This window comes from Pseudomonas neuropathica (assembly GCF_015461835.1).
GTDB lineage: Bacteria > Pseudomonadota > Gammaproteobacteria > Pseudomonadales > Pseudomonadaceae > Aquipseudomonas > Aquipseudomonas neuropathica.
In genome coordinates, this window is record NZ_JACOPX010000026.1 from 1 (window position 1) to 55,534 (window position 55,534).

Here is a 55,534-nt window from a genome sequence, read left to right on the forward strand (position 1 = left end):
GTACCTTTGCAGCCACTGTTTAGGCAGGCTTGAAAGCGGCGCCAAACGCGTTTCAAGCCTGTAAAGGTGTAAACGATGTCCCCGGTCTAATTTGTAAAGGATGTACCGGTCTCTACAGTGAGGGGCTCTTGCTCTTGGCTTTAGCTGCTCACCGGCAAAATCGGGCTACCCAACCGCTCCAGCAACGTCGCCTGCGCACTCCTCGGGTTCTGGTTGCCGGTCGGTGTATTGCGGATGTAACGACCATCCGACTGCAAGCTCCAGCTATGAGTGTTGTCAGTCAAATACAACTCCAGCTCTTTCTTCACCCGGGTCAGCAGCTTCTTGCCTTCGACCGGGAAGCAAGTCTCGACGCGCTTGTCGAGGTTGCGCTCCATCCAGTCGGCACTGGAAAGGAACATCTGCTCGTCGCCGCCATTGAGGAAGTAGAACACGCGGGTGTGTTCCAGGAAGCGGCCGATGATCGAGCGCACATGAATGTTGTGCGAAACCCCGGCAATCCCCGGACGCAGGCAGCACATGCCGCGCACCACCAGATCGATGCGCACGCCGGACTGGCTGGCCTTGTACAGCGCGCGGATGATCTTCGGATCGGTCAGCGAGTTGAACTTGGCGATGATGTGCGCCGGTTTGCCGTCGAGCGCAAATTGCGTCTCGCGGGTGATCATGTCGAGCATGCCCTTCTTCAGGGTGAACGGCGCATGCAGCAGCTTCTTCATGCGCAGGGTTTTACCCATGCCGATCAACTGACTGAACAGTTTGCCGACGTCTTCGCACAAGGCGTCATCGGAGGTCAGCAGGCTGTAGTCGGTGTAAAGTTTGGCGTTGCCGGCGTGGTAGTTACCGGTGCCGAGGTGCGCGTAACGCACGATTTCGCCGGCCTCGCGACGCAGGATCAACATCATCTTGGCGTGGGTCTTGAAGCCGACCACGCCGTAGATCACCACCGCACCGGCCGCTTGCAGACGGCTGGCCAGTTGCAGGTTGGACTCTTCGTCGAACCGTGCACGCAGCTCGATGACTGCCGTCACTTCCTTGCCGTTACGCGCGGCATCCACCAGCGCATCGACGATCTCGGAGTTGGCGCCGGAGCGGTACAGCGTCTGGCGCACAGCGAGTACGTGCGGGTCTTTCGCCGCCTGACGCAGGAGGTCGACCACCGGGGTGAACGACTCGAACGGGTGCAGCAGCAGGATGTCCTGCTTGCTGACCACGCTGAAAATGTTTTCGCTGTTCTGCAGCAGTTTCGGGATCTGCGGGGTGAACGGCGTGTATTGCAGCTCCGGATGACTGTCCAGACCGGTGATGCTGAACAGCCGCGTCAGGTTGACCGGGCCGTTGACCTGATACAGCTCGCTCTCGCTCAGGTTGAACTGCTTGAGCAAATAATCCGAGAGGTGTTTCGGGCAGGTGTCAGCGACTTCCAGACGCACCGCGTCACCGTAACGACGCGAGAACAACTCGCCACGCAGGGCGCGGGCCAGGTCTTCGACGTCTTCGGAATCGAGCGCCAGGTCGGCGTTTCGGGTCAGGCGGAACTGGTAGCAGCCCTTGACCTTCATGCCCTGGAACAGGTCATCGGCGTGGGCGTGGATCATCGACGACAGGAACACGTAATTGTCGCCGGGACCGCCGACTTCTTCCGGCACCTTGATGATCCGTGGCAGCAAGCGCGGCGCCGGGATAATCGCCAGACCGGAATCGCGACCAAAGGCGTCGATACCTTCCAGTTCGACGATGAAGTTCAGGCTCTTGTTCACCAACAACGGGAACGGGTGCGTCGGATCGAGGCCGATCGGGGTGATGATCGGTGCGATCTCGTCGCGGAAATAACGGCGCACCCAGGTTTTGATCTTGACCGTCCAGTGACGGCGACGGATGAAGCGCACCTGATGCTTTTCCAGCTCCGGCAACAGAATGTCGTTGAGGATCGCGTACTGGCGGTCAACGTGACCGTGGACCAGCTCGCTGATCCTCGCCAGCGCCTGATGCGGCTGCAAGCCGTCAGCACCGGCCTGTTCACGGGCGAAGGTAATCTGCTTCTTCAGGCCGGCGACGCGAATTTCAAAGAATTCGTCAAGGTTGCTGGAGAAGATCAGCAGGAACTTCAGGCGTTCCAGCAACGGATAGGACTCGTCCAGCGCCTGTTCCAGCACGCGGATATTGAATTGCAGTTGCGAAAGCTCACGGTGGATGTACAGGCTGCTGTCATCCAGGCCTGGTATCGCAATCACTGGCGCCGCCGCGACAGGTTCGGCGACCGGCGCGGGTGGCGCAGGCTCCAGCTCAGGCGGGGTCTCGGTGATTTGCTCGACCACCGGTTGAGCTTCTTTTACTGCAACTTCCGTGAGTCCTTCGGTATTCATTGAATGTTCCTGGGAGGGCTATTTCTGCTCTCGTAACAATTGAGCGGCGCGGACAGCAAAGTAAGTCAGGATGCCATCAGCGCCGGCACGTTTAAAGGCGGTCAGTGATTCGAGAATCACCGCCTCGCTCAACCAGCCATTCTGGATCGCCGCCATGTGCATGGCGTATTCGCCGCTAACCTGATAGACGAAGGTCGGCACTTTGAAGGCATCTTTTACCCGGAAAAGAATGTCCAGATACGGCATGCCGGGTTTGACCATGACCATGTCCGCGCCTTCAGACAAGTCGGCGCCGACTTCGTGCAGCGCTTCGTCGCTGTTGGCCGGGTCCATCTGATACGAGGCCTTGTTGGCCTTGCCTAGGTTCGACGCCGAACCGACTGCATCGCGGAACGGGCCGTAATAGGCGCTGGCGTACTTGGCCGAATAAGCCATGATCCGCACGTTGACGTGGCCGGCGATTTCCAGCGCTTCGCGGATCGCCTGAATGCGACCGTCCATCATGTCCGACGGCGCGACGACCTGCGCACCGGCCTCGGCGTGGGACAGGGCTTGGCGGACCAGCGCGTCGACAGTGATGTCGTTCTGCACGTAGCCTTCTTCGTCGAGAATGCCGTCCTGGCCGTGGGTGGTGAACGGATCGAGCGCGACGTCGGTGATCACACCCAGCTCCGGGAAACGCTCACGCAGGGCGCGGGTGGCGCGCTGGGCGATGCCTTGAGGATTCCAGGCTTCGGCGGCGTCGAGGGATTTAAGCTCAGGAGGGGTGACCGGGAACAGCGCCAACGCCGGAATCCCCAGCTCGACCCACTTGGCCGCTTCTTCGAGCAGCAAATCGATAGTCAGCCGCTCTACCCCGGGCATCGAGGCCACGGCTTCGCGGCGGTTTTCACCGTCGAGCACGAACACCGGCAGGATCAGGTCATCGACCGTCAGCACATTTTCCCGCACCAGCCGACGCGAAAAGTCGTCGCGGCGATTGCGGCGCAGGCGCGTGGCTGGGAACAAACGGTTGGCGGGGGTAAAGCTCACGGCAGACTCCTGAGCCCGCGCAAACGGGCGAGCGTGACAGTTATAGACGGCCATTATGACGAACAGATGACAGTTGTGTGAGACCCGCGACATGTAGCCGCATTCCATTCTCAGTGTAGGAATTGTTCACGTCGAGACACATTTGGACACTTTCACGAATGTGTCCGAAGGGTTAGGCTGCGCGTTCATTTCGCCAGCACCCAGACAATGCTCCAACAATTTCTGCATGACTTTGGCTACTTTGCCTTGTTCCTCGGCACGTTTTTCGAAGGCGAAACCATTCTGGTGCTCGCGGGCTTCCTCGCGTTCCGTGGATACATGGACATCAATATGGTGGTGGTCGTGGCGTTCTTCGGTAGCTATGCCGGCGATCAGCTGTGGTACTTCCTCGGCCGCAAGCACGGGCGCAAATTGCTGGCGCGCAAACCGCGCTGGCAGATGATGGGTGACCGCGCGCTGGAGCACATTCGCAAGCATCCCGACATCTGGGTGCTGAGCTTCCGCTTCGTCTATGGCTTGCGCACGGTGATGCCGGTGGCGATCGGTTTGTCGGGTTATCCGCCGGGACGTTATCTGCTGCTCAACGGCATTGGCGCCGCGATCTGGGCGACGGCGCTGGCTGCGGCCGCCTACCACTTCGGCGCGGTACTGGAAGGCATGCTCGGCAGCATCAAGAAGTACGAGCTGTGGGTATTGGGCGCGTTGCTGGTGCTCGGCGTTGGCCTGTGGCTGCGCCGCCGCTTCAAGAATGCGCGGCTGGCCAAACAGGTTTACGCCGACGAGCAAGCCGCGAAAGCTGCACTGCTGAATCAAGACGAAGCGTCCAAGGCTGCCGAACCGAAGACGCCAGCCGAGTAACTCGCTGGCGACTTGCTACAGCCCGCCATCACTGAGCGGGCTGGCCGACCCTTTCTGTCAGACGGATCACTTTTATCCTCGCTACTCTGGGGCATTCAAGTTCGCCAGCGGCGTTGTCACGCCAAAAATCTCCCGCTCGTTACGGCGCAGGCAACCCCAAATAATGAACACCCCGCCGTCGTTGCGATCCATGTAGAAAGCGCTCCATGCAGGTGCAGTCGCCACTTGGGCCTATGGCAACGCGCGACAATTTAGTGGACATTTAGCGCCATGAATCTGGAGAGAAACCCATGAGCAAAAAAGTTGCAGTGATCCTGTCCGGCAGTGGCGTATACGACGGCGCCGAAATCCATGAAAGCGTCATCACCCTGCTGCGCCTCGACCAACGCGGTGCGCAGGTGCAGTGCTTCGCACCGAACATCACGCAATTGCACGTGATCAACCACCTGACCGGCGAAGAAATGCCCGAGTCGCGCAACGTTCTGGTGGAATCGGCGCGCATTGCTCGCGGCAACATCAAAGACATCCGCGAAGCCGACGTCGATGACTTCGATGCGCTGATCGTGCCGGGCGGCTTTGGGGCGGCGAAGAACCTGTCGAACTTCGCTGTTGAAGGCGCTGGCTGCAGCGTGCAGCCGGAAGTACTGGCGCTGGCCGAGGCATTTGCCGAAGCGGGCAAACCGGTGGGCCTGATGTGCATCTCGCCAGCACTGGCGGCGAAGATCTACGGCCCGGGTGTAACCTGCACCATCGGCAACGACGCCGACACTGCCACGGCGATGAACAAGATGGGCGCCACCCACGAAGACTGTGCGGTGACGGAAATCATCGAAGACAAGGCGCGCAAACTGGTGACGACCCCGGCTTACATGCTGGCGCAGAACATCAGTGAAGCAGCTTCGGGGATCAACAAACTGGTCGATCGCGTGCTCGAACTGACCCACGAAAACGACGCCTGACACGGTCTACTGTAGGAGTGAGCCTGCTCGCGATGGCGGTGTATCAGGCAAGATATCTGTTGAATGACCGACCGCTATCGCGAGCAGGCTCACTCCTACAAGGGGATTTGTGTACGGCTTAAGGCTTGCGCGACAGTCGGGTCAGGATCCGGTCCAGCGCATTGGCAAACGCCTGCTTCTCGCGATCGCCAAACGGCGCCGGTCCGCCACTCATCTGGCCTTGTTCGCGCAGATCAGTGAACAGGTTACGCACGGCCAGCCGCTCGCCCATGTTCTGCGCATCGAACTCCTTGCCGCGCGGATCCAGCGCTGCCACACCTTTCTTCACCAAGCGATCGGCCAGTGGAATATCGCTGCAAATCACCAGCTCACCCGGGACCGCGTGCTCGACCAGATAATCGTCTGCCGCATCCGGCCCGCTCGGCACCACAATCAGTTTGACGATGGCCAGCCCCGGCTTGATCTGCGGCTGCCCGGCCACCAGCACCACTTCGAACTGGCGCTTGAGGGCGAACTTCACCACCAGATCCTTCGCCGCCCGTGGGCAGGCGTCGGCATCGATCCAGACACGCATGTTCTTTACCTCTAAAAGCAAAAGATCGCAGCCTGCGGCAACTCCTACAGAGTGCGCGTCGCGGCGTAACATTGCGACATGCCTTGTCCCTGTGGGAGCTGCCGAAGGCTGCGATCTTTTAGGAGTTACTCAATCAAGCAGCTGAAACCCGCCGCTTCTCCGCCACCCAACTACGCCCATACAACAGCACAATCGCCAGAATCGCCACCGCCTGCGCCGTCAGCGAATAGGCATCGGCATGAATCCCCAGCCAATCAAACTCGAAGAACGCCACCGGCCGCGTGCCGAAGATCCCGGCTTCCTGCAACGCCTTCACGCCATGCCCGGCAAACACCACCGACAATGCGCACAGCAGCGCCGCGTTGATGCTGAAGAACAACGTCAACGGCAGTTTCGCCGAACCGCGCAGAATCACCCACGCCAGCCCCACCAGCAGCACCAGTGCCGTCGCGCCACCGGCGAGTACCGCGTCATGCCCGGCCGGGCCGGCCTGCAACCACAGGGTTTCGTAGAACAGGATCACTTCGAACAGCTCGCGGTACACCGAGAAGAACGCGAGGATCGCGAAGCCGAAACGCCCGCCGCCGCCAACCAGGCTGCTCTTGATGTAATCCTGCCAAGCTGCGGCATGGCGACGGTCGTGCATCCACACGCCCAGCCACAAGACCATGACACTGGCGAACAGCGCCGTCGCACCTTCGAGCAGTTCACGCTGCGAACCGCTGACGTCGATCACATACGCCGCCAGCGCCCAGGTGCCGAGGCCGGCCAGCAACGCCAGGCCCCAACCGACGTTGACGCTGCGCACCGCCGATTGCTGGCCGGTGTTGCGCAGGAACGCAAGAATCGCTGCCAGCACCAGAATCGCTTCCAGACCTTCACGCAGCAGAATCAGCAAACCGGAGATGTAGCTCAGCGACCAGCTCAAGCCGTCACTGCCGAGCAACCCGGCGGACTCTTTAAGCTTGGCTTTGGCGGCGTCCAGGCGCTGCTCGGCCTGCTCGACCGACAAACCGTCCTGCAACGATTGCCGATACGCCATCAGGGATTTTTCGGTGTCCTTGCGCACATTGGCGTCGACGTTATCCAGCGAGCTTTCGACCAGCTCGAAGCCTTCCAGATAGGCCGCGACCGACAGGTCGTAAGCCTGATCGTGTTCACCGGCGCGGTACGCCGCCAAGCTCTTGTCCAGCGTTGCGGCGGTGTAGTCGAGCAACTGCGCCGGGCCACGCTTGACCTGCGGCGGCTGCGCACGTTGCGCACGGAACGTCGCTGCAGCTTGCGGACCATCGGCGGCCTGCACTTCGGCCGGTGTCTGGCGCGCCAGATCGGCGATGTTATAGGTCTTCTCGGCTTTGCCCGCCGCCGGATCGGCGCTGAAGCCGGCGATGTAAGTCGCCAGATCCCAACGCTGACGATCATCGAGCTGATCGGCAAACGCAGGCATGTCGGTGCCTTCGACGCCTTGGCCGAGGGTGTTGTAGATCGCGTACAGACTCAGGTGATCCAGCCGCGCCGCATCACGCAGATTGGCCGGTGCCGGGGTCATGCCGAGGCCCGCCGGACCGTCACCGGCGCCACTGTCGCCGTGGCACACCGAGCAATTCTGCGCATAGAGCGGCGCACCCCGGGAGGGGTCAGGAGTGATGATCGGCGCTTGGCTGACCTCATATGCCACCGCCAGTTGCGCGCCCAGTTGCCGTGCCTGTCGGGCCACTTCGGCGCCATCCTGCCTGGCAGTGATTGCCGCGTGCAAAGCGCTGACACCCTGCTCCAGCGCAGTCTTTTCAGGCTTGGCCGGCATGCCGGCGATCAAGCCTTGCAGCGCCCGCGTGAACTCCAGTTGCTCGCGGTATTCGGCGTCATCGACAACCTTGCCCGCCGCTACCGTCGGCGGGTAGTCGGCGCTGATGTAATCGAGCAGGTGCAGCGCTTGTGGCGCGCCTTCCACGGTATCGGCCAGCAGATTAAAGCTGCTCAGGGCAAACAACGGGAACACCAGCCAGGCCAGAAAGCGGGACGAGGCAGTCATGAATGAGTCTCAAATGGAAATGCGAAGTTACATATTGTTCACTTCGCGGACTTTTCTCTCAAGCTTTGTCGGTTTTTCGCTTTTATTGGGCGGATATACCCGGCAGACGAACACCGCAATATCGCCGAGGATTGCCGCAGTGACAGGGTCCTTGATCGGCGCACATCGGCCCCCCACCTGAATCGCAGCCATTGGCCAGCATCCGCCACTATACTGCGCGCGCCCTCAACATTTCGGCTCAAGGAGACACACTCGTTTATGCGGATCATCCCGTTGCTCGTCCTGCTCGCCACTGCTCCTTTATTGAACGGTTGCGCGGCTTACCGCGATTACGATCAGGAAATGCAGCAAACCACCGACGAGATGACCAAGGGCAACCTCACCGGCGCACTGGCACTGGTCGAGATGCACAACCCGTGGGAAGACAAGGATCTGCTGTATTACCTGGAAACAGGCGCCATCCTCAGCGCTGGCAGCGCCCTGCCCGAAAGTCAGCAAGCCTGGCGCAGTGCTGACCGGATGATCTTCCAGCGTGAAGAAGTCAACCCGTCAGGCGCCATGAAGTTGCTGGCGCGGTTCGGCGATGAAATGGGCACCATGCTGGTCAACGACAAGTTGCGGCGCTACGAAGGCTACGATTACGAAAAGGTCATGCTGACCACACAAATGGCCCTCAATCAGTTGTCCGTCAACGATTTCGCTGGGGCACGCGCCGACATCAAGAAAACCCACGAACGCGAAGCACTGATCGCCCGGCAGCGGGAAAAACAATACGAAGAAGCCGAAGAACAAGCCAAGACCCAAGGCATCGCCTTGCGTTACAAGGACCTGCAAGGCTACCCCGTGGCCATTCTTGACGCGCCGAATGTGGTAGAGCTGAAGAACGGCTATCAGAGTGCTTTCAGCCATTATCTGGCTGGCTTCACTTACGAGGCCTTGGGCGAGCGAGACCTCGCGGCGCCTGGCTATCGCCAAGCGATCGAATTGCGCCCGGACCTGCCCTTTCTGCAAAAAGCCCTGCGCAATCTCGACAAGCCCATCGCGAAAACCGATGAAAGCGATGTGTTGATCATTATCCAGAGTGGCCTGGCGCCTGCCCGCAGTTCGGTGCAAGTGCCTATTCCTGTGCGCCTGAACGAAAATCTGGTCATCGTCGCGCCGATTTCTTTTCCGGTCATGGTGCCGGACACCGTGACCCCCGTCTTCAGTCATGTCACGGTGGATGGTCGAAAACAGCCGCTGACCGTGATCAACAGCGTCACCGACATGTCCATCCGCACATTACGCGATGACATGCCGGCAATCATCTCGCGGGCGCTGTTCCGCGCCAACATGGCCGCCATCAGTCAGGCTCAGGAGAACGAGCGCAATCCGGCCAAGGCTTCGCTGACAGTCACCCAGCATGACCCGTTTGAAGAAGCTGACACGCGAACCTGGCGGGCGCTGCCGGACAAAACACTGATCGCCCGCCTGCGCCTGAAAAAAGGTTTGCATACGTTTCGATTGCCAATCCCACCGACTGACTACCCGTTTCAATTACGCGTCGACCAGGACCACCAGATTCTGCACCTGCGAGTGTTCCGGGATCAGACGTATACGGTGGGCTCGGCTTTCGTCCCGCGGGACACTCCGTTGCCGGAAAAAACGCCGACGCCTGCCAGGTAATGGCACACCACCAAGCCAGTGCAATCAAAAAGCAATTACATAGCCACTACGTCACGCCTATAATGCCGCGCCCTCGCCATGCGAGCCGGCACAAAAGCTCCTCCGGTAACGAGGAATTGGCAGGAGGCCAACGCCCTGTCGATGGGTCACATCAGCCCGACCAGCACACGCGGCTGCAGTTAAATCAGCTACTCAGGGAAGAAGTACCCCATGGTTTTCCGCGCTCCCACCTTGATCGCGCTCAGCGCCGTCACTCTACTCTCCGGCTGTTCGGCGTTTCGCAATTACGACTCCGAACTGGCCCAGACCAATCAGCAACTGGCCACCGGCAATGTTGACGCCGCGCTGACCCTGCTGGAAAAGAACAACACCGGGCCGGACAAAGACCTGCTCTATTACTTCGAGAAAGGTGAATTGCTGCGCGCCAAGGGCGACCTGTCCGGTAGCCAGAACGCCTGGACCAGCGCTGATCAGGTGGTGGGCAAGTGGGAAGACTCGGTCAAGCTCGACACCGACAAGTACCTGGCCCAGTTCGGCAGCTTCCTGGTCAACGACAAAGTGCGTCGCTACGAAGGCTACGACTACGAAAAAGTCATGCTGACCACGCAGATGGCCCTGAACCTGCTGGCGGTCAACGACTTCGACGGCGCGCGCACCGCGATCAAAAAGACTCACGAACGTGAAGCGGTGATCGCCGAGCTGCGCGACAAGGAATACCTCAAGAGCGAAGAAGAGGCCGAGAAAGAAGGCATCAAGACCCAGTACAAAGACCTGCAGGGTTATCCGGTCGCCAGCCTCGACGCACCGGAAGTGGTCGGTCTGAAGAACAGCTACCAGAGTGCTTTCAGCCATTACCTGTCCGGTTTCGTCTACGAAGCCCTGGGCGAAAAAGGCCTCGCGGCGCCGGGTTACCGCAAGGCTGCCGAACTGCGTCCGAACACGCCGTTGCTGGAGCAGGCACTGGTCAACCTCGACAAGCCGAGCAAGTCTGACGACAGCGATATTCTGATCGTCGTGCAAAGCGGTCTGGCGCCAGCTCGCGACTCGATCCGCGTGCCGCTGCCATTGCCGATCTCCAACAACGTGGTGATCACACCGCTGTCGTTCCCGATCATCAAGCCAGACACCTCCACCGCGCCGTTCGCGCAAATCGGTGTCGATGGCCAGCAGGTCGATCTGACCGCTCTCAACAGCACCACCGCCATGTCCCGCCGCGCTCTGCGTGACGATATGCCGGGGATCATCCTGCGCACCACCGTGCGGGCGATCACCAAAGGCGTGGCGCAGAAGAAGATCAACGAAACCAATCCACTGGCCGGTCTGGCCGTCGGCATCTCTTCAGCTGTGCTTGAAGGTGCCGATACCCGTACGTGGCGCACCCTGCCGGACAACACTCAAGTGGTGCGTCTGCGCTTGAAGAAAGGCGAGCATCAGGTCAGTCTGCCGAGCGCCGTCGGCGGTTCGGTGGTCAAGGTCACTGTCGATCAGCGTTATCAAGTGATCACTCTGCGCGCCGTGGGCAACCAGGTGTTCGCCGGTGGCCTCGCCGCCCACGTCATCCCGAGCGCGAGCGCGACCAACGTCGCCAGCCTCAAACAACCTTAAGAACGGAGTCTTTGCATGCGCTTCAAACTCATCGCCGTCGCCGCCCTCGCCTTGCTGGCGAGCGGCTGCGCTACCCCGCCACCGCCAGAGCCGGGCAGCGCCGCGAGCAAAGTCGTGGCCATGGGCCCGCAGAAACACATCGTCGTCGGCGCCATGCGCGTCGCTCGTGAAAACGGCTTCATGACGGTCAACGTGCAGTTGAGCAACACCCTCAACAGCAACAAGATTTTCTACTACCGCTTCGCCTGGCTCGGCGCGGAAGGTTTCCCGATTGCCGAAGAAGAAGTGTGGAAAAGCCAAATGATGTACGGCGCCCAGACCAGCTTCATTCAAGGCATCGCCCCGACCCCGAAAGCCGTGGACTTCCGTCTGGAAATCAAGACGCCGTAAGCCTGTCACCCTATTTCTGTTTTAGAGAGCATTCCCATGTTTGCACGCTTTTCCTGCATCGCTGTTATCGCCCTGCTGGCCTCCGGTTGCGCCAACACTTCGCCGACCCTGGGCAGCAAGAACATCAGCTACGGCGACACCAAAGCGGTTGAAACCGTGACCAACGAATTCGGTTCGACCGACCTGCAAATGATCGCCGAGTCGATGACCCGCTCGCTGGCCCAGTCCGGCATTCTGCAGGGCCGCCCGGTGGTTCAGGTCTACGACGTGAAGAACAAGACCAGCGAATACATCGACACCCGCGAAATCACCACAAGCATCAAGACTCAGCTGATGAAAACCGGCGTGGCCCGCTTCGCCAGCGACAACAACGCCATGCAGAGCCAGGTTGACCAGCTCAAACTGCAAAACCAGAGCGGCCTGTACAAGAAGAGCACCGTCGCCAAGACTGGCAACATGGTTGCCGCCAAGTACCGCATCGAAGGCTCGATCAGCTCGATCGTCAAGCGCAGCAGCGACTACAAGGACGTCTTCTACAAATTCAGCCTGCAACTGATCGACGTTGAAAGCGGTCTGGCCGAGTGGATGGACGAAAAAGAGATCCGCAAAACCACGGAGCGTTAATTGATGCGCGCATGGATTGGCATGATGGCCCTGGCTTGCGCGTTCAGCGCGCAGGCGGCCCCGAAAGTCGCGGTGACGGATCTGGCCTATCAGGAGCGTGTGGAGCAATACATCCACATCGTTTCCGCCCAGAGCAATCATCGCGACGGTTACTACAGCTCCAGCGGCTCTTCGAGCTACAACGAGATCGAAGCGAGCACCAGCTACATCGAGCAAGGCGAGTTGCGCAAATTCACCGGCGACATCAAGGGTGAAATTTTGCGCACCGGCATGTTCCAGTTGGTGCAAGGCACGCCGTACACCGCGTCGTCCAAAGGTGACGTCTACGACGTGATCAAGCGCATCAAGGCCGGCAACTTCAAGGGCGCCGACTATGTGCTGTTCGGTACCGTGTCCGATATCGACTTCACTCAGGACATCAACGAGCTGGCGCACACCGACAGCTATTCGGCGGTACTGGGCCTGACGCTGGTGGCGGATTTCAGCCTGATCAACACCAAGACCTTCGAGATCACATCGGCCTTCACGGCGATGGGCGAAGCGCAGGACACCAAACTGGTGAACCACCGCGACATCAAGATCTCGCTGAACCGCCCACGGGTGGTGCGCGACGTGTCGAAGGCGCTGGGTGAAGACGTGGCCGGGCAACTGAGCATGCAGCTTGGTGGCGGTGGTTACGAGCAGCCGCGCGAGGCGCCACAGCGCAACAATCTGCCGCGTGATACTGCGCCGGTGATCTTGCGCTGATGACTGGCGCCTGATCGTCCCCATGCTCGACGTGGGAATGCATCCCGGGACGCTCTGCGTCCCAGCCACAAAAAAGGCGACCCGCAAAGGTCGCCTTTTTTTGTGCTGGTGAGGTTTACACCGCCGCTTTACGCAACGTCGCCATAAACGCCGCCGCGCCAATGAACAGCCCGGCAAACGTGCGGTTCATGCGCTTCTGCTGCTGCGGGGTGCGTAGCAAACGGAGCACCTTCGACGCCAGACCGGTGTAGCCCGCCATGACAATCAGGTCGACGCAGATCATGGTCACGCCAATCACCACATACTGAATCAGCAACGGCGCATGCGGGTTGATGAACTGCGGCAGCACCGCGAGCATGAACACCAAAGCCTTGGGGTTGCTGATGTTCACCAGAAAGCCGCGGAACACCAGCGCCAGCGGCTTGCCGATCGGTCGTACCGCCGCGTCGTCGCTCATGTCCATGGGCAGCGCACGCCATTGCTTGATGGCCAGGTACACGAGATAAGCCACACCAAACCATTTGATCGCGTGGAAAGCCGTGGCCGAAGCGGTCAGGATCGCGCCAACACCGGCGCCGACAATCGCGATCTGCACGGCCAGGCCGATTTGCAGGCCAAGGGCATTCCAGTAACCGCGCCAGAAACCGTATTGCAGACCGCTGGACATCGACGCAATGGCGCCAGCGCCCGGGGACAGACTGATCACCCAGCAGGCGGCAAAAAATGCCAGCCATGTTTGAAGCTCCATCGCACACCTCGACTCATGCCGTAACAAGTCGTCAAAACTAATGCTGTTTGGGGCTAAAAGCAAAAGATCGCAGCCTTCGGCAGCTCCTACACGGGATTGATGTTCACCCTGTAGGAGCTGCCGAAGGCTGCGATCTTTTGATCTTGCTCGAAACCTTACTTCTCGAACCCGCTCGACGGAAACACATCCGTACCGCGCCAACGCCGCACCGAGCGCTGGAAGAACAAGCTGTTCGGCACCTGCACCATGGCGCTGCCAGTCCCCAACTCTTCCGCCTCGATCAACGTGGTGTAAAGCAGATTGATCGCCACCACCCGGCCTTTGACGCCAGGCTTGTCCGTGGTGTCCACCAGCTCAACGATATCGCCCAGCCGGAACGGCCCGACCGTGAAGATCAGAATCGCGCAGAGCAGATTCGACAGCACGCTCCACATCGCGAAGAACGCCACCGCTGCCACCGCAACGAAACCCGACAGCGCCGTCCACAACACCGTGGCCGAGACACCGAGGCGCTCCAGTACGAAGATCAGCGCACTGCCCATGATCAGCCAGCGCAACACGCCGCGCAGTGGCATCAGCAATTGCGGCGGGAACGGATAGCGCTCGCCCAACCGGGTCAGGCCTTTGGCAACGAAGCGCTGAGTGAGGTAACCGGCCAGCAGGATCAGCAGAATCTGCACCGCGAACCAGATCGGCTCGACCCACTCCGCCGGCAGCGGCAGCTTGAACGCTTCCATCAGGACAGCGCCTCCAGCTCCGCTTGCATGCTTTCCAATACCTCGAGAGCTTCCATCCACGCCTCTTCCAGCTCGCCTTCACGAACCTTCAGCCTGGCCTGTTCGGCGAGCAGATCACGCAATTCGTTCTTGCGCGCCGGCTCGTAGATGTCGCTGTCGCCGAGGCTGGCGTCGACCTTGGCCAGTTTCTCGTGAAGCTTGCCCAGCTCGGCTTCGAGCTTGTCAGCTTCACGCTTGTGCGGGGCCAGTTGCTGACGCAACGCAGCAGCAGCCTGACGCTGTGCCTTTTTGTCGGTCTTGTCCGGATTCACCGGGGTGTTACTGACCGGCGCGTTACGCTGGCGGTACTCCACCAGCCAGCGCGCGTAGTCTTCGAGGTCGCCATCGAACTCTTCGACTTTGCCATCAGCGACCAGGTAGAAGTTGTCGGTGGTGCTCTTGAGCAAGTGACGATCGTGAGACACCACCAGCACCGCGCCGCTGAATTCCTGCAGCGCCATGGTCAGCGCCAGGCGCATTTCCAGGTCGAGGTGGTTGGTCGGTTCGTCGAGCAGCAACAGGTTCGGGCGTTCCCAGGCGATCAACGCCAGGGCCAGACGTGCTTTTTCACCACCGGAGAAATTCAGTACCGGCTCATCAATGCGCGCGCCACGGAAGTCGAAACCGCCGAGGAAGTCACGCAGGGTCTGCTCGCGCTCGGTCGGCGCCAGACGCTGCAAGTGCAACAACGGGCTGGCCTTGGAATCCAGCGAGTCGAGCTGATGCTGGGCGAAGTAGCCAACCACGGTGTTCTCGCCACGGGTCAGCCGCCCGCCCAGCGGTGACAGTTCGCCGGCGAGGTTTTTGATCAGCGTCGACTTACCTGCGCCGTTCGGGCCGAGCAGGCCGATCCGCGCGCCCGGGGTCAGTTGCAGCTTGACCTTCTCCAGGATGGTTTTGTCGCCATAGCCCAGACGCGCATCCGACAGGTCGATCAGCGGGCTGGAGATCTTGGTCGACTCGCGGAAGACGAAGTCGAATGGCGAATCGACGTGGGCCGCCGATAGCTCTTCCATCCGCTCCAGTGCCTTGATCCGGCTCTGTGCCTGACGGGCCTTGGTCGCCTGGGCCTTGAAACGGGCGATGTAGCTTTCCATGTGCGCACGTTGCGCCTGCTGCTTCTCGTAGGCCTGTTGCTGCTGGGCCAGACGCTCGGCACGGGCGCGTTCGAACGCGGTATAGCCGCCGCGATACAGGGTGATTTTGCGCTGATCGACGTGGGCCACGTGATCGACGACTTCATCGAGGAAATCACGGTCGTGGGAGATCAGCAGCAAGGTGCCCGGGTAGCTTTTCAGCCACTCTTCGAGCCAGATGATCGCGTCGAGGTCCAAGTGGTTGGTCGGTTCATCGAGCAACAACAGGTCGGACGGGCACATCAATGCCTGCGCCAGATTCAGACGCATCCGCCAGCCACCGGAGAAATCTCCTACCTGGCGATCCATCTGCTCGTTGGTGAAGCCGAGACCGGCGAGCAATTTGCGCGCCCGCGCGTCGGCGGTGTAGCCGTCGGCGCTGTCGAGTTCCGAGTGCAGGCGGGCCTGAGCGGCACCGTCGTGCGCCGCTTCGGCGGCGGCGAGGTCACGTTGTACCTCGCGTAGACGCAAATCGCCATCGAGCACATAGTCGACGGCAAGGCGCTCAAGGGTCTCGATTTCCTGGCGCATGTGGGCGATGCGCCAGTCAGCCGGCAGGAAGCAATCACCCGAGTCGGGGTGCAGCTCACCCCGGATCAGGGCGAACAGGCTCGATTTGCCGGCACCGTTGGCACCGATGAGGCCGGCTTTGTGGCCGGCGTGCAGGGTCAGCTCGGCGTCTTCTAGCAGACGTTGCGGGCCACGCTGTAAAGTCAGGTTCTGAAGTCGGATCATAATGGCGGCGGAGTCTACCAGCTTCGCTCACAACTGGCGCGAGTAGCACGATGTCCTCTGACCTGTGGAGCTTTTCCCTTGCCACCTACGCCCGCCCGGGTGTGGAAGACGCCTGCCTGCAACTGCAAACGGCAGGCGCCAATGTGTGCCTGCTGCTGTGCGGTTTATGGCTCGAACAACGCGGGGTGATCTGTGATGAACAACGTGTAAGCCAGCTTCAGACGCTGACCGAGCCTTGGGATACCGAGGTGGTACAGCCGCTGCGCTCACTGCGGATGCAATGGAAAGCACGGGCCGTTGATGATGCGGTGCTGAAAGGCATGCGCGAGCAGATCAAATCACTGGAGCTTGAGGCTGAGCGAGCGTTGCTGTCACGGCTTGAAGGGGTGGCGCAGGAATGGCCGCTAAACGATGCAGGCTCGAAGACCTGGCTTGAAGCATTGGCCGGCATGGCGGCCAGCCCGAACCGCGACGCGCTGCAAGTGCTGCGCGTCGCGGCAACCGGCACTTAGGAAGCGCTGGTCGGGTTGTTGCTGACGCTCGACGCAGCGGCTGGCGATGGCGCAGTCGAAGGAGTCGAGGTGGTGGCGGCTGGAGCAGCGGCGGCTGGCGTGGCCGGAGTGGCTGGCACGGCAGGCTTGGCAGCTGGAGTGGTAGCCGGTTTGGCGGCAGCTGGTTTGGCAGCGGCAGGCTTTTTCACGGCTGGTTTTGCGGCCGGTTTGGCAGTTGGTTTTGCAGCGGCAGGCTTGGCAGCAGTGGTCGCTGGTTTAGCAGCGGCGGCTGGCTTGGCGGCGGCTTTCACTGCTGGTTTTGCAGCCGGCTTGGCGGCAGGTTTTGCCGCGGTTTTTACAGCGGGTTTAGCTGCAGCCGGTTTTGCGCCTGGCTTGGCAGCGGCGGTTTTTGCAGCAGGTTTTGCGGCTGGTTTCGCCACAGCTTTCGCCGCAGGTTTAGCGGCTGGTTTGGCAGCTGCAGTTTTCGTCGGAGCAGCTTTGCTCGCGGCTGGTTTTGCAGCCGGTTTGGCGGCGGCCGTTCTAGCGGCTGGCTTGGCAACAGCTGGTTTTGCAGCAGTGGTTTTAGCCGCTGGTTTGGCAGCGCTGGCGGCAGCCGGTTTTTTCGCCGCAGGTTTGGCCGCAGGTTTGGCCGCGGTTTTGGCAGCTGGCTTGGCCGCCGCTTTCACCGGTGCCTTGGCAGCAGGTTTGGCCGCCGGTTTTGCAGCAGGTTTAGCCGCTGCGGTTTTCGCTGCAGGTTTAGCCGCTGCAGCCGGTTTGGCAGTCGCTTTCTTCGCCGGTGCCGCTGCCGGTTTGGCGGCGCGGGTGGACAGTACTTTGCCCACGGCTTCTTGAACGCGCCCCACACCCTGGGCCAGTTTCAGGCTTTCCTGGGCATCGCGCTTGAGTTGCAGAATGTAGCTGCGAGTGTCGGACTGACGATCCTTCAAGGCATCGAGCAGGTCTTCCAGTTCTTTCACTGCGGCCTTGGCTTTGTTCTGCGCCTTGGCTTTACCGGCAGTGGCTGCGTCCTGCAATTTGGTGCGGGATTTGTGCAGTTTTTCCTGCGCCTTGCCGCGTTGCTTTTCCAGTTTGGCGAGCAGTTTTTCAGCATCAGCCAAGGCTTGGGAGCAAGCGTTTTCCAGATGCTCGAGCAAGCTGCCCGAGAGTTGTTGGAGTAAGTGCAACGGAGTATTTACAGGCTTCTTGGTGGCCGACATGGTTTACCTCCTGGCTGACGTGAGTGCGGCTCATACTAGACCTCTGCAGTTACCGCCGCTAGGGCATCTTGACAGTATCGATTGCGTTGCGTTGCACCGAATCGAAAATGTTCTGCGCGAAGTCAAAAGCAGTTCACCGTTGCAGACGTTCGCGCTGGCATAATCCACCGCATCTCAGGACGGAGTGTGCCCATGTCGCGCTACTTTTTTTTATCCCTCTGCATGGTTTTTTCGGCCGTTCACGCTGACGAAAAAAACACCGCGAACGATGCTCACGATCTGGCCTACAGCCTCGGTGCCAGCCTCGGTGAACGGCTGCGTCAGGAAGTCCCGCAACTGCAGATTCAGGCGCTGGTCGATGGCTTGCAGCAAGCCTACCAAGGCAAGCCGCTGGCGCTGAGCGAAGCACGCATCGAGCAGATTCTGGCCGATCATGAAGCGCAAAATGCCGAGCACTCTGCACAGCCTTCAAGTGATGCGGCGATGGAAAACGAGCAACGCTTTCTCATCGCTGAAAAAGCCAAACCGGGTGTTCAGGAACTGGCTGACGGCATCCTGCTCACCGAGCTGACAGCGGGTACCGGTGCCAAGGCTGGCCCCGATGGAAAAGTGCAGGTGCTGTACGTCGGACGGTTGCCGGACGGCACCGTGTTCGATCAGAACACTCAGCCGCAATGGTTTAACCTCGACAGCGTGATTGCCGGCTGGCGCACCGCGTTGCAGAACATGCCGGTAGGCGCGAAATGGCGACTGGTGATTCCATCGGACCAGGCCTATGGCGCTGACGGTGCCGGTGACCTGATTGCGCCGTTCACACCGCTGGTGTTTGAAGTGGAATTGCGTGGTGCGACGAGTTGATCGGGAAATAAAAAACGGTGCGCTTTCGGGCGCACCGTTTTTTTTGATCAGGGTTCGGGATCAGGCCTGAACCGGATCTTCTTCCTTGTGTGCTGTGTGCAGCACTTCAATCAGGCAGTCTTCAAGCTCGAAGCGCTCGTGGAGCAGGCCACCTAGCTCTTTGAATTTCTCTGCAACGCATTTGCCTTCATCGCACAGGTCGTTGAAGGCTAGAAGCTTCTCGGTAATGACATCGATGCGCGGATAAATCGTATCGGCGAGTTCCAGCCCACGCTTGTCGTTGAAAGCCTTGGCTTCGCCCGTCAGCTGTTCGTAGATTTCGAAGTGCCCGGCCGAGACGTAATCGACCAGCACACCGCAGAATTCCTGCAGAGGCTTGCGGTTCTCGGAGAGCGACTCAGGCTGTGCACCGAGTTTGTCGTAGGCACCGATCAGCTCTTCACGCTCTTGCAACCAGCGGTCGATCAGCAGATGAACCCCACCCCAACGTTCCTGAGCATTCTGACAACTTTCGAGCATGGCGATCTCTCTTCCCTTGTGGGTCATGCTGCCCTACACCCGCGCCCCTCTTTTGATTCTGGCTTGGGGGTCGGCCGGGCAGAGCGTCATCGAGCAACATAAATCCAATGACACGTGCGGGCCAGATTATGCCCGCACGCCTATGGCTTCAAGGTACGCAGGAGATAAAGTTCATACAAGTGTTTAATCCCGCAACAGCACTGGGTGCGACGCTTGGCCGCTGAGCGGGCGTTGCAGAGCACTCCATACCAGCCGCAACAATTGATACACCGCCAGAATCGATACCGCGACAAAGAACAGCAGGCTCCACTCCGGGATACTCAGGTCGAACAGCGTCCAGGAAATTTCCGCACAATCGGTACCGCCGCTAAACATTGTTTGCAGGGCACAGATCCATGGCAGACCACTGAACAAGGCCTCGGGAGCAGGCGAGCAATTGAGCAGGTGCAGCATCGGATCGCTCTGTATCAGTACCTGCCGCCAGGCCGCCGTGGTCCCACCCAGGCTGGCGCCCAGGGTCAACAGCCAGTAGAACCACAAACCGACACGTTTGGGACCGTGCACCGCCGCCAGACCACTGACTACGCACAGCAGCGTGAGGAACAGGCGCTGCACCAGACACAGGCTGCACGGCGTCAGGCCGACTGCATATTCAAGATAATAGGAAGCTCCCAGAGCAAAGGCCCCCGCAGTGAAAGCCATGAAGAACAAGGAGCGTGAGCAGGCCAACGACATGGCTTTTCCGTAACAGTAGAGACAGACGGTTACGGTAGAGGAAAGCGTGTCAGCCTTTCAAGGCAAGGCCCTGCCGACAGTTCACCAGAGGTGTAGGGAAAACCCGACAGGATCGAGAGGAATTGGTGTAGACCGCTGTAGGAATTAGCCTCAAGCGCTCAACGAAGTGGAAAATTCAGCCACAAAAGGTAAGCGAGGGAGCGAACTCCCTCGCCACTTCAGACACGGGCCGGAACCGGCAACGGCGCGGCCAGCAGGCGCTCGTCCAGCAGACCAAGGCCTTCCTGGAACAACTGATTGCTGCGCTCGGTATCGCCCAACTGGGCGAGCAGGCGCGCCAGCTCCGCACAGGCCTCGGGATTGCGCTGCACACGCAGACTGCTTTCCAGGTAATCCCGTGCCTTGCCCCACAGACTGGCTTGCAGACACAGGCGGCCGAGGGTCAACAGCAGGCTCGGATCGCTCGGATGCTCCTTCAGCCAGCCTTCGGCGGTTTGCAACTGGCGGGCCGGATCGCTGCCGCGCACCAGTCCGTAGAGACGGGCCAGATGGCTGTCGTACTTGCGTTTGAGGGCAGTGCGCAGCACTTCTTCCGCTTCGACCTGAGCGCCCAACTGCCGCAACTGTTCGGCGTACGCCAACACCAGCGGCGGCTCCTGCCGTTGCGCCGAAGTGAGCTGCTCCCAGGCGCGCGTGAGCGACTGCAAACCCACGCTGCCATCCTCTTCACGTTGCGCTGCCAGCGAGAGGTTTTCACCCCAGGCGCGGCGCTCGAGTTCGGCCAGTTCGGCGCGCGGCAGGACTTTGTCCTTGCGCAATTCCGGCAGCAAACGAATCACCGCCGACCATTCGCCGCGCTGCTGATACAAGCGCTGCAACTGCCGCAACGTCTGCGCATTGTGTGGATGGCGATCGTGCATCGCTTGCAGCGTCACCAAGGCACCGTCAGTGTCGCCACGGTCAGTCTGCAACTGCGCATGACTCAAAGCGATGGCCAGCTCCGCCTGGGGCTGACGCTCAAGCGCGCGCTCCAGCAAACGATCGCACTCTTCGTAAAGACCTTGCTCGTTGGCTGCGCGGGCAGCACCGAGGTAGTACAGCAATGGCTGGCGCTCGGCTTCAGCCGCTCGAGACAGGTGACGCTGAGCGCTGGCCCAGCGACCTTCGGCCAGATCCAGTTGACCGTGCTCAATCGCCACCTGCACGCGCCGACTGCGGTTGCGGCGTGACCATGGGTTGACCACGCCACTGGAGGTCATGACCAATTCGACCAGTGCCTTGATCCCCCAGATCAGCAGCCACAACACCGCGATGACCGCCAGCGTCGCCCACAGGCTGGACTCGTAGCGGAAGCTTTTGTAGGCCACCAGCACGTAACCGGAATGCTCGGCAATCGCCAGACCCAGCGCCGCTGTCGCCGCGATCACCAGAAACACGATCACATACAGGCGTTTCATGGCGTGGTCTCCTGCGCGGTGTTGGCGGCAGGCTTGGCGAAGGGTTTCACCGACTCTTCGGCGTTAACGTTGCGCCGTTCAAGATAGGCTTGCACCGCACTCAGCGTGCCGGCCAGATCAGGCGTCGTGACCGTGACCGGCTCCTTGCTCAACTCACCGACCTGTTCGAGCATCACTTTGCTTTGCGGATTGTCCGGGTTGAAATTGCCCTTGAGCACATCGCGCGCTTCGGCCAGCGCCTGGGTATAGACTGGCGCCTGACCGTTGAGGGCTGCCCACTGCGCCTGCTCAAGCGCAAGGCTCAGGGCCAGACGCACCTGACTCAGGCTCTGCCCGGCCAGCAGCGGCCGCACATTCTTGTCGGCATTGAAATCGATACGGATATAGCGCGAGACCTGATCCCACCACTGCGCCCAACGACTGGCGCCGTCACCGTCAGCGGTCAGACCCAGCAGCGATTCGCCACGATCCTTGTACTCCGGCGCAAGCTCGGTGAGGTCGATGACTTGATCACGCAGCGCGCCGAGACGCAGGAACAGACCGGTGCGATCCGGTTGCGAAGTACTGCGCAGCGCCACCAGGGTTTTCGCCACTTGCTCGCGGGCGGCGAAAGAGCCTGGATCGTTTTGCTCACGGAGAATTTCGTCAGCGCCCTGGACCAGCGCCTGAGCGCTGCTGATGTCCTGCAAAGCCGACAAACGCAGACTGGCCAAGCGCAGCAAATGCTCCGCCTCGGCCAGACGCCAGTCCTTGCGGCTGGCGCCCAGCACCGTTTCCAGACGTTGATTGAGGCGCTGCTGATCACCTTGAAGCTGGGTCACCAGACGTTGGCGCTCGGCAAGTTCGTCGGCACCCGGCAGCTGCGCGAGGCGCTCGGTCAGACGCTGTTCATTGAGCTTCAGGCTTTGCGCCTGATCGTTCAATGCCTGCACTTCACCGGACTGCTGTTGAGTGTTGGTCTGCAGGTGACGAACCTGCCAGACACCCCAGCCGCCGATCGCAACACCGGCAGCACCGAGCAACAAAGCGACGATGGCCAGTCCATTGCCTCGGCGCGGCTCTGTGGCCGGCGGTGGTGTTTCAACCTGGGGTTCAATCACAGGCTGGACGTCATCTTTTGGCAAGGCTGTTTCGCTCACGTATCCATCCTTTGCATTAGAAAACGGGTTCGGGATACTCCCGCAACGCCGTCAGCAAAGCCGCGGCACTCGCGCCGCGGCAATCCACAACTGTTTGAGCCCCGGCGGCTCGTGCCTGCTCGGCGACTCTTGGGCTTGGTACAAACAACGGCAACGGCGCGATAGTCGGCCAGGCATCGCCGGCCATTTGGCGCAGATGCTCGAAACCCTGTCCACTGCTGACCACCAGCCCGTTCAAGCGTTCCGCTTCGATCCGCCGTGGCAGCTCATCCGGGGCATAGGCTGGCAGGTCGCGTCGATACAATTCCAGATACTCGACACTAGCACCTAGCTCACGCAAGCGCTCGGCGAGCAGTTCACGCCCACCCTCCCCGCGCAAGATCAATACCTGCGCGCCGGGCTGGCTGACCGCCTCACGCAGACGCGGTAACTGCAGCAAGGCTTCGCTGTCATCGCCGGCGGCCGGGAAGTTCGCGTCCAGACCGTGATCCAGCAAAATCTGCGCAGTCGCCGCGCCGACACTGAACCACGGCATCGTCAGCGCAGATGCACCTTCGAGCAGATCCAGCGCAATACGCGCCGCCGGTTTGCTGACGACAATCACTGCACTGCAACTTGGCAACTGCGTAATCGCCTGACGAATTTTCTCAGAGACTGGCAGCGGGACAATGTCCAGAAGCGGCAAACAGCTACTGAAAACGCCCTGCCCGGCCAACGTCTGCGCCAGCGCCGCACAGTCTTCCGCGGGGCGCGTCAGCAGCAGGCGCCAACCGGTCACTCGTGATCTGCCTCGCCGTAGACCGCTTTGAGAATGTCGTCGGCGCCCTGGCTGAGCAGGTCTTCGGCGACCTTCACACCCAGTGCTTCGGCATCGGCCCGTGGCGCGCGCGCTTGGGCGCTGAGCAGCTTGCCGCCGCTTGGCTCACCGACCAGACCACGCAACCACAACTGCTCGCCTTCGAGCACGGCATAGCAGGCGATCGGCACTTGGCAGCCGCCATTCAAATGTTTGTTGAGGGCACGCTCGGCGGTGACGCGCGACGAGGTGTCGGCGTGATGCAGCGGTGCGAGCAAGGCGTGGATTTCGGTGTCGGCGCTGCGGCATTCGATGCCGACTGCACCTTGGCCACCGGCCGGCAGGCTGTCATCAACACTGATCGCCGAAGTGATGCGATCTTCGAAGCCGAGGCGGATCAGGCCGGCGGCGGCGAGGATGATCGCGTCGTACTCACCGGCATCGAGTTTGGCCAGGCGAGTGTTGACGTTGCCGCGCAGAAAGCGGATCTGCAGATCCGGACGACGGGTGAGCAACTGTGCCTGACGACGCAGACTCGACGTGCCGACAATGCTGCCGGCAGGCAATGCTTCCAGGCTGGCATACGTATTGGAAACGAAGGCATCACGCGGATCTTCACGCTCGCAGATGCAGAACAGGCCGAGGCCTTCCGGGAAGTCCATCGGCACATCTTTCATCGAGTGGACGGCGATGTCTGCTTGGTTTTCCAGAAGCGCAGTTTCCAGTTCCTTGACGAACAGGCCCTTGCCACCGATTTTCGACAGTGGCGAATCGAGCAGTTTGTCGCCGCGACTGACCATAGGCACCAGCGTCACCAGCAGGCCCGGATGGGCCGCTTCAAGACGGGCTTTGACGTATTCGGCCTGCCAGAGGGCAAGCGCACTTTTACGGGTGGCGATGCGGATTTCGCGAGAGGACATGGATCAATCCGTACTGAATAGATACGGCGGATAATAACAGCTCAGCCAAATCCACTTTGACTTGAATCAGAGTCGGCGCGACCTCCCTGGCCCGCAGTGCCTGGTAAAAAGGAGCTGGAGCTGTCCGGAATGACCGGGTTACAGGCCCTGCATCATCTTGCGCACACCGGCCACGTGCCGACGACTGACGATCAGCGCATCACCATTTAGCCCCTTGAGGAACAGCTGGAAATGCCCCAGCGGCGTACGCTGCAGACGTTCGATGCGGTCGCGGGCGACCAGCGCGTTGCGATGGATACGCACAAAGCGCTCGCCGAATTCGTCTTCGAGGGCCTTGAGCGGTTCGTCCAGCAACACTTCACCGGCCTCGTGGCGCAGGGTCACGTACTTGTGGTCGGCGATAAAGTAGACGACCTGATCCAGCGGGATCAGTTCGATGCCTTTGCGGGTGCGGGCGCTGATGTGGCTACGCGGGCCGCTGCCACTTTCGGCAGCGGGACGGGTCAGGGCCGAGAGTTGCGCCCGATTGGGACGTTCAGCCCGTTTCAGGGCGTCATGCAGATGTTCGGTTCGCACGGGTTTCACCACATAGCCCACGGCGCTGGCCTGCAGGGCTTCCACGGCAAATTCATCGGGGCTGGTGCAAAACACCACGGCCGGCGGCGTTTCACGTTCGCACAAACGGGCAGCAACCTGCAGGCCATCGAGACCCGGCATGCGGATATCGAGCAGCACGATATCCGGCTTGTGGCTGTCGATCAGTGCCAACGCCTCTTCGCCATTCGTGGCGCCGGGCTCCAGAACTGTATAACCCTCGAGCTCGCTCACCATTCGGCTGAGGCGCTCGCGAGCCAGTGGTTCGTCATCAACGATCAGGACATTCATATTGCGCTGGATTCCTGCGTGAGTCTCGCACAAGGATAGCGTAGACAGGTGAAGTGACGTCCGTCACCGCGATCCACGCTAAGACTAGCCCGAGCGCCAAAAAGTGCCGTACGTCGGCCAGCAATATTTGCCAGTGTCCGGGTCGTACTGCTCAAAGCCCGCTGTTTCCTGCGTTTCTCACGGGGTTTGCCGAAGGACAAAACACCCACCCCCTCTTCTTCTAGTCGCCGGCCAGACCTTTGCGCGATCCAGAGCCGCGTCGACCCTTATGTCCAACTGTAGACGCTCGCCGGGCCGATATTGCTCAATCGAAAAATATCCTTGTGCAAATCCCCCGGCACCAGCGGCCACTATGGCTGACGCAATGAGAAAAAAACGTATCGACCAGTGTCAGCGACAGGATTGGCAACCCTGTTATTATCCGCGCCAGCGTTTCACGCCTTCTTTCTTCAAGCCGATACGAGCGAATTCATGAGCACTGACAAGACCAATCAGTCCTGGGGCGGCCGCTTCAGTGAACCCGTCGACGCCTTCGTCGCCCGCTTCACCGCCTCCGTCACTTTCGACCAGCGCCTGTATCGCCACGACATCATGGGCTCGATCGCCCACGCCACCATGCTGGCCAAGGTCGGCGTGCTGACCGATGCCGAGCGCGACAGCATCATCGATGGCCTGAAGACCATTCAGGGCGAAATCGAGGCCGGCCAGTTCGACTGGCGCGTTGACCTCGAAGACGTGCACATGAACATCGAAGCACGCCTGACCGACCGCATCGGCGTCACCGGTAAAAAGCTGCACACCGGCCGTAGCCGTAACGACCAGGTCGCCACCGACATCCGCCTGTGGCTGCGTGACGAAATCGACCTGATCCTCGCCGAGATCACCCGCCTGCAGAAAGGCCTGCTGGAGCAAGCCGAGCGCGAAGCCGCGAGCATCATGCCGGGCTTCACCCACCTGCAGACCGCGCAGCCAGTGACCTTCGGGCATCACATGCTGGCCTGGTTCGAAATGCTCAGCCGCGACTACGAGCGCCTGGTCGACTGCCGCAAGCGCACCAACCGCATGCCGCTGGGCAGCGCCGCGCTGGCTGGCACCACCTACCCGATCGACCGCGAATACACCGCGCAATTGCTGGGTTTCGACGCCGTCGGCGGCAACTCGCTGGACAACGTCTCCGATCGCGACTTCGCCATCGAATTCTGCTCGGCCGCGAGCATCGCGATGATGCACTTGTCGCGCTTCTCCGAAGAGCTGGTGCTGTGGACCAGCGCGCAGTTCCAGTTCATTGATCTGCCGGACCGCTTCTGCACCGGCAGCTCGATCATGCCGCAAAAGAAAAACCCTGACGTACCGGAGCTGGTGCGTGGCAAGACCGGCCGCGTGTTCGGCGCACTGATGGGTCTGCTGACCCTGATGAAAGGCCAGCCGCTGGCCTACAACAAGGACAACCAGGAAGACAAAGAGCCGCTGTTCGACGCCGCCGACACCCTGCGTGATTCGCTGCGTGCCTTTGCCGACATGATCCCGGCGATCAAGCCCAAGCACGCGATCATGCGTGAAGCGGCGCTGCGCGGTTTCTCCACCGCGACCGACCTGGCTGACTACCTGGTACGCCGTGGCCTGCCGTTCCGTGACTGCCATGAAATCGTCGGTCACGCGGTGAAGTACGGCGTCGACACTGGCAAGGATCTGGCCGAGATGAGCCTGGAAGAACTGCGCCAGTTCAGTGATCAGATCGAGCAGGACGTGTTTGCCGTGCTGACCCTGGAAGGCTCGGTGAATGCTCGTGACCATATCGGCGGCACTGCGCCGGCGCAGGTCAAGGCAGCTGTGGTGCGCGGTCAGGCCCTGATCGCTAGCCGCTAACAGAAAAAGCCAAAAGCATCGCGAGCAGGCTCACTCCTACATTGGAATGCGTTCCCCTGCAGGAGTGAGCCTGCTCGCGATAGCTGCTTTCAACTCACTACAAACCTCACTTCTTGGCAGCGATCATCGCCAAAAACGCCGGCATCGCCGCCTCTTTATCCGCTGCAATCCTCTGCACATGCGGATTCTGCTCAAGCCGCTCCAGCAGCGTTTTCGCCTCGGGCATCTGCGCCAGAAAATCGATCCCGAACAGTTTCTGCCCGACCGCACAGGCCAGCGGCACGCTGTAGAGGAAGTACAAGTCGGCAATGCTCAGACTGTCGCCCGCCACATACGGGGCGAACTTGCCGTGCCGACCCAGCGCCGCAAAACCCAGTTGCAATTCAGTCTTGGTCTTTTCCTTGATCGCGTCCGGCAGGGTCATGCCGAAGAACGCCTCGCCGTAACAGGCGCGTCCCGGCAGCTCGATGTACAGCTCGATTTCCTTGGCAATCGCCAGCACCTGCGCGCGTTCGAATGGATCGCTCGGCAGCAGTGGTGTGCCTTTCTGGGTCTGCTCGAGGTATTCGAGGATGATCGCGGTTTCGTTGATAAAACCAGCGTCTACACCCAGCACCGGCACTTTGCCGCGCGGGCTGATGGCCAGAGACTCCGGTGTCTGCGTCGGGTAGAACGTGACCTCTTCGAACGGCAGGCCTTTTTCCAGCAGTGCCAGTTTGACCATGTTGTAGTAGTTGCTGACTGAGAATCCGTAGAGCTTGAACATCACATAGCCTCCAGGCCGTGCGGGGTGGGCAGTGCCTGTTTATAGATCGCTCAAGCCTTTCCCGCCAGCAGCATCACACCGCTGAATGCGGGTAAACTGGCGCCTTTCCTTGAGGAGCCTGCCATGAGCGAGCCGACAGACATCGACAACGACAATGACGAAGAAGAGTTCGCCGAGGCTACGTTGATCGAAGCCATCGAGAACCAGATCGAAAGCGACAACCCGCCAGCGGCCAAAGCGACCTTCAACAAGCTGACCCTGGTGGGGGTTGAGCGCGAAGAGATCCTCAATCTGATGGCACATGTGCTGGCCTATGAGATTGACGCGATGCTCGATGAAGACCGCGCATTTGATACTGAATGGTACGAAGCGGCCCTGCGTGCACTCCCTGAGTTGCCACCAGAAAAAGCCTAAGATCAAAAGATCGCAGCCTTCGGCAGCTCCTACACAAATCCCCTGTAGGAGCTGCCGAAGGCTGCGATCTTTTTTATGGGGACTACACTGGAATCCGCCTCACGACAAAATCCCTGATCTGAGCACTGGACATGCCGCAAAAGCGGGTTCACCTTAGGGGCGCTGTCGTCCAATTCCTAGAAAGTCTGGAGTCCTTATGTCGCTTACCCCTGAGTTGGTTGCCGAACTGGAAGTCCTTGCACTCTTTCCCCTGGACAGTTCCCAGGAAGGTTTGAAAATTCATCAGACCGCTGCCCCGAAACATATTTCTGCCGCCAAACGCCTCTTTGAAAAAGACCTGACCGATCAGCCCGATGGCGGGTATCTGACCAGCCTCGGTCGCGACGCCGCACAAAATGTGCAAACCGTGCTGACCATTCTGAGAGAGCAAGAAACCGCCTGATTCTTCCCGACTTCGCCCACGGGAACTCCTGCCACGGGATTTCCGCGGGCCTGCCCGGCCATCCGCGATAGAAATCTGACGTCAAAAAACAAATTCAGCTAAAAGTCCCGCTGCGCTAAGGCTAAACTGCCTCCCATTCCGAGACCCTCTTCGTCCGAGCTTGCGAGCCGGTTTGAGCTGACATGACGCGCACCCACGAAATCCGCCCCGACCTGGACGAAGGCATCGACCGCAAGGTGCTCAGCCAGCTACGCGCGCGCTTTCTCAAACTCAATGAAGGCCGCCTCGGCCGCGCCCTTGAGGGCTTGTCGACCCGCCAGCAAAGTGTTTTGACGCTGTTACCGCTGTTCTTTCATGTTAATCACCCGCTGCTGCCGGGCTACGTGTCGGGCAGTACGCCGGCCGGCCTGTCGAATTACGAGCCAGACGCCAACACCCTCGCCGAGGCGCAACGCCTGACCCGTTCGTTCTCCTACAAGCCGCGCCACGGCAGCAATCCGCCGCGACCGATTCATGGCCTGTTCCTGATGGGCAGCCTCGGTACGCTGGCGCAAGCCGATCAGAGTGACATGGACGTGTGGGTCTGCCACGCGCCTGACTTGAGCGAAGGTGAACTCGCCGAACTGAGCAAGAAATGTCAGTTGCTGGAAGCCTGGGCCGCGAGCCAGGGCGCCGAGGCTCATTTTTTCCTGATCGACCCGGTGCGCTTCGTCAAAGGCGAACGCGACACCCAACTCAGCTCGGAAAACTGCGGCAGCACCCAACACTATCTGCTGCTCGACGAGTTTTATCGCACTGCAATCTGGCTGGCCGGGCGCACGCCGATCTGGTGGCTGGTGCCGGTTTACGAAGAAACTGCGTACGACCTTTACACCCACACCCTGCTGTCCAAGCGTTTTATCCGCGCCGACGAGACCCTCGACCTCGGTCATCTGGCGCGGATTCCGCCGGGCGAATTCATCGGTGCCGGATTGTGGCAGTTGTTCAAGGGCATCGAGTCACCCTACAAATCGGTGCTCAAGCTGCTGCTGACCGAGGTCTACGCCAGCGAACACCCGCAGGTGCAATGTCTGAGCCTGCGCTTCAAAAAAGCTGTGTTCGCCAATCAGCTCGATCTGGATGAGCTGGACCCGTACATGGTCGTGTACCGGCGTATCGAGGAATACCTCACCGCGCGCAACGAGCCGGAACGGCTGGAGCTGGTTCGTCGCGCGTTGTACCTGAAGGTCAACCGCAAGCTCACCGGCAATAGCCGCACCCAGAGCTGGCAACGCACGTTGCTGGAGCGGCTGGCCAGCGAGTGGCATTGGGATCAGCGGCAACTGACGCTGCTCGACAGCCGCAGTCAGTGGAAAGTCCGCCAGGTCAGCGCCGAACGTCGCGCGCTGGTCAACGAGCTGAACTACAGCTATCGCTTCCTGACCCAGTTCGCCCGCACAGAACAAACCGTCAGCCTGATCAATAAACGCGATCTCAATGTGCTGGGGCGCCGGCTCTACGCGGCCTTCGAACGCAAGGCCGACAAGGTCGAATTCATCAACCCCGGCATCGCCCCGGATCTGGCCGAAGACACCCTGACCCTGGTGCAATCACGCAATAAAAAGGAACCGGGACAAACCCAGTGGGGCCTGTATAACGGCAGCCTCACGGCACTGGAGTGGGAACATTTTGCGCCGATCAAGCGCAGCCGCGAGTTACTGGAGCTGTTGACCTGGTGCCACCGCAACGGCGTGATCGACAGCAGCACCCGCCTGGCCCTGCATCCCGGCACCAGCGACCTGAGCGAGTTCGAGCTGTTCAACCTGCTCGGCAGCCTGCAACAGTGCATTGCCCTGCCCTTGCCCACCGTCGCGGAAGAACCGTTGCTGCGTGCAGCGGTGCCAAGCGAAGTGCTGATTCTGGTCAACGTCGGCGTCGACCCGCTCAAGCATCACCGCGACCTCAATATCCTGATGACCACCGAGCGCACCGACTCGCTGAGTTACGCCGGGGTGCGCGAAAACCTCGTGCTGACCCTGGATCAGGTCACGCTCAATAGCTGGAATGAAGTACTGGTCAACCGCTTCGACGGCCCGCATGCCCTGCTCGACTGCCTACGCGATTACCTCAACAACCTGCCGCGCGGGCCGTTGCAGCCGTCATTGAAGGTGCGCTGCTTCTGCCACAACCGCGCGCAGTTCATTGCCCGTCGCGTTGAAGAAATCATCGACACCGCGCAGAACCTGTTGCTCAGCGAGTTGAACCATCGCTACCTGATTCAGGTTCAGCAGCATTATCACGTGCTGGAATTGGTGCCGGGCCAGGTCAACCATGTGGCGCTTGCCACCCTGCCGGCCCTGCTCGATTACCTTGGCGAAGAACAGCCGCGCTACAGTCCGCTGCACCTGGATCCCATGGCACTGGAAGATAACGACCTCGCGCTGATCCTGCCGATGGGCCAGCCGGAGTGCATTCAAGTGTTCTATCGGATCACCGAGCAGCAGGCCGAGCTGTACGTGCTGGATGAGTTCAACGCGCTGTGGCAGCAACATTTGCCCTATCACGACGAGCAGAGTCTGTTGGTGCCGTTGCAGCGCTTCCTGCAATCGATTCTGTTTCGCCGCGAAGCCGTGCTGCCGATGGACGCCGGTCCCGACGGCCGTCTCGACACTTTGTATTACCAGCTATTGCCTTCAGGTCCGGGGCGCGCGCGCCGGGTCGAAGCGCGGCCGGCACCGCAGACGCCAGTGAACAAGCCGTTCTACGACGTGCAGGCGATCGTCGGCAAAGCCGCACCGGGCGAAGTGCAGGTCACGCTGTATTGCAATCAACGGGAATTCAGCGAACTGGAACATGGCGACCAGCTGTTCAGCGTGGTCGCCCGGGAGATCGTCGAGCAGCGCCGCGAGAGCGAACGCTATCGCTGCTACATCACCGACCTCGACCTTTCCGGCCTGCTCGGTGACGGGCAGAGTTCAAGCAATCTGTATCTGCGCTACAAGGCTGACCTGGAGCGCGCTCTGAACGAGGCACTCGAACAGGTCTGAGGCGGGTTACTCGGGAAACGCGCCACCGTTGGCCGGTTGCGATTCGACTTCAAGCAAAGTCAGCTTGAGGGTCTTGCCACCGGGAGCCGGCCAGTCAATGTGCTGACCGACTTTCAGGCCCAGCAACGCGCTGCCGACCGGTGCCAGAATGGAGATCTTGCCTTCATCGGCGTTGGCATCCTTGGGATAGACCAGCGTCAGGTGATAGTCCTTGCCACTGCCTTCTTCGCGGCAATGCACACGGGAATTCATCGTCACGACATCGGCGGGCACTTCATCGTGGCCGACCACGGTGTCGGCGCGGTCCAGTTCGGTTTGCAGCGCAATCACGCCCGGCGCAGCCTGGTCTTTATCGTTCAGGTTGTCGATCAAGCGCTCCAGACGTTGCACGTCCAGACGGGTAAGGGTGATGGAAGGTGCGGTCATGATCCGGGCAGACTCCTTTCTTCTGCACACAAAAAAAGCAAAACCCCGCCAAAAAAGACGGGGTTTTCACCAAGCCTCGATGGGTTGAGGCGTGTTCGGACACTATCACAGCTCAAAAAATATACAAGTCACGCCCCGGCGCACTGTTTGCGCTGCGACGCCTGCGCGCAAATCACGCGCCGCCGCTCGTCGTCCGCCGAACGCCATTCGCGAATGTCCTCGACATGGCGGAAACAACCGAGGCAGACCTTCTGCTCATCCAATCGGCACACGCCGCTGCACGGCGAGGGCACGGCCGGGCTGATGTTGCTGTACAGCGGCTTCGGTGGCCGAACGGGAGCGGTGTCAGTCACGGAATCACAGACCTTCGAAATCGAATTCAGCGCCAGCCTGCTGCTTGACGATGCGCTCTAGCATTTCGCCCAGTTGCTCTTCGCTCTTGTCGCACATCCAGCGCTCGCTTTCTTCGTCGTAGTCGAAGTGGAAACCACCGGACACTGCCGCCAGCCATAGCTGACGCAGCGGCTCCTGGCGGCTGAAGATCAGCTGCGAGCCGTTTTCGAACTTGACGGTCAAGACACCTGCCGAGCTCTCCAGGTCGATATCCAGGTCGCTGTCATCAAAGATATCTTCCAGCGTCTGCTGGGTAGCATCGACCAGATCGTGGAAACGGGCTTCGGACAAACTCATTGCGGCAACCTCAAAAAATGTCTGATCAGGCACAAGCGCCGAAAGATACGGACGCTGCTGGCCGATTGCAAAGATTAACGACCAAGCACCGGTCAGGGCATCGAACACCCAACCCTGTGGGAGCGAGCCTGCTCGCGAATGGCCGGCACATTCAACATTATTGTTGCCTGACACACCGCCATCGCGAGCAGGCTCGCTCCCACAGGGTTACCAGTGCTCACGGACAAGCCCCGCCGGACGGGAACCCCCTCGCATAGGCAAGCTGCCGGGTGGCCGGTATACTCCGGCGCAATTAACGCATTTTCAAGGATTTCGCCATGAAGCGCCTGATCTCTTCCCTTGCTGCGCTCGTCGCGGTTGCCTGCCTCGTTTCGGCCTGTGGTCAAAAAGGCCCGCTGTACCTGCCGGATGACGATCAGGACCCGGCCGAGCAAGCCCAGTCTTCGCAGAAGCAGCCGTCCAAAGCACACAAGCACGACGTTTACCAATAAGGGATCGCCATGGACGCTTTTAACTACCGTGGCGGGGAGCTGTTCGCGGAAGGTGTGGCGCTGTCCGCCATCGCCGACCGCTTCGGCACGCCCACCTATGTTTACTCGCGCGCGCATATCGAAGCCCAGTATCTGGCCTATGCCGATGCGTTGGCCGGCATGCCGCACCTGGTCTGCTTTGCGGTCAAAGCCAACTCCAACCTCGGCGTGCTGAATGTCCTGGCCCGCCTCGGCGCCGGTTTCGACATCGTCTCCCGTGGCGAACTGGAACGCGTGCTCGCCGCTGGCGGCAGCCCTGACAAGATCGTCTTCTCCGGTGTCGGCAAGACCCGTGACGACATGCGTCGCGCCCTCGAAGTCGGCGTGCACTGCTTCAACGTCGAATCCACCGACGAGCTCGAGCGTCTGCAAGTGGTCGCTGCCGAGCTCGGCGTTCGCGCACCGGTATCGCTGCGGGTGAACCCGGACGTTGATGCCGGCACCCACCCGTACATTTCCACCGGTCTCAAAGAGAACAAGTTCGGCATCGCCATCGCCGACGCCGAAGACGTGTACGTGCGCGCCGCGCATCTGCCGAACCTGGAAGTGGTCGGTGTCGACTGCCACATCGGCTCGCAACTGACCACGCTGCCACCGTTCCTTGATGCCCTCGATCGCTTGCTGGATCTGGTCGACCGTCTCGGCGACTGCGGCATTCACCTGCGCCACATTGATCTCGGTGGTGGTTTGGGCGTGCGCTATCGCGATGAAGAGCCGCCATTGGCTGCCGACTACATCAAGGCTGTGCGCGAGCGCTTGAACGGACGTGACCTGGCGCTGGTGTTCGAGCCGGGCCGTTTCATCGTCGCCAATGCCGGCGTGCTGCTGACGCAGGTCGAGTACCTCAAGCACACCGAACATAAAGACTTCGCCATCGTCGACGCGGCGATGAACGACCTGATCCGCCCGGCGCTGTATCAGGCGTGGATGGACGTCACCGCGGTCAAACCGCGTGACACCACTGCGCGCAAATACGACATCGTCGGCCCGATCTGCGAAACCGGCGATTTCCTCGCCAAGGACCGTGAATTGGCCCTGGCCGAAGGCGATCTGCTGGCCGTGCATTCGGCCGGTGCCTACGGCTTTGTGATGAGTTCCAACTACAACACCCGCGGCCGTGCTGCCGAAGTGTTGGTAGACGGTGATCAGGTTTTTGAAGTGCGCCGCCGCGAAACCGTGGCCGAGCTGTTTGCCGGCGAAAGCCTGCTGCCGGAGTAACCCATGCTGCTGCGTTTTACCAAAATGCACGGCTTGGGCAATGACTTCATGGTTCTCGACCTGGTCAGCCAGCACGCGCATATTCAGCCAAAGCACGCCAAGCAGTGGGGCGACCGCCACACCGGCATCGGTTTCGACCAGTTGCTGATCGTTGAGGCACCGAGCAATCCGGACGTGGATTTCCGTTACCGGATCTTCAATTCCGATGGCTCGGAAGTCGAGCAGTGCGGCAACGGTGCGCGCTGCTTTGCACGCTTCGTGCTCGACAAGCGTCTGACCGCCAAACGGCAGATTCGCGTCGAGACCAAGGGCGGCATCATCGAACTGGACGTGCGTAACGACGGCCAGATCGGCGTGAACATGGGCGCCCCGCGTCTGGTGCCAGCGGACATTCCGTTCGAAGCGCCGGCGCAGGCCAGCAGCTATCAACTGGAAGTCGACGGCACCACGGTCGAACTGGCCGCCGTGTCGATGGGCAACCCGCACGCCGTGTTGCGCGTGCAGGACATCAACAGTGCACCGGTGCATGAACTGGGGCCGAAAATCGAACACCATCCGCGCTTCCCGGCGCGGGTCAATGTCGGTTTTCTCCAGGTCATCGACCGCAACCGCGCGCAACTGCGCGTGTGGGAACGTGGCGCCGGGGAAACCCAGGCCTGCGGCACCGGCGCGTGTGCAGCGGCTGTCGCTGCGATCAGCCAGGGGTGGATGGATTCGCCGCTATTGATCGACCTGCCCGGCGGGCGCCTGTCCATTGAATGGGCTGGCCCTGGCCAACCGGTGCTGATGACCGGTCCGGCAGTGCGTGTATACGAAGGACAAGTACGTCTTTGAGTGAGCAGAAACCATGACCGATAAGCCTCAGGTACCCGCCCGACAGTCCGACGAATCAGCGTCCGAGAGCCTGGAGGCGGCAGCGGTTGCCGCATACCTGGAGGCTCATCCGGACTTCTTCGTCGAGCACGAAGAACTGCTGCCCGCCCTGCGCATTCCTCACCAGCGTGGCGATACCGTTTCGCTGGTCGAGCGGCAGATGACCATTCTGCGCGACCGCAACATCGAGATGCGCCATCGCCTCTCGCAATTGATGGATGTCGCCCGCGACAACGATCGACTGTTCGACAAGACCCGCCGTCTCATACTGTCCCTGATGGACGCCGCCAGCCTCGAAGACGTGGTGATCAGCGTCGAAGACAGCCTGCGCCAGGATTTTCAGGTGCCCTTTGTCAGCCTGATCCTGCTCGGTGACAACCCGGCACCGGTCGGTCGCTGGGTCACTCACGCCGACGCACAAGTCGCCATCGGTGGCTTGCTCACCGAAGGCAAAAGCGTCAGCGGTAGCCTGCGCGAGCATGAGCTGGATTTTCTTTTCGGCGAAGAACAGCGCAAACAGATCGGCTCCACCGCCGTGGTCGCGGTCAGTCATCAAGGCATCCACGGCATTCTGGCGATCGCCAGCCGTGATCCGCAGCACTACAAGAGTTCGGTCGGTACGCTGTTCCTCAGCTACATCGCCGAAGTCATGGGCCGCGTGCTGCCACGGGTCAACAGCTCCCTGCGCTCGGTACGCTGAGCATGGAACGGCAACTTGACGCTTACTGCGAACACCTGCGCAGTGAGCGACAGGTGTCGCCGCACACGCTGTCGGCCTACCGCCGCGACCTCGATAAAGTCCTCGGCTGGTGCGTGAAACAGAACATCGGCAGTTGGGCGGCGCTGGATATTCAGCGTCTGCGCAGCCTGATTGCTCGTCTGCATGCACAAGGTCAGTCCTCGCGCAGCCTCGCCCGGCTGCTGTCAGCGGTGCGCGGGCTTTACCACTATCTGAATCGCGAAGGTCTTTGCGACCACGACCCGGCAACCGGTCTGGCACCGCCGAAGGGCGAACGTCGCCTGCCGAAAACCCTCGATACTGATCGCGCACTGCAACTGCTTGAAGGGGCGGTCGAGGATGATTTTCTTGCGCGGCGCGATCAGGCGATTCTGGAGTTGTTCTATTCCTCCGGCCTGCGTCTTTCCGAATTGACCGGACTCAATCTTGATCAGCTGGACCTTGCTGACGGCATGGTTCAAGTCCTCGGCAAAGGCAGCAAGACCCGACTGCTACCGGTAGGTAAAAAGGCCCGCGAAGCACTGGAACAATGGCTACCGTTACGGGCCATGACCAACCCCGCAGACGACGCCGTGTTCGTCAGCCAGCAAGGTCGGCGCCTCGGCCCGCGAGCGATTCAGGTGCGGGTCAAACTGGCCGGCGAGCGCGAACTGGGACAGAACCTGCACCCGCACATGCTGCGCCACTCCTTCGCCAGCCACCTGCTGGAATCCTCGCAGGACCTGCGCGCGGTGCAGGAACTGCTCGGCCACTCCGACATCAAGACCACGCAGATCTACACCCACCTGGACTTCCAGCACCTGGCGGCGGTCTACGACAGCGCCCACCCACGGGCCAAACGCATGAAAGGCGATGATTCATGAGCATCCAGTTGATCACCTTCGACCTCGACGACACCTTGTGGGACACCGCTCCGGTGATCGTCAGCGCCGAAGCGATATTGCGCGAATGGCTGAGCGAACATGCGCCGAATCTGGGCGCGGTGCCGGTGGAGCATTTGTGGGGGATTCGTGAGCGGGTGCTGGCCAATGAACCGGGGCTGAAACATCGCATCAGCGCGCTGCGCCGGCGGGTGTTGTTCCATGCACTGGAAGAAGCCGGGTACGCCCATGACGAGGCGTCAGCGCTGGCGGACAAGAGTTTTGAAGTGTTTCTGCATGCGCGGCATCAGATCGAAGTGTTCCCTGAAGTCGAGCCGGTGCTGGAGATTCTTGCCAATCACTACTCACTTGGCGTGGTCACCAATGGCAATGCTGATGTGCGTCGATTGGGCCTGGCGGACTACTTCAAGTTTGCGTTGTGCGCGGAAGATATCGGCATCGCCAAACCGGATTCTCGGTTGTTTCATGAGGCGCTGCAGCGTGGTGGTGCTACAGCCGAAACAGCCGTGCATATTGGCGATCATCCGGGCGATGACATCGCCGGGGCGCAGCAGGCCGGGTTGCGGGCGATCTGGTTTAATCCGGCGGGGAAAGTCTGGGAAGCGGATCGTCTGCCGGACGCTGAAATCCGCAGCCTGAGCGATTTGCCGGCGGTGCTTGCCCGCTGGAATGCCACCTCGAAATAATCCACAAACCCTGTGGGAGCGAGCTTGCTCGCGAAAGCGTCAGGTCAGTCACGGCAATGCTGAACGACCTACCGCATTCGCGAGCAAGCTCGCTCCCACAAGGGAACTGCATTCACTTCAGCTCCTTTATTCCAGGCATGAAAAAGCCCGCAGCGACGGCGGGCCTTTTCAGCAAGCCAGCGGCACGCCTCAGATAGGGCGACTGCCGTACTTGTTGTCCGGCTTCTTCGGAGGATCGGCGACCACATTGGCCTCCACTTCCTGCACTTTTCCGCCACGCGACAGGAACTCTTCCATGGCCTTGGCCAGGGCGTCGCGTTCCTTGTTCTTGGCTTCAATGCTCGGCAATTCATCTACCGACACCGCGGCCTTGGCTTTGCCTTTGGCAGCCGGGGCCGGCGTATCGTCGCCACCATCGTCTTCAGCAACGTCTTCCGCTGCTGCTTCCAGACCTTCCTCGGCCTCGTCTTCGTCGCCTACTTCGAGGTCGTCGTTTTCCAGATCATCGTCGCTCATGTTCTACCTCATGACTTGCGAAAAGCAGATTAGTTATAGACCAGCTTTGGCAACTGTCGAAAGTCGCCGTTAAAAAATCAGTAACCATTGGTGACCAACGGTTTACGCCCCTTCACCGTGCAAGGTGGCGAGGACTTTTCGGGCACCGCCATGATCACGGTGCTCGCCCAGATAAACGCCTTGCCAGGTTCCCAGTGCCAGGCGACCTGCCGAAACCGGCAGACTGATCTGGCAGCCAAGCACGCTGGCCTTGAAGTGCGCCGGGAGGTCGTCCAGGCCTTCGTCGTTATGCTCATAGCCGTCTGTTCCTTGTGGGATCAGACGATTGAAAAATCGTTCGAAGTCGCGACGTACCGCCGGATCGGCGTTCTCGTTGATGGTCAACGACGCCGAGGTATGCTGCAGCCACAAATGCAACAGACCGACCCGGCACTCCCTGAGTTCAGGCAGCCCTTTGATCAACTCGTCCGTCACCAGATGAAAGCCCCGGGGCCGTGCCCGCAGGGTTATCAGAGTCTGTTGCCACATACAGTTCTCCGCACGTTCGGGGCGCATTCTAGCGCGCTCTGGGAAAAAACAAAGGCCCTAATATTCCTGCAATGATGTAAGCCATTGGCCGTAGAAAAACGCTCGTCGTAAACACGACCAAAGCCGTACGAAAAATCCTTTCAGCTGCTCTCTTTGCGACAAATTCCAGACAAAAAAATGCCCGGCGAACCGGGCAAGTTTTTTGCTGCGCGTACTTACAGGTTGTAGCCGCGTTCGTTGTGCTGTGCCAGATCGAGGCCGACCGATTCTTCTTCCTCGGTCACACGCAGACCCATCACAGCGTCCAGCACCTTGAGGATGATGAAGGTGACGATCGCGGTGTAGATCACCGTGAAGCCGACGCCTTTGCACTGAATCCAAACTTGTGCGGCGATGTCGGTCACGGTGCCGAAGCCACCCAGCGACGGTGCAGCGAAGACACCGGTGAGGATCGCGCCGAGGATACCGCCGATACCGTGTACGCCGAACGCGTCCAGGGAATCGTCATAACCGAGTTTGCGTTTCAGGGTAGTGGCGCAGAAGAAGCACACCACGCCTGCGGCCAGACCGATCACCAGTGCGCCCATCGGGCCTACGGTGCCGGCAGCCGGCGTAATTGCCACCAGGCCAGCAACCACACCCGAAGCGATGCCCAGTGCACTTGGCTTACCGTGAGTAATCCATTCGGCAAACATCCAGCCCAGCGCGGCAGCAGCGGTGGCGATCTGAGTGACCAGCATCGCCATGCCGGCGGTGCCGTTGGCCGCCGCAGCGGAACCGGCGTTGAAGCCGAACCAGCCGACCCACAGCATCGCCGCGCCCATCAGGGTGTAACCGAGGTTGTGCGGCGCCATCGGCGTGGTCGGGAAGCCTTTGCGCTTGCCCAATACCAGGCAGGCAATCAGACCAGCCACACCGGCGTTGATGTGCACCACGGTGCCGCCCGCGAAGTCGAGCACGCCCCAGTCCCACATCAGGCCGCCGTTGCCGGACCAGACCATGTGCGCGATCGGTGCATAAACCAGGGTGAACCAGACGCCCATGAAGATCAGCATCGCGGAGAACTTCATCCGCTCGGCGAACGCACCGACGATCAGCGCCGGGGTGATGATCGCGAAGGTCATCTGGAAGGTGATGAACACCGCCTCAGGGAACAGCGCCGCTGGGCCGGTCAGGCTAGACGGCGTGACACCGGCGAGGAACGCCTTGCCCATGCCGCCGAAGAACGAGTTGAAGTTGACGACGCCCTGCTCCATGCCGGTGGTGTCGAACGCAATGCTGTAGCCATAAATGACCCACAGGATGCTGATAAGACCGGTAATGGCGAAGCACTGCATCATCACGGAAAGAATGTTTTTCGAGCGAACCATGCCGCCGTAGAACAGCGCCAGGCCGGGGATGGTCATGAACAGCACGAGGGCTGTCGAGGTGAGCATCCAGGCAGTGTCGCCGGAATTGAGGACCGGGGCCGCCACTTCGTCTGCCGCCATTGCAAGGCTTGGCATTACGATGGACAACAGGGCTCCTAGCCCTGCGAATTTACGCAGAGTCATATTGTTTTCTCCTGGGGCGTTGGGGTTTGTGGCGGCGGTTAAATCGCGTCGGTATCGGTTTCGCCGGTACGGATACGGATCGCCTGTTCCAGATTGACCACGAAGATCTTGCCGTCACCGATCTTGCCGGTGTTGGCCGCTTTGGTTATCGCCTCGATAACCCGATCCAGATCCTTGTCGTCGATGGCCACGTCGATTTTCACCTTGGGCAGAAAATCGACCACATATTCCGCGCCGCGATACAGCTCGGTGTGACCCTTCTGCCGGCCGAAGCCTTTGACTTCAGTAACCGTAATGCCCTGCACGCCGATTTCGGACAGCGACTCGCGCACGTCGTCCAACTTGAACGGCTTGATGATGGCAGTGACTAGCTTCATGAAACTCTCTCCCGAATTGGTGGACTTGCCCCAGGAAAACAAACCCGACTCAAGTCTAAGCGCAGTGCCTGGCTTTGTAACGCATCGTCGGCCTTACCTGCCCGACTGACGCCAGCTAACCGCTGCTGACGAAACTCCCCGCTCCGTCTGCCGCACTGCATTCGTCACAGCGACTGCATCAGTGCATGGGTCGAAGGTGACTAAGCAGAAACCTTGCCATCTCGCCAAAATCCCCTGATTTCAATCCCTTGGCCGCCGTCGCAAGCCATCCGGTGCAAAAGGCCATGCGGATACGCACAACAACGGTGCGTCGCCGTCCGTCCGCCTGCGCGAAAAGCGTGCATCCCTGACCACGAGATTGACTATAGACACTGCGTGATACACTGCCGGCCATTGTTTCCAGGACATCCACCATGCTCGCGCCCAAAGACTTCCTCGACGCCCTGAGCGGCACCGCCTCCCGCCTCTTCAGCGGCGACACCCCGCTGCCGAAAGCCGAAATCGAAAGCCAGTTCAAGATGCTGCTGCAGAGTGCCTTCAGCAAACTGGATCTGGTGAGCCGCGAAGAATTCGACAGCCAGATGGTCGTACTGGCCCGCACTCGCGCCCGCCTCGAAAGCCTCGAAGCCAAAGTCGCCGAGATGGAAGCCAAGCTGACGCCACCCGCTGAATAATCCGCGCCCCCTGTGGGAGCTGCCGAAGGCTGCGATCTTTTGATCTCCAGCCCTTCAACCATCCCGGCAACGTCCTACAACCTGCACCACCGCCGTCCGATTGCGCCGAAAAGCCCAGGTTTCTAAGCTCACCCGATGCTGAATGTTCAGCACCGGGTTTGGCGACCTGGACAGCTTAAGGCGCACGACAACCATGATGGCGGCTACATTTACCGCCACATCGTTTCATGGCGGTTGTGCGTGGGAGACCTTCGGGTCTGCCGGGTTCCTTTTGCTCCGGTTCGCCAACCCGCGTACAACTGCCACCCAATCGTTTGGCGACGATTGAGGGCAGCCCCTTAAGCAAGAGGAACTGCTCAATGAATCAAGAAGAAACTTATCTGCCCCCGCACATCTTCACCCGCCACAAACTCCCCCTCCACGCCCTCCTCATCCAGAACCAACCCTGGTTCTGCGCCCGAGACCTGAGTCGCCTGCTGCACATCTACCTCAACGAACGCATGCTGCGAAAACTCGACCCCAACCAATACCAAACCCGCAAAACCCTCATCCACAATCAAATCGAAAACACCCTGCTGATCAGCGAATCCGGCATCTACGCCCTCCTCGTCTACCACTACTGCCCCGAATACCGAGCCCTGCGCGAATGGCTCACCCACCAAGTCATCCCCACCCTGCGCGACGCCGAACACCCCATCACAAGCGAACGTCCACACCTCAGCTTGCTCAGTTGGCCGGACATGACGTTGAGTTTGTTGCATTGGAATAATCAGCCGTGGATACGGTTGCAGGATGTGCCGTTGATGGTGGTGGAGCGAGAGCAGACCAAGCGCCCAATGACGGGGCCATGGTGGAAAAGAGCTTCACGGATGCTGCAATCGCTATAAACCCGCATGCCGGAGCTGGGCCCTGCGCAAATCGTAAGTCGATTGGAGATTCATCCAGAACTCAGGCGTAGTGTTGAGATGAGTGGCAAGGCTGATTGCCAGATCGGCGCAGATCCTCAGCTGGCATTTTACAAGCTTTTCGATCTCACTTTCGGGCCAGTTCGTGGGCATGGCCAGATCCATGACAGTCATGCCCAACGGCTCCATGAATTCCTTATTCAGAACCTCGCCCGGATGAATCGGGCGCATACCATTGCGGTTCATTTTTCGCCTCCAGAGGCTGCGTTGAGTGGCCAAACTGGAACATCCGACTCCTGGATACAAGACCTTCACACCCCCTTCGCCGGCGTCCTACAACTAAAAGGGCACGGCCCTACAAAAATCAGCGTCTGCGCCTGATTACGCGACTTTTCCTCCTTGTACTACGGTGGCCAACAAAGCATCTGTCACCCAAAAAACGAGGCCTCAATGAAAGACAAAAAGAGAAGGGCAAAGCTAGAAGAGATTGTTGGATATCACGCTGAAGCACTTCGGTTAGCCGGAGGTATTTCAGCCAATCAGCGTCATTTTATTGAGGTAGCGGCCAAGTACGGTAAAGAACTCGAACCGGATGGTTGGCTGGCCGGGGGAGGAAGCCAAGTAAGAAATCCCGGAGAAGAAAACTAATGTGGCACCTCTACTGAACGTGGAAGGGCACCTTGGCAACATCCAGTGAAGGTTTGCCCTCGCATCCGTGTCGCCTGGATTCGCTCTCCCAACTACCCTTCAAAAACCCGCAGGAAGCGGCTCCCCGATTCAGCTCAAGGAACGACCATGTCCCTCTCCATCGTCCACAGCCGCGCCCAGATAGGCGTGGAAGCCCCCGCTGTCACCGTCGAAGTCCATCTGGCCAACGGTCTGCCGTCGCTGACCATGGTCGGGCTGCCCGAGGCGGCGGTGAAGGAGAGCAAGGATCGGGTGCGCAGCGCCATCATCAATTCCGGGCTGCAGTTTCCGGCGCGGCGGATCACCTTGAATCTGGCGCCGGCGGATCTGCCCAAGGATGGCGGGCGGTTTGATCTGGCGATTGCCTTGGGGATTCTGTCGGCGAGTGTGCAGGTGCCGTGTCTGACGCTGGATGATGTGGAATGTCTGGGTGAGTTGGCGTTGTCCGGCGCCGTACGAGCGGTGCGTGGGGTGTTGCCGGCAGCGTTGGCGGCGCGCAAGGCGGGTCGTGCGTTGGTAGTGCCGCGAGCGAATGCCGAGGAGGCGTGTCTGGCTTCGGGATTGAAGGTGTTTGCGGTGGATCATTTGCTGGAGGCAGTGGCGCATTTCAATGGGCATACGCCGGTTGAGCCCTATGTCTCCGACGGGTTGATGCATGCCAGCAAGCCTTATCCCGACTTGAATGAAGTGCAGGGGCAAGTGGCGGCGAAACGGGCGTTGCTGATTGCCGCTGCGGGTGCCCATAACTTGCTGTTCAGCGGGCCGCCGGGGACGGGTAAGACATTGCTGGCCAGTCGATTACCGGGACTGTTGCCGCCGCTGGCCGAGAGTGAAGCTTTGGAGGTCGCGGCGATTCAGTCCGTCGCCAGTGGCGCACCGCTGACCCATTGGCCGCAGCGTCCCTTTCGTCAACCGCACCACTCGGCCTCCGGGCCGGCACTGGTTGGTGGCAGCTCGAAACCGCAACCCGGCGAGATCACCCTCGCCCACCACGGCGTACTGTTTCTCGATGAACTGCCGGAGTTTGATCGCAAGGTGCTGGAGGTGCTGCGCGAGCCGCTGGAGTCCGGGCATATCGTGATTGCCCGGGCCAAGGATCGCGTGCGTTTCCCGGCGCGATTTCAGTTGGTGGCGGCGATGAACCCGTGTCCCTGTGGATATCTTGGCGAGCCGAGTGGCAAGTGTTCCTGCACGCCGGACATGGTGCAGCGCTATCGCAACAAACTGTCGGGGCCGTTGCTGGACCGGATCGACTTGCACCTGACAGTGGCGCGGGAAGCGACGGCGTTGAACCCGCAGGTAAAGCCGGGAGAAGACAGCGCCAGCGCCGCAGCACTGGTAGCCGAGGCTCGCGAACGACAGCAAAAGCGTCAAGGCTGCGCCAACGCGTTTCTCGATCTGCCAGGACTCAAAAAACACTGCAAGTTATCCACAACCGATGAGAATTGGTTGGAGTCAGCCTGTGAACGCCTGACGCTTTCGCTGCGCTCGGCCCATCGCCTGCTCAAGGTCGCCCGCACTCTGGCAGACCTTGAGCAAGTCGATGCAATCAAACGCGAACACTTGGCCGAGGCACTGCAATATCGGCCGGCGATACCTTAATGCTCGGTCAGATCCACCAACGGCGTCTGCCGCACTTCGGTCTCGCGCCCGGCCTGAATCTCGGTCACGCGCTTCAAGGCGTTATCCACTGCGCCTTTGTCTGCGAGCAGGCTGTAGCTGATCTGGAACTGTTTGTGTTCCTCGGGTGCGATGGTCGGCACCAGATTCAGCGGACGCTGATAGCGACGGTTGTAGGAAAAACTGGTGCCCGGCTCCAGCCCCGTAACATAGCCCTGCCCTTGGGTGTCAGTGTTTTTCCACAGGGAGAACACCGGCAACTGCTGGGTATTGAAGCCAACAGAAACACCGAGGCTGCCCGCCTTGTTGTGCAGCACAGTCAGGGTTTCGCCCTTGGCATCGGCGTAAGGCACGACGTTGTAGACGGTTTCGTCATAGTCCTTGGTCGGCGCGCGATAGGTCTGCCAGTCCGCAAGATCACCCTTGGCCTTGTCGTTGAACGGCGAGACCTGTTTTACCGGCGCAGCAAATCGTGCGCCCTCCTCGAGGAACGGCGTGCTGAAATTGCTGTGGTACAGCGCCTGGTATTCCTTTGGATAGTCGCCGTTGTTGGTCAGCGTATCGTTGAGTGCAAAGCGCACACTGCCGGGTTCGGTGACCAGTTCAGTGACGACCGAAAAGTCGACTTTCTTGAAGGCCTGTTCTTTCAATTCGCCACGCAGGCTGATGGCGTAGGGCGGCTTTTCATCGATGTGCAGGGTGACGGTGCTGGCCGGGATGTTGGCGGCGCGGCCGTGCAAGGTCAGCAGTTCGCCATTGTCGATGCCGGGATGGCCGACCCATTCGTAACCGCAGCGGGCGACCAGTTCATTGAAGCCCTCCAGCCAACCCAGCCCACCACGCCCGTTGAGCTCGATAAAGCCCGGGTTGACCACGTCCTTGACCGGCGAATCCCACCCCATCCGCACGTTGCCGACAGAAGCCTGCAAGACGTTCATGCCTCGGGTGGGCACCACCGAGAGTTTCATCGTGCCGTTATCGATATCGACGATGCTGACGCCTTCTTGCCGCCCACCGTGCAAGGTACGCAGGCTCACGGAGAAGGGTTTGGCGGTTTTCACACCGAGCTGCTCACTGGTGATGGTCCAGTTTTGCGCGGGCTTGTTGGTATCGAGAAGGACGTAATCCCAAGCCATGGCGTGGGAAGCAGCAGTGAAGGCGCCGAGGGCGACGGCGAGTTTGAGCGGGGTCATGGCAGCAGCCTTTATTGGAGTTGTGCCATTTTTATAGCGCTGCGGAAACGTTTCAGCAAGTATGAAAGATCAAGAGCTCGAGTGTTTTATCCAAGATTGGCAGTGAGCCAATCGCGAGCAGGCTCACTCCTACAGGGATCTTCAGTGATCACAAACATTGCGACCAACCGATACACCCGTAGGAGTGAGCCTGCTAGCGATAGCGATTTCAGCCATTCATCAACGGAAGCGATCAACCTCGGAACGCAGATCCGCCGCCAGCTTCTCCAGCTCTTTAGCCGTCACCGCCAGGTTCGACACCACCTCACGCTGCTCACTGTTGGCCAACGCAATGCTCTGCAGGTTACTGCTCAGCAACGTCGCGGTGCTGCTCTGCTCCTGCGTCGCCGTGGTAATCGCGGCAAACTGCTGCCCCGCCGAACGGCTCTGTTCATCGATTCGCGCCAGCGCCGACGCCACGTTGGCGTTGCGCGACAAACCTTCCTGCATCAGCACATTGCCCTGCTCCATGGTGCTGATCGCGTTGCCGGTTTCCTGCTGGATGCTGTGGATCATGCTGGAAATTTCATCCGTCGCCTGACGGGTGCGCGAGGCCAGGCTGCGCACCTCATCAGCCACCACAGCAAAGCCACGACCCTGCTCACCGGCACGGGCTGCCTCGATTGCAGCGTTGAGCGCCAGCAAATTGGTCTGCTCGGCAATCGAAGTAATCACGCCAACGATGCCGCCAATTTCCTGCGAACGCTGACCGAGGGTGTTGATCACGGTGGCGGTGCTGTTCAAGGCGCCAGCAATTTGCTCCAGCGAGGACGAAGCCTCTTCCATCGAGCTGCGACCAATCTGCGTTTGCTGGGCATTTTCCTGCGCCAGACGCTGGGTCGCGCCCATGTTGTCGGCGATGTTCAACGACGTCGCACTGAACTCTTCCACCGCGCCGGCCATGCTGGTGATTTCGCCAGATTGTTGCTCCATGCCTTCATACGCACCACCGGACAAACCGGACAGGGCCTGGGCACGGCTATTGACCTCTTCCGAAGAGCGGCGGATGTGCTCGACCATGGTCGACAGCGCCTGGCTCATCTGGTTGAACGCGCGCGACAACTGACCGATTTCATCGTTGCTCGATACGTTCAGGCGAACGCTCAGATCACCGGCGCCCAAGGCCTCGGCCTGACGCACCAGATCCCCCAGAGGCGCCAGTTTGCTGCGCAGCAGCCAGACCACAGATCCGACCGCCAGCAGCATCGCCAACAGACTGCCAATGGCCAGTTGCGTACCCACGCTCCAGGTCACCGCGCGGATCTCGGCTTTCGGCATGCTCGCCACGACCGACCATGGCCCGCCATCGAACGGCACGGCAATGCTGTAGAAATCTTCCGAGGTGTCGCTCCAGAACTCACCCTTGCCCGGCTTTGCAGCCAAACCTTTGATCACCGGAACGGCTTGATCCAGCGCCTGCACCCCCGCTGGCGCGACCAGCCATTTGTTTTGCTCGTCGAGCAACGCCAGCGAACCGCTCTGGCCAATGCGGAAGCGCTTGAGGTTATCGAACTGGATGTTCTGCGCGTCGGTGTAATCGAAACCAACGAACAGCACCGCAATCACCTTGCCGCTGCCATCGCGCACCGGGGTGTATTGGGTCATGTAGGAGCGATCGAACAGCAAGGCGCGACCGACGTAACCCTGCCCCGCCATCAACTTCGCGTAGGCCGGGTGCGCGTGATCAAGCAAGGTGCCGATGGCACGGGTGCCATCCTGTTTGGTCAGCGAAGTGCTGACGCGGATGAAGTCTTCGCCGCTGCGCACGAACAGTGTGGCGACGCCGGCGGTCATCTGCTTGAACTCGTCGACTTCCTTGAAGTTGTTGTTCAGCACTTCGCTGCCCAGATGCAGACCCGGGGTCTGGGTGCCGGCAACATTCACCGGCTCACTAGGGTGAATGCTCAGACCTGCGCTGAAGCGCTTCTCGAACAGCCCGCTCAGGCGCTGGGTGCTTTCACGCAGCGTGCCGTGGAAGGTGCTCAGTTGGTCGGCCAGCAGCCGCGCCTCACTGGCCAGATGCTCTTCACGGGTGGCGAGGTTGGCGGAGTCCAGCGAACGCAAGGCGAACACCGTACTGCCACTGATAACTATCGCCAGTATTACAGCGAGCGCGAGGCCCAGCTGCGAGGAGATCCGAGCGCGAGGTTGAGACATGGACAGCTCCTGGCCGAGCCACGGGATCCTCCTTGATCTCGACTCGGAAATTTTTCTGGTTGTGGGGGTGAATCGTGGATACCGGCACGACGGTTCCACAAGCACGTATTCGGCGGTGGATCCAAATACTTGAGCGGAAAACAAGGTTATGGCACAAGGCCGGCATTGTGGCGGCTCTAACGTTTCAGCTCAAGCGCGCGACTGCCGGCAACTCCATGGCGCGGACTTCGCTTTGCAGAAAGTCGCTGAGACGGCGCAAACGTTCACCTCCCGGGCGGGTCTTTGGCCATACAAGGTAGTAATTCAAACCGCTGGCGACCGCGGTTGGCCACGGCAGGCTCAGCCTTCCCTGCGCCACATCTTCGGCGACCATCAACAGGTCGCCCATCGACACACCGTACCCGCGCGCCGCCGCGATCATGCCCAATTCGAGGGTATCGAACACTTGCCCCCCCTTGAGTGACACCTGATCGGACAGCCCCATGTGTTCCAGCCAACTGCGCCAATCGCGCCGGTCCGGTGTCGGGTGAAGTAATTCGGTGCAAGCCAGTCGAGCCAGATCCCACGGCTGATCATTCAACAGGTTTGGCGCCCCCACCGGAATCAGCTCTTCAGGAAACAGCAGGCTCGCCTCCCAATCCGGCGGAAAATGCCCGTCACTCAACAGCACCGCGCAGTCGAACGGCTCATCGTTGAAGTCCACCGAATCGACGTCCATCCACGCACTGGTCAGTTGCACTTCGTTGCCAGGCTGCAAATGGCGGAAGCGACTCAGGCGCGCGAGCAACCAGCGCATGGTCAGGGTCGAGGGCGCTTTCATGCGCAAAATGTCGTCCTCGGCACGCAAGGTATTGCAGGCCCGCTCCAGCGCGCTGAAGCCTTCGCGGATCCCGGGCAGCAGCAACCGCGCCGCTTCAGTCAGTTGCAGATTGCGCGCGCTGCGATGAAACAGCCGACAGGCGAAGTGATCTTCGAGGGTCCGAATATGCCGACTCACCGCACTCTGGGTAATCGACAGTTCCTCGGCAGCCCGGGTGAACGAACTATGTCGCGCCGCCGCTTCAAATGCGCGCAGGGCATACAAGGGAGGAAGACGACGAGACATGCAGAAAGCTCCGATAGCGGGATAAAGCCAATCTTAAACCGTTTACTCAGGATGAGTTTTAATCATGCCACCCATCCTTTTTATCCCTTTGTGCAAAGCCCGCCAAGCGCCGAGAATCGACGGTCTCCTGTTCCCTCTGAAATTGAGTGGTGATGACCATGCAGCATCCTGTGCGTACCGAACTCTGGGCCATTCTGCGGCTGGCAGGGCCGTTGATTGCTTCACAGTTGGCGCACATGTTGATGGTGCTGACTGACACGTTGATGATGGCGCGCCTGAGTCCTGAAGCGCTCGCGGGCGGCGGTCTCGGTGCGGCGACTTATTCGTTCGTGTCGATTTTCTGCATCGGCGTGATTGCAGCGGTCGGCACATTGGTGGCGATTCGCAAGGGCGCCGGCGACATCATTGGCGCTGCGCGTCTGACCCAGGCCGGATTGTGGCTGGCGTGGCTGATGGCGCTGGGCGCCGGGTTGCTGCTATGGAACCTGAAGCCGGTGTTGCTGCTGTTCGGCCAGACCGAAACCAACGTCAACGCGGCCGGACAATTCCTGATTGCCCTGCCCTTCGCCCTGCCCGGCTACCTGAGCTTCATGGCCCTGCGCGGTTTCACCAGTGCAATCGGCCGGGCGACACCGGTGATGGTCATCAGCCTGGCCGGCACGGTGGCGAATTTCCTGCTCAATTACGCGCTGATCACCGGCATGTTCGGTCTGCCGAAAATGGGCCTGACGGGGATCGGCCTGGTCACAGCGATTGTCGCCAATTGCATGGCGTTGGCGCTGGCCTGGCACATCCGCCGGCATCCGGCCTATGACGCTTATCCATTGCGTGCAGGCTTGTCGCGGCCCAACCGGCAATATCTCAAAGAACTGTGGCGTCTCGGCCTGCCAATCGGCGGCACGTATGCGGTGGAAGTCGGCTTGTTCGCGTTCGCAGCTCTGTGCATGGGCACCATGGGCAGCACGCAATTGGGCGCGCACCAGATTGCCCTGCAAATTGTCTCGGTGGCGTTCATGGTGCCGGCGGGGATGTCGTACGCGATCACCATGCGCGTCGGCCAGCATTACGGCGCCGGGCAACTGAGTGATGCGCGGATGTCCGGGCGGGTCGGGATCGTCTTTGGCGCGGTGGTGATGTTGGGATTCGCGATGGTGTTCTGGCTATTGCCGAACCAGTTGGTCGGGTTGTTCCTCGATCACAATGATCCGGCGTTTGCCGAGGTGATTCGCCTGGCGGTGAGCCTGCTGGCGGTGGCGGCGTGGTTCGAGCTGTTCGACGGCACGCAGACGATTGCCATGGGCTGCATTCGTGGACTCAAGGATGCAAAAACCACTTTTCTGGTCGGGCTCGCTTGCTATTGGCTGATTGGCGCACCGGCGGCATGGTGGATGGCGTTCCATTTGAACTGGGGGCCGACGGGCGTCTGGTGGGGATTGGCGCTGGGGTTGGCGTGTGCGGCGGTGAGTTTGACGCTGGCGTTTGAATGGAAGATGAAGCGGATGATTCGGCTGGAGCCTGCGTCATCAAGTCAGTTCACAGTTCCTCAGACCGACTGAGATCCCTTGTAGGAGTGAGCCTGCTCGCGATAGCGGTGTGTCAGTCGAAACAAATGTTGACTGGTAGATCGCTATCGCGAGCAGGCTCACTCCTACAGGGGTTATGTGTTCAGTTTACGATCTCGAGGGCTGGCTGCTGGCTTGAGCCAAACGTCAGGTACTCAACCAACTCCGCCAACGGCAACGGCCGGCTGATCAGATAACCCTGCACCTGATCGCAACCAAACCCGCGCAACAGTTCTAGCTGTTCAGGGGTTTCCACCCCCTCCGCCACCACTTCCAGATGCAGGTTGTGCGCGAGATTGATCATCGCGTGCACCAGTTTGCGGTTCTCTTCGCGCTGCTCCATGCCGCCGACAAAGCTTTTGTCGATCTTCAGCAAGGTGATCGGCAGGCTATTGAGATGCACGAACGACGAGAACCCGGTGCCAAAGTCATCCAGCGAGAAGCGCACACCGAGACGGCCGAGAGCGTCCATGGTCTGCTTGACCAGATCGCTACGGCGCATCACGGCGGTTTCGGTCAGTTCGAACTCCAGCCATTGCGCTTCAACGCCACGTTCGGCGATCAAGCGACTCAGCGTCGGCAACAACTGACTGTCCTGAAACTGGCGGAACGACAGGTTGATCGCCATGTGCAGCGCCGGCAGCCCACGCTCGCGCAACGCCTGCATGTCACGCAGGGCTCGGGAAATCACCCAGTAACCCAGCGGCACGATCAAACCGCTCTGCTCGGCCAAAGGGACAAATTCACTCGGTGGCAGCAAACCGCGCTCGCCATGACGCCAGCGCACCAACGCTTCGAGGCCGACAATCTGGCCATCCTCAAGATTCAGGCGTGGCTGGTAATGCAATTCCAGCTCATCGCGACGCAACGCTCGGCGCAACTCGCTTTCGAGGTCGGCCATGCTCCGCGCATTGCGGTTGATGCGTTCGTTGAAGATATGGAAGGTGCAGCCCTGGGTGCTCTTGGCCTGCTGCATGGCGATGTGGGCGTGCCACATCAGCGGATCGGCGCCGCCCTGCGCACGGGCGTGGGCGATGCCGAGACTGGAGCCGATCAGCAGGCTTTCGCCATCGACCCAGTACGGTTCGGCGAGCGCTTCGGTGATGCGTTCGGCCATCCACTCGGCGCGCTGCGGTGCACGGCGGGTGTCGATCAGCAGGGCAAACTCATCGCTGCCCAGCCGCGCCAGTTGATCACCGGCTTCGAGCTGACTTTTCAGCCGTGCGACCACTTGCAGGATCAAGCGATCGCCCGCCTGATGGCCAAGCGCGTCGTTGGCGTGGCGGAAGTTGTCGAGATCGAGATGCCCGAGGGCCAGGCCGCGACCGTCGTTTTCCGCGAGCCGCGCAGCAAGCAACGTCTGGAAACCCTGACGGTTGGCGATGCCGGTCAGCGGATCCTGCTCGGCGAGGCGTTGCAGGGTGTTTTCGAGAACGCCGCGTTCGCGCACATGGCGCAGGCAGCGGCGCAGCATGCCGGCGTCGAGGGCGTCGAACACCAGCCAGTCACTGACACCAACCGGCGCGGTGTCCGGTTCATGCTCCAGCAGCAAGACCGTCGGCAGGCTGCACCGGCCCGGTGCCGGTTGCAATGCCGGAAGGGTCAACAACACCGCATGACGGTTGTCTTCGAACAAACTGCTGACCGAATCCCAGCTCGGCGCGCTGATCAGCACCGCCGCGCTCCCCATCGGAGCCAGACACTCACGCAATAACGCTGTCCACGCTGGCTCTTCGGCCAGTAGCAGCAAACGCAAGGGTTCGACAGGCGTAGACAAGCTAGCTCCCTAGACTCTGCAATGATGTGGGCGGGGCATTATGCCGTTGCGCCGTTCAATGACCAAATGACAACGGTTATCAAAACGTTATTTTGTGTCACGAATGAGAACATTAGCCGCAAAATCACCGCGCATCCTCCGCGAAAGTAACAAAACCGGCAAATTTGAATCGCGTGGTACGTCACAAGTCGGAGAGAGCAGCACAAATCTCTGAGCCTGTTAAAATGCCGGCCCATTTCGTCAACGACTCCCGAATTTTCGTATGTCCCGACTCAATCCCCGGCAGCAAGAAGCCGTGAACTACGTCGGCGGCCCTCTATTGGTGCTCGCCGGTGCTGGCTCCGGCAAGACCAGCGTGATCACGCGCAAAATCGCGCACCTGATCCAGAACTGCGGCATCCGTGCCCAGTACATCGTCGCCATGACCTTTACCAACAAGGCCGCGCGCGAGATGAAAGAGCGGGTCGGCACCCTGCTGCGGGCCGGCGAAGGTCGCGGCCTGACCGTCTGCACGTTCCACAACCTCGGTCTGAACATCATCCGCAAGGAACACGTGCGGCTGGGCTACAAACCCGGTTTCTCGATCTTCGACGAGACCGACGTCAAAGCCCTGATGACCGACATCATGCAGAAGGAGTACGCGGGGGACGACGGCGTCGACGAGATCAAGAACATGATCGGCGCCTGGAAAAACGACCTGATCCTGCCGCCTCAGGCGTTGGAGAACGCGCGCAATCCCAAGGAACAGACCGCCGCCATCGTCTACACCCACTACCAGCGCACGCTGAAAGCGTTCAACGCGGTGGACTTCGACGACCTGATCCTGCTGCCGGTAAAACTCTTCGAAGAGCACGCCGACATCCTCGAAAAGTGGCAGAACAAGGTGCGTTACCTGCTGGTCGACGAATACCAGGACACCAACGCCAGCCAATATTTGCTGGTGAAAATGCTCATCGGCACGCGCAACCAGTTCACCGTGGTGGGTGACGATGACCAGTCGATCTACGCCTGGCGCGGTGCGCGGCCGGAAAACCTTATGTTGCTCAAGGACGACTACCCGTCCTTGAAAGTGGTGATGCTCGAGCAGAACTACCGCTCGACGAGTCGCATCCTGCGCTGCGCCAATGTGCTGATCTCGAACAACCCGCACGAATTCGAAAAGCAGCTGTGGAGCGAGATGGGCCACGGCGACGAGATCCGCGTGATCCGCTGCCGCAACGAGGACGCCGAAGCCGAGCGCGTGGCCATGGAAATCCTCAGCCTGCACTTGCGCACCGACCGTCCGTACAGCGATTTCGCCATCCTTTATCGCGGTAACTATCAGGCCAAGCTGATCGAACTGAAGCTGCAGCACCACCAGGTGCCGTACCGCCTGAGCGGCGGCAACAGCTTCTTCGGCCGTCAGGAAGTGAAGGACCTGATGGCCTACTTCCGCCTGATCGTCAACCCGGATGACGACAACGCCTTCCTGCGGGTGATCAACGTGCCGCGCCGCGAAATCGGCTCGACCACCCTGGAAAAACTCGGCAACTACGCCACCGAACGCAAAATATCGATGTACGCCGCCACCGACGAAATCGGTCTGGGCGAGCATCTGGACAGCCGCTTCACCGATCGCCTGTCGCGCTTCAAACGCTTCATGGACAAGGTCCGTGAGCAGTGCGCCGGCGAGGATCCGATCTCGGCGCTGCGCAGCATGGTCATGGACATCGACTATGAGAACTGGCTGCGCACCAACAGCTCCAGCGACAAGGCTGCCGATTACCGGATGAGCAACGTCTGGTTCCTGATCGAGGCGTTGAAAAACACCCTTGAAAAGGACGAAGAAGGCGAAATGACCGTCGAGGACGCCATCGGCAAACTGGTCCTGCGCGACATGCTCGAACGTCAGCAGGAAGAGGAGGATGGCGCCGAAGGCGTGCAGATGATGACGCTGCATGCGTCCAAGGGTCTGGAATTCCCTTACGTGTTCATCATGGGCATGGAAGAGGAAATCCTCCCGCACCGCTCCAGCATCGAAGCCGACACCATCGAAGAGGAACGCCGCCTGGCCTACGTGGGCATCACCCGCGCGCGTCAGACCCTGGCCTTCACCTTCGCCGCCAAGCGCAAGCAGTACGGCGAGATCATCGACTGCGCGCCGAGCCGCTTCCTCGATGAGCTGCCGCCGGACGATCTGGCGTGGGAAGGCAACGACGACACACCGACCGAAGTCAAAGCCGTGCGCGGCAACAACGCATTGGCCGATATACGCGCGATGTTAAAGCGCTAGAATTGACCACTTTTTTTACTAGACCTTCGGCGCACAAAGCGCCAAAAGAGGACAGCTTCATGGAAGCATTGCACCAGAAAATCCGCGAACAAGGCATTGTGCTTTCCGACCAGGTCCTGAAGGTCGACGCCTTCCTGAACCACCAGATCGACCCGGCCCTGATGAAGCTGATCGGCGACGAATTCGCCTCGCTGTTCAAGGACTCGGGCATCACCAAGATCGTCACCATCGAAGCCTCGGGCATCGCCCCGGCGATCATGACCGGTCTGAACCTCGGCGTGCCGGTGATCTTCGCCCGCAAGCAACAGTCCCTGACCCTGACGGAAAACCTGCTGTCGGCGACCGTTTACTCGTTCACCAAGAAGACCGAAAGCACCGTAGCCATCTCCCCGCGCCACCTGACCAGCAGTGACCGCGTGCTGATCATCGACGACTTCCTGGCCAACGGTAAGGCCTCGCAGGCGCTGATCTCGATCATCAAGCAGGCCGGCGCAACCGTTGCCGGCCTCGGCATCGTGATCGAGAAGTCGTTCCAGGGCGGCCGCGCCGAGCTGGATTCGCAGGGCTATCGCGTTGAATCGCTGGCTCGGGTGAAATCGCTGAAGGATGGCGTTGTTACCTTCATCGAATAAAGCCACACCGCAGCACCCCTGTAGGAGTGAGCCTGCTCGCGATAGCGTAGTGTCAGTCGATATATTCGTCGGCTGAAACACCGCCATCGCGAGCAGGCTCACTCCTACAGTTGTTT

Annotated in this window: 55 protein-coding genes; 26 read left to right on the top strand and 29 right to left on the bottom strand. The window is 60.4% G+C overall.

The window, feature by feature from the left end:
• Window positions 1-140 precede the first annotated feature (140 nt).
• Window positions 141-2,366 (bottom strand): polyphosphate kinase 1, encoded by a 2,226-nt coding sequence (ppk1, locus tag H8F23_RS27380; protein WP_007911143.1) that lies wholly within the window; start codon window positions 2,364-2,366, stop codon window positions 141-143.
• Window positions 2,367-2,384: 18 nt separating this feature from the next.
• A complete protein-coding gene (hemB, locus tag H8F23_RS27385; protein ID WP_186620114.1) occupies window positions 2,385-3,398 on the bottom strand; it encodes a porphobilinogen synthase in 1,014 nt (337 codons plus the stop codon).
• Window positions 3,399-3,605: 207 nt separating this feature from the next.
• On the opposite strand from hemB, the gene H8F23_RS27390 reads away from it, so the two are divergent.
• Window positions 3,606-4,256 carry a DedA family protein gene (locus H8F23_RS27390; protein ID WP_194936436.1) on the top strand — a complete coding sequence of 217 codons (651 nt, stop codon included), beginning with the start codon at window positions 3,606-3,608 and terminating at the stop codon, window positions 4,254-4,256.
• A gap of 290 nt (window positions 4,257-4,546) precedes the next feature.
• The gene (elbB, locus tag H8F23_RS27395; RefSeq protein WP_194936437.1) at window positions 4,547-5,215 is read left to right on the top strand and encodes an isoprenoid biosynthesis glyoxalase ElbB; all 669 of its coding nucleotides are present in this window, start codon (window positions 4,547-4,549) and stop codon (window positions 5,213-5,215) included.
• A 118-nt stretch (window positions 5,216-5,333) separates the two neighbouring features.
• Here the strand turns inward: elbB and H8F23_RS27400 are convergent, their stop codons facing one another.
• The 3 genes from H8F23_RS27400 to H8F23_RS27410 all read right to left on the bottom strand — a co-directional run bounded on the left by H8F23_RS27400 (window position 5,334) and on the right by H8F23_RS27410 (window position 8,013).
• Window positions 5,334-5,789, bottom strand: a complete 456-nt coding sequence (locus H8F23_RS27400; protein WP_194936438.1) for a YaiI/YqxD family protein — start codon at window positions 5,787-5,789, stop codon at window positions 5,334-5,336.
• A gap of 133 nt (window positions 5,790-5,922) precedes the next feature.
• Window positions 5,923-7,821 carry an FTR1 family protein gene (locus tag H8F23_RS27405; protein ID WP_194936439.1) on the bottom strand — a complete coding sequence of 633 codons (1,899 nt, stop codon included), beginning with the start codon at window positions 7,819-7,821 and terminating at the stop codon, window positions 5,923-5,925.
• A gap of 27 nt (window positions 7,822-7,848) precedes the next feature.
• The gene (locus H8F23_RS27410; protein ID WP_016985898.1) at window positions 7,849-8,013 is read right to left on the bottom strand and encodes a hypothetical protein; all 165 of its coding nucleotides are present in this window, start codon (window positions 8,011-8,013) and stop codon (window positions 7,849-7,851) included.
• Between the two features lie 66 nt (window positions 8,014-8,079).
• Here H8F23_RS27410 and H8F23_RS27415 point away from each other — a divergent pair, with 66 nt between their 5' ends.
• The 5 genes from H8F23_RS27415 to H8F23_RS27435 all read left to right on the top strand — a co-directional run bounded on the left by H8F23_RS27415 (window position 8,080) and on the right by H8F23_RS27435 (window position 12,852).
• Window positions 8,080-9,486 (top strand): COG3014 family protein, encoded by a 1,407-nt coding sequence (locus H8F23_RS27415; RefSeq protein WP_194936440.1) that lies wholly within the window; start codon window positions 8,080-8,082, stop codon window positions 9,484-9,486.
• Window positions 9,487-9,696: 210 nt separating this feature from the next.
• Entirely contained in the window at window positions 9,697-11,091 is a 1,395-nt protein-coding gene (locus tag H8F23_RS27420) for a COG3014 family protein (protein WP_194936441.1), read from the top strand.
• Window positions 11,092-11,106: 15 nt separating this feature from the next.
• Window positions 11,107-11,481, top strand: a complete 375-nt coding sequence (locus H8F23_RS27425; RefSeq protein ID WP_007911131.1) for a YcfL family protein — start codon at window positions 11,107-11,109, stop codon at window positions 11,479-11,481.
• 36 nt (window positions 11,482-11,517) lie between these two features.
• Window positions 11,518-12,105 carry a penicillin-binding protein activator LpoB gene (gene lpoB, locus H8F23_RS27430; RefSeq protein ID WP_016772610.1) on the top strand — a complete coding sequence of 196 codons (588 nt, stop codon included), beginning with the start codon at window positions 11,518-11,520 and terminating at the stop codon, window positions 12,103-12,105.
• A 3-nt stretch (window positions 12,106-12,108) separates the two neighbouring features.
• Window positions 12,109-12,852, top strand: a complete 744-nt coding sequence (locus H8F23_RS27435; protein WP_194936442.1) for a penicillin-binding protein activator LpoB — start codon at window positions 12,109-12,111, stop codon at window positions 12,850-12,852.
• Window positions 12,853-12,967: 115 nt separating this feature from the next.
• On the opposite strand, the gene rhtB is transcribed toward H8F23_RS27435, so the two are convergent.
• The 3 genes from rhtB to H8F23_RS27450 form a co-directional block, all read right to left on the bottom strand.
• Window positions 12,968-13,600, bottom strand: coding sequence for a homoserine/homoserine lactone efflux protein (gene rhtB, locus H8F23_RS27440; RefSeq protein WP_194936443.1), 633 nt, complete (start codon window positions 13,598-13,600; stop codon window positions 12,968-12,970).
• Window positions 13,601-13,755: 155 nt separating this feature from the next.
• The gene (locus tag H8F23_RS27445) at window positions 13,756-14,337 is read right to left on the bottom strand and encodes a mechanosensitive ion channel family protein (RefSeq protein WP_093429732.1); all 582 of its coding nucleotides are present in this window, start codon (window positions 14,335-14,337) and stop codon (window positions 13,756-13,758) included.
• Window positions 14,337-16,247 (bottom strand): ATP-binding cassette domain-containing protein, encoded by a 1,911-nt coding sequence (locus H8F23_RS27450; protein ID WP_194936444.1) that lies wholly within the window; start codon window positions 16,245-16,247, stop codon window positions 14,337-14,339. Before H8F23_RS27450 ends, H8F23_RS27445 begins: the two co-directional genes overlap by 1 nt.
• A gap of 50 nt (window positions 16,248-16,297) precedes the next feature.
• Here H8F23_RS27450 and H8F23_RS27455 point away from each other — a divergent pair, with 50 nt between their 5' ends.
• Window positions 16,298-16,759: a TIGR02444 family protein gene (locus H8F23_RS27455; RefSeq protein ID WP_194936445.1), complete on the top strand. Its 462-nt coding sequence runs from the start codon at window positions 16,298-16,300 to the stop codon at window positions 16,757-16,759.
• Here the strand turns inward: H8F23_RS27455 and H8F23_RS27460 are convergent.
• The gene (locus H8F23_RS27460) at window positions 16,756-17,955 is read right to left on the bottom strand and encodes an AlgP family protein (RefSeq protein WP_194936446.1); all 1,200 of its coding nucleotides are present in this window, start codon (window positions 17,953-17,955) and stop codon (window positions 16,756-16,758) included. The two genes, H8F23_RS27455 and H8F23_RS27460, sit on opposite strands and share 4 nt — an antisense overlap.
• 192 nt (window positions 17,956-18,147) lie before the next feature.
• Here H8F23_RS27460 and H8F23_RS27465 point away from each other — a divergent pair, with 192 nt between their 5' ends.
• A complete protein-coding gene (locus H8F23_RS27465; protein WP_116254262.1) occupies window positions 18,148-18,813 on the top strand; it encodes an FKBP-type peptidyl-prolyl cis-trans isomerase in 666 nt (221 codons plus the stop codon).
• Between the two features lie 60 nt (window positions 18,814-18,873).
• On the opposite strand, the gene rsd is transcribed toward H8F23_RS27465, so the two are convergent.
• The 7 genes from rsd to H8F23_RS27500 all read right to left on the bottom strand — a co-directional run bounded on the left by rsd (window position 18,874) and on the right by H8F23_RS27500 (window position 25,264).
• Window positions 18,874-19,332, bottom strand: a complete 459-nt coding sequence (gene rsd, locus H8F23_RS27470; protein WP_194936447.1) for a sigma D regulator — start codon at window positions 19,330-19,332, stop codon at window positions 18,874-18,876.
• Between the two features lie 183 nt (window positions 19,333-19,515).
• Window positions 19,516-20,067: a disulfide bond formation protein B gene (locus H8F23_RS27475; protein ID WP_093429726.1), complete on the bottom strand. Its 552-nt coding sequence runs from the start codon at window positions 20,065-20,067 to the stop codon at window positions 19,516-19,518.
• A gap of 218 nt (window positions 20,068-20,285) precedes the next feature.
• Entirely contained in the window at window positions 20,286-21,524 is a 1,239-nt protein-coding gene (locus tag H8F23_RS27480) for a heme biosynthesis protein HemY (RefSeq protein WP_194936448.1), read from the bottom strand.
• Entirely contained in the window at window positions 21,521-22,663 is a 1,143-nt protein-coding gene (locus tag H8F23_RS27485; protein WP_093429724.1) for a uroporphyrinogen-III C-methyltransferase, read from the bottom strand. The genes H8F23_RS27480 and H8F23_RS27485 overlap by 4 nt, the downstream gene beginning before the upstream one ends.
• A 16-nt stretch (window positions 22,664-22,679) precedes the next feature.
• Window positions 22,680-23,441, bottom strand: a complete 762-nt coding sequence (locus H8F23_RS27490; RefSeq protein WP_194936449.1) for a uroporphyrinogen-III synthase — start codon at window positions 23,439-23,441, stop codon at window positions 22,680-22,682.
• Window positions 23,438-24,379, bottom strand: a complete 942-nt coding sequence (gene hemC / locus H8F23_RS27495; RefSeq protein ID WP_194936450.1) for a hydroxymethylbilane synthase — start codon at window positions 24,377-24,379, stop codon at window positions 23,438-23,440. The genes H8F23_RS27490 and hemC overlap by 4 nt, the downstream gene beginning before the upstream one ends.
• 138 nt (window positions 24,380-24,517) lie before the next feature.
• A complete protein-coding gene (locus H8F23_RS27500; protein ID WP_194936451.1) occupies window positions 24,518-25,264 on the bottom strand; it encodes a LytR/AlgR family response regulator transcription factor in 747 nt (248 codons plus the stop codon).
• Between the two features lie 471 nt (window positions 25,265-25,735).
• Between H8F23_RS27500 and argH the strand changes: the two genes are divergently transcribed.
• Window positions 25,736-27,130, top strand: coding sequence for an argininosuccinate lyase (argH, locus tag H8F23_RS27505; protein WP_095049356.1), 1,395 nt, complete (start codon window positions 25,736-25,738; stop codon window positions 27,128-27,130).
• 106 nt (window positions 27,131-27,236) lie between these two features.
• Here argH and H8F23_RS27510 read toward each other — a convergent pair whose 3' ends face one another.
• Window positions 27,237-27,896: a glutathione S-transferase family protein gene (locus H8F23_RS27510; RefSeq protein ID WP_194936452.1), complete on the bottom strand. Its 660-nt coding sequence runs from the start codon at window positions 27,894-27,896 to the stop codon at window positions 27,237-27,239.
• A 123-nt stretch (window positions 27,897-28,019) separates the two neighbouring features.
• Between H8F23_RS27510 and H8F23_RS27515 the strand changes: the two genes are divergently transcribed.
• From H8F23_RS27515 to H8F23_RS27525, 3 genes are all read left to right on the top strand, one after another.
• Window positions 28,020-28,310: a hypothetical protein gene (locus H8F23_RS27515; RefSeq protein WP_194936453.1), complete on the top strand. Its 291-nt coding sequence runs from the start codon at window positions 28,020-28,022 to the stop codon at window positions 28,308-28,310.
• A gap of 196 nt (window positions 28,311-28,506) precedes the next feature.
• On the top strand, window positions 28,507-28,752 hold the full coding sequence (locus tag H8F23_RS27520; RefSeq protein ID WP_008084565.1) for a TIGR02647 family protein: 246 nt from the start codon (window positions 28,507-28,509) through the stop codon (window positions 28,750-28,752).
• A gap of 182 nt (window positions 28,753-28,934) precedes the next feature.
• Window positions 28,935-31,778 carry a class I adenylate cyclase gene (locus tag H8F23_RS27525; RefSeq protein WP_194936454.1) on the top strand — a complete coding sequence of 948 codons (2,844 nt, stop codon included), beginning with the start codon at window positions 28,935-28,937 and terminating at the stop codon, window positions 31,776-31,778.
• A gap of 6 nt (window positions 31,779-31,784) precedes the next feature.
• Here H8F23_RS27525 and rnk read toward each other — a convergent pair whose 3' ends face one another.
• The 3 genes from rnk to cyaY form a co-directional block, all read right to left on the bottom strand.
• The gene (rnk, locus tag H8F23_RS27530; protein ID WP_194936455.1) at window positions 31,785-32,204 is read right to left on the bottom strand and encodes a nucleoside diphosphate kinase regulator; all 420 of its coding nucleotides are present in this window, start codon (window positions 32,202-32,204) and stop codon (window positions 31,785-31,787) included.
• A 128-nt stretch (window positions 32,205-32,332) separates the two neighbouring features.
• A complete protein-coding gene (locus H8F23_RS27535; RefSeq protein WP_194936456.1) occupies window positions 32,333-32,557 on the bottom strand; it encodes a DUF1289 domain-containing protein in 225 nt (74 codons plus the stop codon).
• A 4-nt stretch (window positions 32,558-32,561) separates the two neighbouring features.
• Window positions 32,562-32,894: an iron donor protein CyaY gene (gene cyaY, locus H8F23_RS27540; protein ID WP_123454569.1), complete on the bottom strand. Its 333-nt coding sequence runs from the start codon at window positions 32,892-32,894 to the stop codon at window positions 32,562-32,564.
• Between the two features lie 317 nt (window positions 32,895-33,211).
• On the opposite strand from cyaY, the gene lptM reads away from it, so the two are divergent.
• Genes lptM through H8F23_RS27570 form a run of 6 tightly spaced genes read left to right on the top strand, consistent with a single transcriptional unit; the run spans window position 33,212 to window position 37,821 of the window.
• A complete protein-coding gene (gene lptM, locus H8F23_RS27545; protein WP_007911098.1) occupies window positions 33,212-33,385 on the top strand; it encodes an LPS translocon maturation chaperone LptM in 174 nt (57 codons plus the stop codon).
• Window positions 33,386-33,394: 9 nt separating this feature from the next.
• Window positions 33,395-34,642 carry a diaminopimelate decarboxylase gene (gene lysA, locus H8F23_RS27550; protein ID WP_194936457.1) on the top strand — a complete coding sequence of 416 codons (1,248 nt, stop codon included), beginning with the start codon at window positions 33,395-33,397 and terminating at the stop codon, window positions 34,640-34,642.
• Between the two features lie 3 nt (window positions 34,643-34,645).
• Complete coding sequence (gene dapF / locus H8F23_RS27555) at window positions 34,646-35,476, top strand: diaminopimelate epimerase (RefSeq protein ID WP_095119833.1); 831 nt, start codon at window positions 34,646-34,648, stop codon at window positions 35,474-35,476.
• A gap of 13 nt (window positions 35,477-35,489) precedes the next feature.
• On the top strand, window positions 35,490-36,215 hold the full coding sequence (locus H8F23_RS27560) for a DUF484 family protein (protein ID WP_064116398.1): 726 nt from the start codon (window positions 35,490-35,492) through the stop codon (window positions 36,213-36,215).
• A 2-nt stretch (window positions 36,216-36,217) separates the two neighbouring features.
• The gene (gene xerC, locus H8F23_RS27565; protein WP_007950060.1) at window positions 36,218-37,117 is read left to right on the top strand and encodes a tyrosine recombinase XerC; all 900 of its coding nucleotides are present in this window, start codon (window positions 36,218-36,220) and stop codon (window positions 37,115-37,117) included.
• On the top strand, window positions 37,114-37,821 hold the full coding sequence (locus H8F23_RS27570; protein WP_194936458.1) for an HAD family hydrolase: 708 nt from the start codon (window positions 37,114-37,116) through the stop codon (window positions 37,819-37,821). The genes xerC and H8F23_RS27570 overlap by 4 nt, the downstream gene beginning before the upstream one ends.
• A gap of 189 nt (window positions 37,822-38,010) precedes the next feature.
• Here the strand turns inward: H8F23_RS27570 and sutA are convergent, their stop codons facing one another.
• The 4 genes from sutA to glnK all read right to left on the bottom strand — a co-directional run bounded on the left by sutA (window position 38,011) and on the right by glnK (window position 40,795).
• Entirely contained in the window at window positions 38,011-38,337 is a 327-nt protein-coding gene (gene sutA, locus H8F23_RS27575; RefSeq protein ID WP_093429713.1) for a transcriptional regulator SutA, read from the bottom strand.
• 102 nt (window positions 38,338-38,439) lie between these two features.
• Complete coding sequence (locus H8F23_RS27580) at window positions 38,440-38,865, bottom strand: secondary thiamine-phosphate synthase enzyme YjbQ (RefSeq protein WP_102901435.1); 426 nt, start codon at window positions 38,863-38,865, stop codon at window positions 38,440-38,442.
• A 215-nt stretch (window positions 38,866-39,080) separates the two neighbouring features.
• Window positions 39,081-40,418, bottom strand: a complete 1,338-nt coding sequence (locus H8F23_RS27585; protein WP_083367564.1) for an ammonium transporter — start codon at window positions 40,416-40,418, stop codon at window positions 39,081-39,083.
• Window positions 40,419-40,456: 38 nt separating this feature from the next.
• Window positions 40,457-40,795: a P-II family nitrogen regulator gene (glnK, locus tag H8F23_RS27590; protein ID WP_002555808.1), complete on the bottom strand. Its 339-nt coding sequence runs from the start codon at window positions 40,793-40,795 to the stop codon at window positions 40,457-40,459.
• Between the two features lie 413 nt (window positions 40,796-41,208).
• Between glnK and H8F23_RS27595 the strand changes: the two genes are divergently transcribed.
• Both H8F23_RS27595 and H8F23_RS27600 read left to right on the top strand, forming a co-directional pair.
• Window positions 41,209-41,469, top strand: coding sequence for an accessory factor UbiK family protein (locus H8F23_RS27595; protein WP_007920416.1), 261 nt, complete (start codon window positions 41,209-41,211; stop codon window positions 41,467-41,469).
• Window positions 41,470-41,828: 359 nt separating this feature from the next.
• Complete coding sequence (locus H8F23_RS27600; protein ID WP_194936459.1) at window positions 41,829-42,356, top strand: BRO-N domain-containing protein; 528 nt, start codon at window positions 41,829-41,831, stop codon at window positions 42,354-42,356.
• On the opposite strand, the gene H8F23_RS27605 is transcribed toward H8F23_RS27600, so the two are convergent.
• Window positions 42,351-42,620, bottom strand: a complete 270-nt coding sequence (locus H8F23_RS27605) for a HigA family addiction module antitoxin (protein WP_150793773.1) — start codon at window positions 42,618-42,620, stop codon at window positions 42,351-42,353. The genes H8F23_RS27600 and H8F23_RS27605 overlap by 6 nt on opposite strands.
• A 204-nt stretch (window positions 42,621-42,824) precedes the next feature.
• Between H8F23_RS27605 and H8F23_RS27610 the strand changes: the two genes are divergently transcribed.
• Together H8F23_RS27610 and H8F23_RS27615 are read left to right on the top strand one after the other, a co-directional pair.
• Window positions 42,825-43,022 (top strand): hypothetical protein, encoded by a 198-nt coding sequence (locus H8F23_RS27610; protein ID WP_194936460.1) that lies wholly within the window; start codon window positions 42,825-42,827, stop codon window positions 43,020-43,022.
• A gap of 147 nt (window positions 43,023-43,169) precedes the next feature.
• Window positions 43,170-44,663 carry a YifB family Mg chelatase-like AAA ATPase gene (locus H8F23_RS27615; RefSeq protein WP_194936461.1) on the top strand — a complete coding sequence of 498 codons (1,494 nt, stop codon included), beginning with the start codon at window positions 43,170-43,172 and terminating at the stop codon, window positions 44,661-44,663.
• Here H8F23_RS27615 and H8F23_RS27620 read toward each other — a convergent pair.
• The 3 genes from H8F23_RS27620 to H8F23_RS27630 all read right to left on the bottom strand — a co-directional run bounded on the left by H8F23_RS27620 (window position 44,660) and on the right by H8F23_RS27630 (window position 49,175).
• Complete coding sequence (locus H8F23_RS27620) at window positions 44,660-45,874, bottom strand: aldose 1-epimerase family protein (protein WP_194936462.1); 1,215 nt, start codon at window positions 45,872-45,874, stop codon at window positions 44,660-44,662. The two genes, H8F23_RS27615 and H8F23_RS27620, sit on opposite strands and share 4 nt — an antisense overlap.
• A 219-nt stretch (window positions 45,875-46,093) precedes the next feature.
• Window positions 46,094-48,070, bottom strand: coding sequence for a methyl-accepting chemotaxis protein (locus H8F23_RS27625; protein WP_194936463.1), 1,977 nt, complete (start codon window positions 48,068-48,070; stop codon window positions 46,094-46,096).
• Between the two features lie 184 nt (window positions 48,071-48,254).
• Window positions 48,255-49,175 carry a LysR substrate-binding domain-containing protein gene (locus H8F23_RS27630; RefSeq protein ID WP_194936464.1) on the bottom strand — a complete coding sequence of 307 codons (921 nt, stop codon included), beginning with the start codon at window positions 49,173-49,175 and terminating at the stop codon, window positions 48,255-48,257.
• A 158-nt stretch (window positions 49,176-49,333) separates the two neighbouring features.
• Here H8F23_RS27630 and H8F23_RS27635 point away from each other — a divergent pair, with 158 nt between their 5' ends.
• A complete protein-coding gene (locus H8F23_RS27635) occupies window positions 49,334-50,731 on the top strand; it encodes a NorM family multidrug efflux MATE transporter (RefSeq protein WP_095049340.1) in 1,398 nt (465 codons plus the stop codon).
• Between the two features lie 109 nt (window positions 50,732-50,840).
• On the opposite strand, the gene H8F23_RS27640 is transcribed toward H8F23_RS27635, so the two are convergent.
• Window positions 50,841-52,514 carry a putative bifunctional diguanylate cyclase/phosphodiesterase gene (locus H8F23_RS27640; RefSeq protein ID WP_194936465.1) on the bottom strand — a complete coding sequence of 558 codons (1,674 nt, stop codon included), beginning with the start codon at window positions 52,512-52,514 and terminating at the stop codon, window positions 50,841-50,843.
• Between the two features lie 262 nt (window positions 52,515-52,776).
• On the opposite strand from H8F23_RS27640, the gene rep reads away from it, so the two are divergent.
• Window positions 52,777-54,786, top strand: coding sequence for a DNA helicase Rep (rep, locus tag H8F23_RS27645; protein WP_122604549.1), 2,010 nt, complete (start codon window positions 52,777-52,779; stop codon window positions 54,784-54,786).
• 59 nt (window positions 54,787-54,845) lie between these two features.
• Window positions 54,846-55,418 (top strand): xanthine phosphoribosyltransferase, encoded by a 573-nt coding sequence (locus tag H8F23_RS27650; RefSeq protein ID WP_007920398.1) that lies wholly within the window; start codon window positions 54,846-54,848, stop codon window positions 55,416-55,418.
• Window positions 55,419-55,534 lie beyond the last annotated feature (116 nt).

What these genes read in the sequence shown, in the direction of transcription:
- H8F23_RS27400 (WP_194936438.1), bottom strand. Translation starts at nt 5,789, where the DNA reads ATGCGTGTCTGGATCGATGCCGACGCCTGCCCACGGGCGGCGAAGGAT.
- H8F23_RS27455 (WP_194936445.1), top strand. Translation starts at nt 16,298, where the DNA reads ATGTCCTCTGACCTGTGGAGCTTTTCCCTTGCCACCTACGCCCGCCCG.
- H8F23_RS27425 (WP_007911131.1), top strand. Translation starts at nt 11,107, where the DNA reads ATGCGCTTCAAACTCATCGCCGTCGCCGCCCTCGCCTTGCTGGCGAGC.
- H8F23_RS27605 (WP_150793773.1), bottom strand. Translation starts at nt 42,620, where the DNA reads ATGAACCGCAATGGTATGCGCCCGATTCATCCGGGCGAGGTTCTGAAT.
- H8F23_RS27570 (WP_194936458.1), top strand. Translation starts at nt 37,114, where the DNA reads ATGAGCATCCAGTTGATCACCTTCGACCTCGACGACACCTTGTGGGAC.
- H8F23_RS27450 (WP_194936444.1), bottom strand. Translation starts at nt 16,247, where the DNA reads ATGATCCGACTTCAGAACCTGACTTTACAGCGTGGCCCGCAACGTCTG.
- H8F23_RS27625 (WP_194936463.1), bottom strand. Translation starts at nt 48,070, where the DNA reads ATGTCTCAACCTCGCGCTCGGATCTCCTCGCAGCTGGGCCTCGCGCTC.
- H8F23_RS27560 (WP_064116398.1), top strand. Translation starts at nt 35,490, where the DNA reads ATGACCGATAAGCCTCAGGTACCCGCCCGACAGTCCGACGAATCAGCG.
- H8F23_RS27520 (WP_008084565.1), top strand. Translation starts at nt 28,507, where the DNA reads ATGTCGCTTACCCCTGAGTTGGTTGCCGAACTGGAAGTCCTTGCACTC.
- H8F23_RS27415 (WP_194936440.1), top strand. Translation starts at nt 8,080, where the DNA reads ATGCGGATCATCCCGTTGCTCGTCCTGCTCGCCACTGCTCCTTTATTG.
- H8F23_RS27475 (WP_093429726.1), bottom strand. Translation starts at nt 20,067, where the DNA reads ATGTCGTTGGCCTGCTCACGCTCCTTGTTCTTCATGGCTTTCACTGCG.
- H8F23_RS27610 (WP_194936460.1), top strand. Translation starts at nt 42,825, where the DNA reads ATGAAAGACAAAAAGAGAAGGGCAAAGCTAGAAGAGATTGTTGGATAT.
- H8F23_RS27515 (WP_194936453.1), top strand. Translation starts at nt 28,020, where the DNA reads ATGAGCGAGCCGACAGACATCGACAACGACAATGACGAAGAAGAGTTC.
- hemC (WP_194936450.1), bottom strand. Translation starts at nt 24,379, where the DNA reads ATGTCCTCTCGCGAAATCCGCATCGCCACCCGTAAAAGTGCGCTTGCC.
- lptM (WP_007911098.1), top strand. Translation starts at nt 33,212, where the DNA reads ATGAAGCGCCTGATCTCTTCCCTTGCTGCGCTCGTCGCGGTTGCCTGC.
- H8F23_RS27480 (WP_194936448.1), bottom strand. Translation starts at nt 21,524, where the DNA reads ATGAAACGCCTGTATGTGATCGTGTTTCTGGTGATCGCGGCGACAGCG.
- rhtB (WP_194936443.1), bottom strand. Translation starts at nt 13,600, where the DNA reads ATGGAGCTTCAAACATGGCTGGCATTTTTTGCCGCCTGCTGGGTGATC.
- lpoB (WP_016772610.1), top strand. Translation starts at nt 11,518, where the DNA reads ATGTTTGCACGCTTTTCCTGCATCGCTGTTATCGCCCTGCTGGCCTCC.
- H8F23_RS27465 (WP_116254262.1), top strand. Translation starts at nt 18,148, where the DNA reads ATGTCGCGCTACTTTTTTTTATCCCTCTGCATGGTTTTTTCGGCCGTT.
- H8F23_RS27620 (WP_194936462.1), bottom strand. Translation starts at nt 45,874, where the DNA reads ATGACCCCGCTCAAACTCGCCGTCGCCCTCGGCGCCTTCACTGCTGCT.
- H8F23_RS27585 (WP_083367564.1), bottom strand. Translation starts at nt 40,418, where the DNA reads ATGACTCTGCGTAAATTCGCAGGGCTAGGAGCCCTGTTGTCCATCGTA.
- rep (WP_122604549.1), top strand. Translation starts at nt 52,777, where the DNA reads ATGTCCCGACTCAATCCCCGGCAGCAAGAAGCCGTGAACTACGTCGGC.
- H8F23_RS27445 (WP_093429732.1), bottom strand. Translation starts at nt 14,337, where the DNA reads ATGGAAGCGTTCAAGCTGCCGCTGCCGGCGGAGTGGGTCGAGCCGATC.
- cyaY (WP_123454569.1), bottom strand. Translation starts at nt 32,894, where the DNA reads ATGAGTTTGTCCGAAGCCCGTTTCCACGATCTGGTCGATGCTACCCAG.
- H8F23_RS27600 (WP_194936459.1), top strand. Translation starts at nt 41,829, where the DNA reads ATGAATCAAGAAGAAACTTATCTGCCCCCGCACATCTTCACCCGCCAC.
- H8F23_RS27650 (WP_007920398.1), top strand. Translation starts at nt 54,846, where the DNA reads ATGGAAGCATTGCACCAGAAAATCCGCGAACAAGGCATTGTGCTTTCC.
- argH (WP_095049356.1), top strand. Translation starts at nt 25,736, where the DNA reads ATGAGCACTGACAAGACCAATCAGTCCTGGGGCGGCCGCTTCAGTGAA.
- H8F23_RS27635 (WP_095049340.1), top strand. Translation starts at nt 49,334, where the DNA reads ATGCAGCATCCTGTGCGTACCGAACTCTGGGCCATTCTGCGGCTGGCA.
- H8F23_RS27390 (WP_194936436.1), top strand. Translation starts at nt 3,606, where the DNA reads ATGCTCCAACAATTTCTGCATGACTTTGGCTACTTTGCCTTGTTCCTC.
- H8F23_RS27460 (WP_194936446.1), bottom strand. Translation starts at nt 17,955, where the DNA reads ATGTCGGCCACCAAGAAGCCTGTAAATACTCCGTTGCACTTACTCCAA.
- H8F23_RS27615 (WP_194936461.1), top strand. Translation starts at nt 43,170, where the DNA reads ATGTCCCTCTCCATCGTCCACAGCCGCGCCCAGATAGGCGTGGAAGCC.
- xerC (WP_007950060.1), top strand. Translation starts at nt 36,218, where the DNA reads ATGGAACGGCAACTTGACGCTTACTGCGAACACCTGCGCAGTGAGCGA.
- H8F23_RS27410 (WP_016985898.1), bottom strand. Translation starts at nt 8,013, where the DNA reads ATGGCTGCGATTCAGGTGGGGGGCCGATGTGCGCCGATCAAGGACCCT.
- H8F23_RS27580 (WP_102901435.1), bottom strand. Translation starts at nt 38,865, where the DNA reads ATGTGGCAACAGACTCTGATAACCCTGCGGGCACGGCCCCGGGGCTTT.
- H8F23_RS27525 (WP_194936454.1), top strand. Translation starts at nt 28,935, where the DNA reads ATGACGCGCACCCACGAAATCCGCCCCGACCTGGACGAAGGCATCGAC.
- elbB (WP_194936437.1), top strand. Translation starts at nt 4,547, where the DNA reads ATGAGCAAAAAAGTTGCAGTGATCCTGTCCGGCAGTGGCGTATACGAC.
- glnK (WP_002555808.1), bottom strand. Translation starts at nt 40,795, where the DNA reads ATGAAGCTAGTCACTGCCATCATCAAGCCGTTCAAGTTGGACGACGTG.
- H8F23_RS27405 (WP_194936439.1), bottom strand. Translation starts at nt 7,821, where the DNA reads ATGACTGCCTCGTCCCGCTTTCTGGCCTGGCTGGTGTTCCCGTTGTTT.
- lysA (WP_194936457.1), top strand. Translation starts at nt 33,395, where the DNA reads ATGGACGCTTTTAACTACCGTGGCGGGGAGCTGTTCGCGGAAGGTGTG.
- H8F23_RS27420 (WP_194936441.1), top strand. Translation starts at nt 9,697, where the DNA reads ATGGTTTTCCGCGCTCCCACCTTGATCGCGCTCAGCGCCGTCACTCTA.
- rsd (WP_194936447.1), bottom strand. Translation starts at nt 19,332, where the DNA reads ATGCTCGAAAGTTGTCAGAATGCTCAGGAACGTTGGGGTGGGGTTCAT.
- dapF (WP_095119833.1), top strand. Translation starts at nt 34,646, where the DNA reads ATGCTGCTGCGTTTTACCAAAATGCACGGCTTGGGCAATGACTTCATG.
- H8F23_RS27510 (WP_194936452.1), bottom strand. Translation starts at nt 27,896, where the DNA reads ATGTTCAAGCTCTACGGATTCTCAGTCAGCAACTACTACAACATGGTC.
- sutA (WP_093429713.1), bottom strand. Translation starts at nt 38,337, where the DNA reads ATGAGCGACGATGATCTGGAAAACGACGACCTCGAAGTAGGCGACGAA.
- H8F23_RS27435 (WP_194936442.1), top strand. Translation starts at nt 12,109, where the DNA reads ATGCGCGCATGGATTGGCATGATGGCCCTGGCTTGCGCGTTCAGCGCG.
- H8F23_RS27630 (WP_194936464.1), bottom strand. Translation starts at nt 49,175, where the DNA reads ATGTCTCGTCGTCTTCCTCCCTTGTATGCCCTGCGCGCATTTGAAGCG.
- H8F23_RS27595 (WP_007920416.1), top strand. Translation starts at nt 41,209, where the DNA reads ATGCTCGCGCCCAAAGACTTCCTCGACGCCCTGAGCGGCACCGCCTCC.
- rnk (WP_194936455.1), bottom strand. Translation starts at nt 32,204, where the DNA reads ATGACCGCACCTTCCATCACCCTTACCCGTCTGGACGTGCAACGTCTG.
- H8F23_RS27500 (WP_194936451.1), bottom strand. Translation starts at nt 25,264, where the DNA reads ATGAATGTCCTGATCGTTGATGACGAACCACTGGCTCGCGAGCGCCTC.
- ppk1 (WP_007911143.1), bottom strand. Translation starts at nt 2,366, where the DNA reads ATGAATACCGAAGGACTCACGGAAGTTGCAGTAAAAGAAGCTCAACCG.